61 protein-coding genes (2 of these 61 running past the window's edge) are annotated in these 54,109 nt (G+C 54.6%); 31 read left to right on the top strand and 30 right to left on the bottom strand.

What is annotated here, in order from left to right; translation table 11 throughout:
- Window positions 1-134: the beginning of an HdeD family acid-resistance protein gene (locus ACR0DT_RS09480; RefSeq protein ID WP_480710491.1), read on the bottom strand. It extends 475 nt beyond the left edge of the window; only the first 134 of its 609 coding nucleotides appear in the window; it begins with the start codon at window positions 132-134; its stop codon lies beyond the left edge, outside the window.
- A gap of 60 nt (window positions 135-194) precedes the next feature.
- Window positions 195-890 carry an NAD-dependent deacylase gene (locus ACR0DT_RS09485; protein WP_480710679.1) on the bottom strand — a complete coding sequence of 232 codons (696 nt, stop codon included), beginning with the start codon at window positions 888-890 and terminating at the stop codon, window positions 195-197.
- A gap of 28 nt (window positions 891-918) precedes the next feature.
- On the opposite strand from ACR0DT_RS09485, the gene ACR0DT_RS09490 reads away from it, so the two are divergent.
- Window positions 919-1,362, top strand: coding sequence for a low molecular weight protein-tyrosine-phosphatase (locus tag ACR0DT_RS09490; protein WP_480710492.1), 444 nt, complete (start codon window positions 919-921; stop codon window positions 1,360-1,362).
- Here the strand turns inward: ACR0DT_RS09490 and ACR0DT_RS09495 are convergent.
- From ACR0DT_RS09495 to ACR0DT_RS09505, 3 genes are all read right to left on the bottom strand, one after another.
- On the bottom strand, window positions 1,359-2,300 hold the full coding sequence (locus ACR0DT_RS09495) for a LysR family transcriptional regulator (protein WP_480710493.1): 942 nt from the start codon (window positions 2,298-2,300) through the stop codon (window positions 1,359-1,361). The genes ACR0DT_RS09490 and ACR0DT_RS09495 overlap by 4 nt on opposite strands.
- 66 nt (window positions 2,301-2,366) lie before the next feature.
- Window positions 2,367-2,675 carry a hypothetical protein gene (locus tag ACR0DT_RS09500; protein ID WP_480710494.1) on the bottom strand — a complete coding sequence of 103 codons (309 nt, stop codon included), beginning with the start codon at window positions 2,673-2,675 and terminating at the stop codon, window positions 2,367-2,369.
- Window positions 2,676-2,677: 2 nt separating this feature from the next.
- Window positions 2,678-3,778, bottom strand: coding sequence for a Hint domain-containing protein (locus tag ACR0DT_RS09505; protein ID WP_480710495.1), 1,101 nt, complete (start codon window positions 3,776-3,778; stop codon window positions 2,678-2,680).
- 162 nt (window positions 3,779-3,940) lie between these two features.
- Between ACR0DT_RS09505 and lepA the strand changes: the two genes are divergently transcribed.
- The gene (gene lepA / locus ACR0DT_RS09510; RefSeq protein ID WP_480710496.1) at window positions 3,941-5,740 is read left to right on the top strand and encodes a translation elongation factor 4; all 1,800 of its coding nucleotides are present in this window, start codon (window positions 3,941-3,943) and stop codon (window positions 5,738-5,740) included.
- Window positions 5,741-5,768: 28 nt separating this feature from the next.
- On the opposite strand, the gene ACR0DT_RS09515 is transcribed toward lepA, so the two are convergent.
- A complete protein-coding gene (locus ACR0DT_RS09515) occupies window positions 5,769-6,716 on the bottom strand; it encodes an aldo/keto reductase (RefSeq protein ID WP_480710497.1) in 948 nt (315 codons plus the stop codon).
- Window positions 6,717-6,909: 193 nt separating this feature from the next.
- On the opposite strand from ACR0DT_RS09515, the gene ACR0DT_RS09520 reads away from it, so the two are divergent.
- The 4 genes from ACR0DT_RS09520 to ACR0DT_RS09535 all read left to right on the top strand — a co-directional run bounded on the left by ACR0DT_RS09520 (window position 6,910) and on the right by ACR0DT_RS09535 (window position 8,786).
- A complete protein-coding gene (locus ACR0DT_RS09520; protein ID WP_480710498.1) occupies window positions 6,910-7,230 on the top strand; it encodes a hypothetical protein in 321 nt (106 codons plus the stop codon).
- 112 nt (window positions 7,231-7,342) lie between these two features.
- Window positions 7,343-7,525, top strand: a complete 183-nt coding sequence (locus ACR0DT_RS09525; protein WP_480710499.1) for a CTP synthetase — start codon at window positions 7,343-7,345, stop codon at window positions 7,523-7,525.
- 147 nt (window positions 7,526-7,672) lie between these two features.
- Window positions 7,673-8,158 carry a hypothetical protein gene (locus tag ACR0DT_RS09530; RefSeq protein WP_480710500.1) on the top strand — a complete coding sequence of 162 codons (486 nt, stop codon included), beginning with the start codon at window positions 7,673-7,675 and terminating at the stop codon, window positions 8,156-8,158.
- Window positions 8,159-8,336: 178 nt separating this feature from the next.
- A complete protein-coding gene (locus ACR0DT_RS09535; RefSeq protein ID WP_480710501.1) occupies window positions 8,337-8,786 on the top strand; it encodes a hypothetical protein in 450 nt (149 codons plus the stop codon).
- A 1,110-nt stretch (window positions 8,787-9,896) separates the two neighbouring features.
- Here the strand turns inward: ACR0DT_RS09535 and ACR0DT_RS09540 are convergent.
- The 3 genes from ACR0DT_RS09540 to ACR0DT_RS09550 form a co-directional block, all read right to left on the bottom strand.
- Window positions 9,897-10,034: an entericidin A/B family lipoprotein gene (locus ACR0DT_RS09540; RefSeq protein WP_480710502.1), complete on the bottom strand. Its 138-nt coding sequence runs from the start codon at window positions 10,032-10,034 to the stop codon at window positions 9,897-9,899.
- Between the two features lie 387 nt (window positions 10,035-10,421).
- A complete protein-coding gene (locus ACR0DT_RS09545) occupies window positions 10,422-10,568 on the bottom strand; it encodes a hypothetical protein (protein ID WP_480710503.1) in 147 nt (48 codons plus the stop codon).
- A 581-nt stretch (window positions 10,569-11,149) separates the two neighbouring features.
- Entirely contained in the window at window positions 11,150-11,491 is a 342-nt protein-coding gene (locus ACR0DT_RS09550; protein WP_480710504.1) for an ArsR/SmtB family transcription factor, read from the bottom strand.
- A gap of 311 nt (window positions 11,492-11,802) precedes the next feature.
- Here ACR0DT_RS09550 and ACR0DT_RS09555 point away from each other — a divergent pair, with 311 nt between their 5' ends.
- From ACR0DT_RS09555 to ACR0DT_RS09580, 6 genes are all read left to right on the top strand, one after another.
- Window positions 11,803-12,435: an ATP-dependent Clp protease proteolytic subunit gene (locus ACR0DT_RS09555; protein ID WP_058282412.1), complete on the top strand. Its 633-nt coding sequence runs from the start codon at window positions 11,803-11,805 to the stop codon at window positions 12,433-12,435.
- Between the two features lie 134 nt (window positions 12,436-12,569).
- Entirely contained in the window at window positions 12,570-13,835 is a 1,266-nt protein-coding gene (gene clpX, locus ACR0DT_RS09560; RefSeq protein WP_170332602.1) for an ATP-dependent Clp protease ATP-binding subunit ClpX, read from the top strand.
- A gap of 63 nt (window positions 13,836-13,898) precedes the next feature.
- Complete coding sequence (locus ACR0DT_RS09565) at window positions 13,899-14,261, top strand: RidA family protein (protein ID WP_480710505.1); 363 nt, start codon at window positions 13,899-13,901, stop codon at window positions 14,259-14,261.
- Between the two features lie 79 nt (window positions 14,262-14,340).
- The gene (locus ACR0DT_RS09570; protein WP_480710506.1) at window positions 14,341-14,724 is read left to right on the top strand and encodes an NADH:ubiquinone oxidoreductase subunit NDUFA12; all 384 of its coding nucleotides are present in this window, start codon (window positions 14,341-14,343) and stop codon (window positions 14,722-14,724) included.
- Window positions 14,725-14,736: 12 nt separating this feature from the next.
- The gene (mlaD, locus tag ACR0DT_RS09575) at window positions 14,737-15,189 is read left to right on the top strand and encodes an outer membrane lipid asymmetry maintenance protein MlaD (protein ID WP_480710507.1); all 453 of its coding nucleotides are present in this window, start codon (window positions 14,737-14,739) and stop codon (window positions 15,187-15,189) included.
- Window positions 15,186-15,554, top strand: coding sequence for a DUF2155 domain-containing protein (locus tag ACR0DT_RS09580; protein WP_480710508.1), 369 nt, complete (start codon window positions 15,186-15,188; stop codon window positions 15,552-15,554). The genes mlaD and ACR0DT_RS09580 overlap by 4 nt, the downstream gene beginning before the upstream one ends.
- Here ACR0DT_RS09580 and aat read toward each other — a convergent pair.
- From aat to ACR0DT_RS09600, 4 genes are all read right to left on the bottom strand, one after another.
- The gene (aat, locus tag ACR0DT_RS09585; RefSeq protein ID WP_480710509.1) at window positions 15,509-16,141 is read right to left on the bottom strand and encodes a leucyl/phenylalanyl-tRNA--protein transferase; all 633 of its coding nucleotides are present in this window, start codon (window positions 16,139-16,141) and stop codon (window positions 15,509-15,511) included. The genes ACR0DT_RS09580 and aat overlap by 46 nt on opposite strands.
- Before the next feature lie 48 nt (window positions 16,142-16,189).
- Complete coding sequence (gene accC, locus ACR0DT_RS09590; protein ID WP_480710510.1) at window positions 16,190-17,539, bottom strand: acetyl-CoA carboxylase biotin carboxylase subunit; 1,350 nt, start codon at window positions 17,537-17,539, stop codon at window positions 16,190-16,192.
- A 9-nt stretch (window positions 17,540-17,548) separates the two neighbouring features.
- Window positions 17,549-18,052, bottom strand: coding sequence for an acetyl-CoA carboxylase biotin carboxyl carrier protein (gene accB, locus ACR0DT_RS09595; RefSeq protein WP_480710511.1), 504 nt, complete (start codon window positions 18,050-18,052; stop codon window positions 17,549-17,551).
- 150 nt (window positions 18,053-18,202) lie between these two features.
- A complete protein-coding gene (locus ACR0DT_RS09600) occupies window positions 18,203-18,739 on the bottom strand; it encodes a LuxR C-terminal-related transcriptional regulator (RefSeq protein WP_480710512.1) in 537 nt (178 codons plus the stop codon).
- 204 nt (window positions 18,740-18,943) lie between these two features.
- Here ACR0DT_RS09600 and ACR0DT_RS09605 point away from each other — a divergent pair, with 204 nt between their 5' ends.
- From ACR0DT_RS09605 to ACR0DT_RS09625, 5 genes are all read left to right on the top strand, one after another.
- Entirely contained in the window at window positions 18,944-20,239 is a 1,296-nt protein-coding gene (locus ACR0DT_RS09605) for a short-chain fatty acyl-CoA regulator family protein (protein WP_480710513.1), read from the top strand.
- Window positions 20,240-20,315: 76 nt separating this feature from the next.
- Window positions 20,316-20,696, top strand: coding sequence for a response regulator transcription factor (locus tag ACR0DT_RS09610; RefSeq protein WP_480710514.1), 381 nt, complete (start codon window positions 20,316-20,318; stop codon window positions 20,694-20,696).
- Window positions 20,693-21,007 carry a hypothetical protein gene (locus tag ACR0DT_RS09615; RefSeq protein WP_480710515.1) on the top strand — a complete coding sequence of 105 codons (315 nt, stop codon included), beginning with the start codon at window positions 20,693-20,695 and terminating at the stop codon, window positions 21,005-21,007. The genes ACR0DT_RS09610 and ACR0DT_RS09615 overlap by 4 nt, the downstream gene beginning before the upstream one ends.
- Window positions 20,995-23,673, top strand: a complete 2,679-nt coding sequence (locus tag ACR0DT_RS09620; RefSeq protein WP_480710516.1) for an ATP-binding protein — start codon at window positions 20,995-20,997, stop codon at window positions 23,671-23,673. The genes ACR0DT_RS09615 and ACR0DT_RS09620 overlap by 13 nt, the downstream gene beginning before the upstream one ends.
- 77 nt (window positions 23,674-23,750) lie before the next feature.
- Window positions 23,751-24,857, top strand: a complete 1,107-nt coding sequence (locus ACR0DT_RS09625; RefSeq protein WP_480710517.1) for a FliM/FliN family flagellar motor C-terminal domain-containing protein — start codon at window positions 23,751-23,753, stop codon at window positions 24,855-24,857.
- A gap of 1 nt (window position 24,858) precedes the next feature.
- Here the strand turns inward: ACR0DT_RS09625 and ACR0DT_RS09630 are convergent, their stop codons facing one another.
- Genes ACR0DT_RS09630 through ACR0DT_RS09645 form a run of 4 tightly spaced genes read right to left on the bottom strand, consistent with a single transcriptional unit; the run spans window position 24,859 to window position 27,043 of the window.
- Entirely contained in the window at window positions 24,859-25,290 is a 432-nt protein-coding gene (locus ACR0DT_RS09630; RefSeq protein WP_480710518.1) for a protein tyrosine phosphatase family protein, read from the bottom strand.
- 9 nt (window positions 25,291-25,299) lie between these two features.
- Entirely contained in the window at window positions 25,300-25,731 is a 432-nt protein-coding gene (locus ACR0DT_RS09635) for a DUF6691 family protein (protein WP_480710519.1), read from the bottom strand.
- Window positions 25,731-26,153 (bottom strand): YeeE/YedE family protein, encoded by a 423-nt coding sequence (locus tag ACR0DT_RS09640; protein ID WP_480710520.1) that lies wholly within the window; start codon window positions 26,151-26,153, stop codon window positions 25,731-25,733. The genes ACR0DT_RS09635 and ACR0DT_RS09640 overlap by 1 nt, the downstream gene beginning before the upstream one ends.
- 26 nt (window positions 26,154-26,179) lie before the next feature.
- Complete coding sequence (locus tag ACR0DT_RS09645) at window positions 26,180-27,043, bottom strand: MBL fold metallo-hydrolase (protein ID WP_480710521.1); 864 nt, start codon at window positions 27,041-27,043, stop codon at window positions 26,180-26,182.
- 244 nt (window positions 27,044-27,287) lie between these two features.
- Here ACR0DT_RS09645 and ACR0DT_RS09650 point away from each other — a divergent pair, with 244 nt between their 5' ends.
- The gene (locus ACR0DT_RS09650) at window positions 27,288-27,503 is read left to right on the top strand and encodes a hypothetical protein (protein ID WP_480710522.1); all 216 of its coding nucleotides are present in this window, start codon (window positions 27,288-27,290) and stop codon (window positions 27,501-27,503) included.
- Window positions 27,504-27,512: 9 nt separating this feature from the next.
- Here ACR0DT_RS09650 and ACR0DT_RS09655 read toward each other — a convergent pair whose 3' ends face one another.
- Entirely contained in the window at window positions 27,513-27,731 is a 219-nt protein-coding gene (locus tag ACR0DT_RS09655; RefSeq protein ID WP_480710523.1) for a hypothetical protein, read from the bottom strand.
- 161 nt (window positions 27,732-27,892) lie between these two features.
- Here ACR0DT_RS09655 and ACR0DT_RS09660 point away from each other — a divergent pair, with 161 nt between their 5' ends.
- Complete coding sequence (locus tag ACR0DT_RS09660) at window positions 27,893-28,162, top strand: DUF2312 domain-containing protein (RefSeq protein WP_480710524.1); 270 nt, start codon at window positions 27,893-27,895, stop codon at window positions 28,160-28,162.
- A gap of 255 nt (window positions 28,163-28,417) precedes the next feature.
- Here ACR0DT_RS09660 and ACR0DT_RS09665 read toward each other — a convergent pair whose 3' ends face one another.
- Window positions 28,418-28,720, bottom strand: coding sequence for a hypothetical protein (locus ACR0DT_RS09665; protein WP_480710525.1), 303 nt, complete (start codon window positions 28,718-28,720; stop codon window positions 28,418-28,420).
- 109 nt (window positions 28,721-28,829) lie between these two features.
- On the opposite strand from ACR0DT_RS09665, the gene ACR0DT_RS09670 reads away from it, so the two are divergent.
- Entirely contained in the window at window positions 28,830-29,078 is a 249-nt protein-coding gene (locus ACR0DT_RS09670; protein ID WP_480710526.1) for a helix-turn-helix domain-containing protein, read from the top strand.
- 475 nt (window positions 29,079-29,553) lie between these two features.
- On the opposite strand, the gene ACR0DT_RS09675 is transcribed toward ACR0DT_RS09670, so the two are convergent.
- Window positions 29,554-29,757 (bottom strand): hypothetical protein, encoded by a 204-nt coding sequence (locus tag ACR0DT_RS09675; RefSeq protein WP_480710527.1) that lies wholly within the window; start codon window positions 29,755-29,757, stop codon window positions 29,554-29,556.
- A 390-nt stretch (window positions 29,758-30,147) separates the two neighbouring features.
- Window positions 30,148-31,680, bottom strand: coding sequence for a phospholipase D family protein (locus tag ACR0DT_RS09680; RefSeq protein ID WP_480710528.1), 1,533 nt, complete (start codon window positions 31,678-31,680; stop codon window positions 30,148-30,150).
- 194 nt (window positions 31,681-31,874) lie between these two features.
- Here ACR0DT_RS09680 and ACR0DT_RS09685 point away from each other — a divergent pair, with 194 nt between their 5' ends.
- Together ACR0DT_RS09685 and ACR0DT_RS09690 are read left to right on the top strand one after the other, a co-directional pair.
- Entirely contained in the window at window positions 31,875-33,056 is a 1,182-nt protein-coding gene (locus ACR0DT_RS09685) for an adenylate/guanylate cyclase domain-containing protein (protein ID WP_480710529.1), read from the top strand.
- Between the two features lie 165 nt (window positions 33,057-33,221).
- On the top strand, window positions 33,222-34,919 hold the full coding sequence (locus ACR0DT_RS09690; protein WP_480710530.1) for an adenylate/guanylate cyclase domain-containing protein: 1,698 nt from the start codon (window positions 33,222-33,224) through the stop codon (window positions 34,917-34,919).
- 234 nt (window positions 34,920-35,153) lie between these two features.
- Here the strand turns inward: ACR0DT_RS09690 and ACR0DT_RS09695 are convergent, their stop codons facing one another.
- From ACR0DT_RS09695 to ACR0DT_RS09705, 3 genes are all read right to left on the bottom strand, one after another.
- A complete protein-coding gene (locus ACR0DT_RS09695) occupies window positions 35,154-35,621 on the bottom strand; it encodes a DUF4437 domain-containing protein (protein WP_480710531.1) in 468 nt (155 codons plus the stop codon).
- A gap of 19 nt (window positions 35,622-35,640) precedes the next feature.
- Window positions 35,641-35,979, bottom strand: a complete 339-nt coding sequence (locus ACR0DT_RS09700; RefSeq protein ID WP_480710532.1) for a DUF1330 domain-containing protein — start codon at window positions 35,977-35,979, stop codon at window positions 35,641-35,643.
- Between the two features lie 63 nt (window positions 35,980-36,042).
- The gene (locus ACR0DT_RS09705) at window positions 36,043-36,909 is read right to left on the bottom strand and encodes an MBL fold metallo-hydrolase (RefSeq protein ID WP_480710533.1); all 867 of its coding nucleotides are present in this window, start codon (window positions 36,907-36,909) and stop codon (window positions 36,043-36,045) included.
- Window positions 36,910-37,003: 94 nt separating this feature from the next.
- On the opposite strand from ACR0DT_RS09705, the gene ACR0DT_RS09710 reads away from it, so the two are divergent.
- Window positions 37,004-37,627, top strand: coding sequence for a TetR/AcrR family transcriptional regulator (locus tag ACR0DT_RS09710; RefSeq protein ID WP_480710534.1), 624 nt, complete (start codon window positions 37,004-37,006; stop codon window positions 37,625-37,627).
- Between the two features lie 220 nt (window positions 37,628-37,847).
- Here ACR0DT_RS09710 and ACR0DT_RS09715 read toward each other — a convergent pair whose 3' ends face one another.
- The 4 genes from ACR0DT_RS09715 to ACR0DT_RS09730 all read right to left on the bottom strand — a co-directional run bounded on the left by ACR0DT_RS09715 (window position 37,848) and on the right by ACR0DT_RS09730 (window position 41,244).
- Window positions 37,848-38,408 carry a cytochrome P460 family protein gene (locus tag ACR0DT_RS09715; protein WP_480710535.1) on the bottom strand — a complete coding sequence of 187 codons (561 nt, stop codon included), beginning with the start codon at window positions 38,406-38,408 and terminating at the stop codon, window positions 37,848-37,850.
- Between the two features lie 75 nt (window positions 38,409-38,483).
- Window positions 38,484-39,557 (bottom strand): DUF4331 family protein, encoded by a 1,074-nt coding sequence (locus ACR0DT_RS09720; protein WP_480710536.1) that lies wholly within the window; start codon window positions 39,555-39,557, stop codon window positions 38,484-38,486.
- A 78-nt stretch (window positions 39,558-39,635) separates the two neighbouring features.
- Window positions 39,636-39,974: a peptide-methionine (R)-S-oxide reductase MsrB gene (msrB, locus tag ACR0DT_RS09725; protein ID WP_480710680.1), complete on the bottom strand. Its 339-nt coding sequence runs from the start codon at window positions 39,972-39,974 to the stop codon at window positions 39,636-39,638.
- 376 nt (window positions 39,975-40,350) lie between these two features.
- Window positions 40,351-41,244, bottom strand: coding sequence for a LysR family transcriptional regulator (locus tag ACR0DT_RS09730; protein WP_480710537.1), 894 nt, complete (start codon window positions 41,242-41,244; stop codon window positions 40,351-40,353).
- Window positions 41,245-41,576: 332 nt separating this feature from the next.
- Between ACR0DT_RS09730 and ACR0DT_RS09735 the strand changes: the two genes are divergently transcribed.
- The 4 genes from ACR0DT_RS09735 (at window position 41,577) to ACR0DT_RS09750 (ending at window position 46,257) form a co-directional block, all read left to right on the top strand.
- On the top strand, window positions 41,577-42,332 hold the full coding sequence (locus ACR0DT_RS09735) for a carbonic anhydrase (protein ID WP_480710538.1): 756 nt from the start codon (window positions 41,577-41,579) through the stop codon (window positions 42,330-42,332).
- Window positions 42,333-42,653: 321 nt separating this feature from the next.
- Window positions 42,654-44,252 (top strand): FAD-dependent monooxygenase, encoded by a 1,599-nt coding sequence (locus ACR0DT_RS09740; RefSeq protein ID WP_480710681.1) that lies wholly within the window; start codon window positions 42,654-42,656, stop codon window positions 44,250-44,252.
- A gap of 107 nt (window positions 44,253-44,359) precedes the next feature.
- The gene (locus ACR0DT_RS09745) at window positions 44,360-44,986 is read left to right on the top strand and encodes a dioxygenase family protein (RefSeq protein WP_480710539.1); all 627 of its coding nucleotides are present in this window, start codon (window positions 44,360-44,362) and stop codon (window positions 44,984-44,986) included.
- A gap of 344 nt (window positions 44,987-45,330) precedes the next feature.
- The gene (locus tag ACR0DT_RS09750) at window positions 45,331-46,257 is read left to right on the top strand and encodes a LysR substrate-binding domain-containing protein (RefSeq protein WP_480710540.1); all 927 of its coding nucleotides are present in this window, start codon (window positions 45,331-45,333) and stop codon (window positions 46,255-46,257) included.
- A gap of 10 nt (window positions 46,258-46,267) precedes the next feature.
- Here ACR0DT_RS09750 and ACR0DT_RS09755 read toward each other — a convergent pair whose 3' ends face one another.
- Window positions 46,268-47,161, bottom strand: a complete 894-nt coding sequence (locus ACR0DT_RS09755; RefSeq protein ID WP_480710541.1) for a LysR family transcriptional regulator — start codon at window positions 47,159-47,161, stop codon at window positions 46,268-46,270.
- 191 nt (window positions 47,162-47,352) lie between these two features.
- Between ACR0DT_RS09755 and ACR0DT_RS09760 the strand changes: the two genes are divergently transcribed.
- The 3 genes from ACR0DT_RS09760 (at window position 47,353) to ACR0DT_RS09770 (ending at window position 51,624) form a co-directional block, all read left to right on the top strand.
- The gene (locus ACR0DT_RS09760) at window positions 47,353-48,735 is read left to right on the top strand and encodes an aspartate ammonia-lyase (RefSeq protein ID WP_254445006.1); all 1,383 of its coding nucleotides are present in this window, start codon (window positions 47,353-47,355) and stop codon (window positions 48,733-48,735) included.
- Between the two features lie 4 nt (window positions 48,736-48,739).
- Window positions 48,740-50,173, top strand: a complete 1,434-nt coding sequence (gene cuyB / locus ACR0DT_RS09765) for a cysteate racemase (RefSeq protein ID WP_480710542.1) — start codon at window positions 48,740-48,742, stop codon at window positions 50,171-50,173.
- A 152-nt stretch (window positions 50,174-50,325) separates the two neighbouring features.
- Window positions 50,326-51,624 carry a dicarboxylate/amino acid:cation symporter gene (locus ACR0DT_RS09770; protein WP_480710543.1) on the top strand — a complete coding sequence of 433 codons (1,299 nt, stop codon included), beginning with the start codon at window positions 50,326-50,328 and terminating at the stop codon, window positions 51,622-51,624.
- 511 nt (window positions 51,625-52,135) lie between these two features.
- Here ACR0DT_RS09770 and gntR read toward each other — a convergent pair.
- The gene (gene gntR, locus ACR0DT_RS09775; RefSeq protein ID WP_480710544.1) at window positions 52,136-53,170 is read right to left on the bottom strand and encodes an HTH-type transcriptional regulator GntR; all 1,035 of its coding nucleotides are present in this window, start codon (window positions 53,168-53,170) and stop codon (window positions 52,136-52,138) included.
- A 128-nt stretch (window positions 53,171-53,298) separates the two neighbouring features.
- Between gntR and ACR0DT_RS09780 the strand changes: the two genes are divergently transcribed.
- On the top strand, window positions 53,299-54,109 hold the 5' portion of the coding sequence (locus ACR0DT_RS09780; protein ID WP_480710545.1) for a TRAP transporter substrate-binding protein. 209 nt of this gene lie beyond the right edge of the window; only the first 811 of its 1,020 coding nucleotides appear in the window; it begins with the start codon at window positions 53,299-53,301; the stop codon falls past the right edge of the window.

Here is a 54,109-nt window from a genome sequence, read left to right on the forward strand (position 1 = left end):
CCCAACGCTCCGGCGAAAATGCCGCGCAATAGGAAGGTCCACCACAAATCTGCGAGTTGATCACCCAATGCATCGCGGCCGTCCAAAGTGCCATCCTCAAGGACTTCCTCGCGCGGGGATTGGGGGTCTGTCATGGTACTCTCCGGGCTTGTTAGGCCTTCACTATAAACGGAAAATTCTGTCGGTGTCTGCTGTCATCTGGGGTTGAGCAACCCATCGACCCAACGCGGGACCGTTTCTGTTGCGGGGCCGAGTATGACCTCATCAAAACTGGAGGCTCCGGTCGAGGGTTCGAGGTTCAGCTCGACTGTGCGCGCACCGGATTGCAGCGCTTCGTGCACAAAGGCAGCTGCTGGGTAGACCTGACCCGAGGTGCCGATGGCCGCGAACAAAGTCGCCTCGGCCAGATGGTCATAAATTGCGTCCATGTGATAGGGCATCTCGCCGAACCAGACCACGTCCGGGCGTGCGGTGGGGGCGGCGCAGGTGGGACAAGATTCACCCACGACCATCTCAGGTGGCGAAGCCCAGCGGTGATTGCACGCCGGGCAAAACGCCCCACCCAGCGTGCCGTGCATGTGGATTACATGTTCCGCACCACCAGCTTCGTGCAGGCTGTCGACGTTTTGAGTGACGATCACCACCTCGCTGAGGTAGTCTTTTTGTAGCCGGGCCAGCGCGGCGTGTGCTGCGTTGGGTCGGGCCTTGGCCGCCTGCACGCGCCGGGCATTGTAGAACTGGTGAACCAGAGCAGGATTGCGGGCAAATCCTTCGGGTGTGGCCACGTCCTCGATCCGGTGCTGCGCCCATAATCCGCCTTCATCGCGGAACGTCCCCAGCCCGCTTTCGGCGGAAATTCCTGCACCTGTTAGAATGACGATCTTTTCCATCCTTGCCCCACGCGTTACATCTTGGCCCATGACCCACCGTATCCTCTTTGTCTGTCTGGGCAATATCTGCCGTTCCCCCGCCGCCGAGGGCATGTTTCGCGCCCGCGCACCCCATCATTGCACAGACAGTGCCGGGACCTCGGGTTGGCATATTGGCAATCCGCCTTATGGGCCGATGCAGGCTGCAGCGCAGGTACGCGAAATTGATCTCAGTGACCTGAGGGCACGATTGTTTGTGGCCGAGGATTTCGAACGGTTTGATCTAATCATCGGTATGGATGCCGAAAACATTGAAAATATCGAGGCGCTGCGGCCCGCAGGAAACAACACCGTGGTGCGGTTGCTAACCGATTTCGCACCGGAAACAGGTGCCGATCATGTGCCCGACCCGTACTATACCCGCGATTTCGACGGGGCGCTGGATCTGATCGAAGCCGCCGTTGAAGGGCTCGATGCACATCTGAAGGGTTAACCCATCACCTTCAGCCTGTCTGTGAGCCATGGCAATTGCACCAAGGCCGGGTCAACGATCTGATTGCGCATCAGGCGACGCATCATGCCTGCAACCTCTCGTGGAACCTGATCGGACCAGTCGGTGCGAGTGAACAGGGATATGGTGCGCGAAAACTCTCCGAACGGGGCAGGGTGGACGGCCAGCGCGTCGTGGAACCGTGCGGCACGCATATAGCCCAGCGGCGTTGTGATCGCCCAACCCAGCCCGCGTGCGACCATGGCCATAAGGGCAAGGTGCGAGCCGATCTCGAACCGGTCCTCGTAATCCAGCTGTTGTCTGGCCAGATGCGATTCGATCTGGCGGCTGATCAGCTGCTCGCGGGCATAGCGCAGAAAGGGCAGGTCCTGCATCGCGTTGCCGGCCCCTTTGGGGGTTACCAAAATGAACGGGTCGCGCACCAAAGGGTATTCGACGACACCCTCGAGCACTTCGCCGGAATGGGCCGAGACCACCAGATGCAGGCGCTGCGCTTCCAGCTCAGCGAACAGGTCCAGGCTGGGCAGGGTGATCAGCTTGAAACGCGAGCGTGTCAGGCTGTCGGCCAGCAGCGTGGCAAGGCGGGGGGTCAGATCATTGTCGAAATCGTCGATCAAACCGATGGACAGGGTGGTCAGGTGCCCCAGATCCATCACCGTCAGCTCGCTTTGCGCCATCTGCAGTTCGGCAAGAACCGCCTCGGTCCGGGCCAAAAAGCTGCGCCCGGCCTGCGTCAGCCGCATCGGGCGCCGCCCGTGATCCACCAATTCGGTGCCAAGGGCGTTTTCCAGATTGCGCAATTGCTGCGACACCGACGGCTGGCTGAGCCCCGTGATCTCGGCCGCGTGCGCCACCGATCCCGTCCGCGCCAAAGCCTCGAATACTTCGAGCCCGCGCAGGGTCAGCCCTTTCATTACCATCTGATACACCTTTCGATGCGCCTTTTCTGAGGCGCAGGGCGGGTCAGGTCAAGGATTCAGAGTGACTTAGCTGCAGATCGCCTGCGCCATCTGGCCAAAGTTCTGATACCGATCCCAAAGCGCATCGTCGCGCGCGGTTTGCGACATCTTCAACTCTTGCGCCTGATGGGGGTCGGTAAACCACTTTGCGACGGTTTTCTGGTCACTGCGGGTCAATGCCTGATTGGCGACGCGCTGAATACAGCTACACCGGTCCCGAGTTGCCGCCGACCGATCCGATGCCAGACACGCCCGTTTAATTTGCGCCGCGTCCGCGACCGGAGCCACCGCCGTCAGCGACGTCGCGCAAAATGCTATTAAGAGGAACTTTTTCATGCTCATGCCTCGTTATTGCCTGCCCGGACGGGTCTTGTGCCCCTCTCGGTCTGCGCGGGAGTATGAATCAAACGGGATTCCGGATCAATGGACAAGATTTCCCGCATCAAAAATCCCGCTTCCCTTCTCTTAAGCGCTAATCGTGCCGTTTTTGTGGCTGTAGATGCGACTCCAACCAAATCGCGAAAAAACAAGGCGTTCAGATCTCTATTGCTTGCCACAGGAGATGCCAAAAGGCTTTCAGAGGCCGCTCCGTTTGCATCGATCACATTGTGCTGGTTCAACAGCAGGTGATGGAAGCAGGCTGTTTTCTGATCCGACATCCGCGCTATCCCCGCGTCAACCAAACTGATGGCGGGCAAAAAGACTTCGGATACACCAAAATGCAACTCGGCCATTGGGTGAGTGATCATCAGCCTGTGTTGTTGCGACACCTTCAGAGGTGCAAAATTCGACAATGCTTCGCAGGGGATTTCGACCATTTTGAACTGACCGGTCGCAATCACGCTCTGCGCACCGACCCAGCACACTGGTTGGAGCCCTTTGTCCTGTGTCCAAATGACGTCGCCTGGGTTGAGCGCCTCAATCGGCAGGTATCCTGTATCGGTCCGTATCAGTGTTCCGCGACAATAGCAGATCGGAGTGACATAATCGACGGCTGCAAAGCTAGGGCCTTCCTGCGTGTCGACAACAGTCAACTCTACTCCGGCGGGTGGGAAATCACCCGGCCCGCCGACAAATGCAATACCCTCTACCGTCCCGAATGCAGGAGAAGAGTTGTTCACATTGAAAGCGACAGCCTGCCAAGTGTTTGTGCCGTCTGTCAGCGTGATGCCATATTCGGCCTCGACCCGAGTGCCATCGGTGAACAGCGTGCCGTCGATTGTCTGGTCGCCGTCCAGCCTTTGATTGCCGTCGTTATCGGAAAAGTTGGCATCACTTCCCGCATCGGTTACGAAAACCTCGGTTGCAGCGCGAGAGTCTATGGTGATGGTTTCACCAATCAGATGAATGCCCGTACCCTGATTGAGTCCATCCAGCCCCTGCGGTACCGAGATCGACAACTGGCTTTCACCTAGTACAAAAATCGAATAATCGGCCAATATTTTACTGCTTTCTTGTTTAGGAATAGGCCGTTCAGCGGCAACATCTTAGCTATTCGCAAATATTGGGTAAATGCTGTCAGGCACAAAGACACGCCGCGCGCCTTTGTTGCAACGCTTCAACGCTTGACGAGGCTCAAAACTCCGGACATATCCCACTTCATGACAGACCTCGCTCATATCCGCAATTTCTCCATCGTCGCGCATATCGACCATGGCAAATCCACCCTTGCTGATCGGCTCATCCAAGAGACCGGAACGGTCAAGGATCGCGACATGAAGGAACAGCTGCTCGACAGCATGGATATTGAGCGTGAGCGTGGGATCACCATTAAGGCCAACACGGTTCGCATCGACTATACCGCCGACAATGGCGAGCAATACGTTCTGAACCTGATCGACACCCCCGGCCACGTGGACTTTGCCTATGAAGTCAGCCGCTCCATGCGCGCGGTTGAAGGCTCGCTGCTGGTTGTGGACTCGACCCAAGGGGTCGAGGCGCAGACACTGGCGAATGTGTATCAGGCCATCGACGCCGATCATGAGATCGTGCCTGTGCTGAACAAGATCGACCTGCCCGCGTCCGATTGTGACCGTGTGGCCGAACAGATCGAGGACGTGATCGGCATCGACGCGACCGACGCCATTCAGGTCAGCGCCAAGACAGGGCAGGGCATCCACGAAACGCTTGAGGCCATCGTAAACCAACTGCCTGCCCCGCAGGGCAATCTGGACGCGCCGCTCAAGGCGATGCTGGTGGACTCGTGGTACGACGCCTATCTCGGCGTCATCGTTCTGGTCCGCATCATGGATGGCACCCTGAAAAAGGGCATGCGGGTCAAGTTCATGTCGAACGGCACCCTGCACCATGTCGACCGCGTTGGCGTCTTCCGTCCTGAAATGGAGATGGTCGACAGCCTCGGCCCCGGTGAGATCGGCTTCCTCACCGCCTCGATCAAACAGGTCCGCGACACCCGCGTCGGCGACACCATCACCAATGACCGCAACGGCACCGAAGAAGCCCTGACAGGCTTCAAACCCGCGCAGCCGGTGGTGTTCTGTGGCCTGTTCCCCGTGGATTCGGCCGAATTCGAAGACCTGCGGGATGCGATCGACAAACTGGCGTTGAACGACGCCAGCTTCAGCTTTGAAATGGAAACTTCGGCAGCACTTGGCTTTGGCTTCCGCTGCGGCTTCCTCGGCCTGCTGCACCTTGAGGTCATCCGCGACCGCATCGAACGCGAATACGATATCGAGCTCATCACCACCGCGCCGTCGGTGATCTATCACGTCTACATGAAAGACGGCGAGATGATCGAGCTGCACAACCCCGCCGACATGCCCGACCCGTCCAAGGTCGACCATATCGAGGAGCCGCGCATCAAGGCGACCATTCTGGTGCCGGACGAATATCTCGGCGACGTGCTGAAACTGTGTCAGGACCGCCGCGGCATCCAGCTGGACCTGACCTATGCGGGCAGTCGCGCCATGGTCGTCTATGACCTGCCGCTGAACGAGGTTGTCTTTGACTTTTACGACCGCCTGAAATCGGTGACCAAGGGCTATGCCTCGTTCGATTACCAGATGACCGGCTATACCGAGGACAATCTGGTCAAGATGTCGGTGCTGGTGAATGACGAACCGGTTGACGCGTTGTCGACCATGGTTCACCGCGACCGGGCCGAGATGCGGGGCCGGGCGATGTGCGAAAAGCTCAAGGACCTGATCCCGCGCCATATGTTCAAAATCCCGATCCAGGCCGCCATCGGAGGCAAGGTCATCGCGCGAGAGACCCTCTCGGCGTTGCGCAAGGACGTGACGGCGAAATGCTACGGCGGCGACGCCACTCGGAAACGCAAACTGCTGGACAAGCAGAAAGCGGGTAAGAAAAAGATGCGCCAGTTCGGAAAGGTCGATATCCCGCAGGAGGCATTTATTTCTGCGTTGAAGATGGACAGCTGAGGCTGCCCATCTTCTCGTTTGATCGGTTTTATCCGGCCTCAGGGTCAGCTTCACTCTGACCAAGTTCAGCCAGTTCACTCCAAACCACCTCTGGGATATCCCAATCCGCCCATTCAAGTGTTTGCCTCACATGCTGCGGCCAAGTCACTCCACACACTGTTGAAGCTATTTTTGCGTCACGCATCGAGAATTGCAGTGCCAACGCGCCCAAGGGCACGTCATAGCGGGCACAGATTTCCTCAACCGCGCGCACAGGGGCAAGCGTTTCTTCTGTTGCCGGTCGATAGACGTAGAAGTGATGGATTGCGCTGCCTCTGGCCAGAATGCCGCCCGCGTAAGGCGCTGCATTTAACACCGTAACGCTCTTTGAGTTGGCCAGTTCGATCAAGGGTGCCGCGTTCATGTTTACAAGCGTGTGCCGGTTGTGAGTCATTACCACGTCGAAGTCCCGGTCGCGCAGCATCGGCATCAGCACTTCCAAGCGCCCTCCTGCCAGACCAACGGCAGTCGCCAGTCCTTCTTCTTTAATCTTAAATAATTCGTCCAGCGCACCTCCGCTGCGGGTGATCTCAGTCACATCACCAGCGTATTCCGGGTCGTGCAGATGAAGGATGTCTACTCGGTCTATGCCTAGGGCTTTGAGGCTCTGTTCGAAGGATCGCCGTACTTGGGTGGCGTCGAGAATACTCGTTTCCATGTCACGGTCCACTTTTGTGGACATTACGCAGCCTTCCGGCCAGCCACCGAGTTCACGGATGACACTTCCGATGCGCTCCTCGCTGCGCCCCAGTGCATAGCCTCGGGCGGTGTCGATAAACGCGTCGCTACGTGCAAGTATGGTACGCAAGGTGTCTCGTGCCCTTTCCTCATCAACCTCGTAACCATAAATCTGTGGAATGTTGCCTATGCCGGTTGATCCAAAGCCAATTCGTGGGATTCGCACTCCGGTTTGGCCTATTTCGCAAAGTGTTGTCATTGCACCCCCCCCTCTCTCTCAAGTAACATATGAATAATTGAATTTAAAAGAGGTCGGCCAGTTTCTGCAAGTTCGGGGGCAAAAAAGCATACCAGATAAACGGGAAGGGCACCTGAAACTGTGACCCACCTCACAGCCTCAACTAAGCCCATCTGCTACAATTGACCTGAGGTAACCTCAGCAGGAGGTTGTTATGTCCACATCGTTAGTCCCCCTTATCGCTTTCGGATCGGCAGGCCTCTATTCCGTTGCGATGATCGCAATGAAGCTCTGGTGGAAAATCCCCGGGGTAGGCCTCGGCTTACTGATCGTCGCGACCCTGCTGGCTGGCGCCACACTTGAACTTGCCGCTTTGCGCGAAGAGCGGCTGGGCATTATCTATACCGGCATTCTGGGGGCCGAGGTTATCCTGATCGCCTTCGCCTCGTTCTTTTTGTTCGGCGAGAACTTTTCTTATCGCGAAGCAGTTGGGATTGGCCTTGTCTTGATTGGCACGGCGCTGGCCTGGGCTTGATTGATTTGCGCAATTTTGCCTGAGAACACCGCGCACTCTGACCCAGATCAAGGACCACTCCCAGCCTCGGTTCTAGCGTCGCGGGAAGCACACTGAATAACACGAGGCCCCTATGTCGCCCCTGACGCTGATCCTTCACATCTTCCTTGGTTCCACCCTCGCCGGGTCCGCTGTGGTTGCGGTTCTGGCCATGGGGTACGCTTCATCGTGGACGACCATCCTGATCGCCGCGGTGGTTGGGTTTGTGGCGGCGTTCCCGGTCTCGTATCTTGTGGCGCGGAAACTCGAAGGCTGACCCTTACCCTGCGGTTGTTCAAAAGACGCGGGACCGGATTTAGACGCTCACATCGCAATCTGTTATTGTGTCCGCGGGGGACCGCGTTTGGGCGGCTATATTCTTCGGGTGCCTGCAACGCCTGACCCTCAGAAATGAGAGGTTATTATGCACAAATTCTTAACGACGACCGCAGCCACAGTTCTGACCCTCGGCTTGTCCGCAGGCTTGGCCCAGGCCGAGACCTATGACGCCGACGCCAAGGGCATGGGGGTGAATGCGAACCAAGTTTTCGGCATCTCGGACGGGAACGCCGTGGTCAAAACGCAGACCGATTATGACAGTTTCGAAGTCGCCGCCGGGCACCCTCTGGAGGGGGCAACGGGTTCGTGTTTCGGTGCCGTGCTGGTGAACGGAGCTGCAGTCTCGGGCACCGGAAACTGCGTGTTTGACACGACCTCAGGGGACAAGGCGGTGATGACCTGGACAGCGACGGGCTTTGGCGCGGACGGGGCTTTGACGGGTGACTGGACTGTCTCGGGTGGTTCGGGCAACTGGGCCAGCGCAACCGGAAGCGGGACTTTTTCGTCATTGACCGATCCGGACACCAAGAAATTCGTGAACTCGATAACTGGCAGTATCACGGTCGAATAGATCAATTTTAACAGCGCTTTACGGCGGGGGTGCGTGGATTGACGCGCCCCCGTTCGCTGTGGATATCTGAGGGTTCAATGAACCATTCATGAAGTTTCCCTTAGGTAAGTTGTAACTGGATCGCGCCCTCCCAATCTGTTGAGCAGACCAGCATCGGCCCGATAGAAGGAGAGAGCCTATGACCAGATATATGACTGCCGGAGCGGCCGCTTTGGCCACGACCCTCGCCCTTGGAACGGCCGCGCTGGCCGACGCTGCGCCCGATCTGCGCGGCACCTGGCTGGGCTCATACACAACTGTTTCGCCGTCTCATTTCCAGCGTGGTGAAGAGCCGCGGTTCAATCAGGCGGAATGGATGCTGGATATTCAGATCCAAGAGGAAAACGTCTTTTGGGGCCCCAGCAAATGGCGGCGCGATGGCGATACCGATTGGAATGAGAACGAAGCCACGGGCACCATCAGTCTGGATGGTTCGGGGAGCATCGGGATCGTTGAAACCTCACCAATGATCATTGGCGCGAATGCGTTGATCGACGCCCGGTATGAAGACGGAAAGATCTATGCGGATTTCCGTAGCCTGCGTAACGGAACGACCTACAGCACCGTTCTGGAACGCCAGGTGAACTGAAGCGTTTCCGGCCCGATCGGTCTGTAGGGGGTACTGGCTGCGGTTTGTTGCGGCACTTAGAAGGTAATCCCGGTCGGGTCGGAGCGTTTCATAAAAAACGGAATCATGGTCTCCACTGGGAGGGGACGGGTCGGGCGGCGATTGCGCAGCCTGCGACAGGTTCAGGATTGGTCAGTGCCGAAATGCGGCGTTCCCCGGCAGAGGCCATCCGTACTCCGCGATCCTTCAGCGCGGTGTCGCAGAAAGCGGACAGAAGCGCCCGGCCCAGGTACCGTTCTGTGCGCAACGCCCGGCTCGAGAAGCGATTCTCGAAAACCTTAGTTTGGGGTGGGCAGAAACGTCAAAGATATGCTGATTTGCCTGGCCAAAAGTCTTTGCAGCTGCAGAAATGCTGCAAAATCGCGCTAAAGTCGTCCAATTTGACTTTTCCACTGCCAAGTCAGCGCCAATTCGAAATTTCCAGAGTTATCCACATTAGTTTCCCGGCAGATATCAACATCTTATCCCCGTCTAATTTTCATGCTGCGGTGCTATTTACTTGTCCGATACAGGCCTGGATGTAACAGTTTGTTTACCGCTTCGGTTCTTAGGAACCAGGGTGGGGCGCAAAGGCCAGGGGGTCAGGGCGATGAGGGTGAATTTTAGGATTTACTTTTCACTGCAATGACTTACCGGTGGGCGATTAACCGATCTGAATTTCGCATTCGGATCAGATGATCTCCTTCTCAGAAGGTCGGCGCGTGTTGTGTGGTGCCATATGGTGCAACGCAGCGGCTTCGGTCCTTGTTAGGGCCGGGGCAACTGGCTCGGGACGTTCCTCGGACGTGCCGACCCGGCAAGGCGTCAGGAGCATCCGCAAGGATGCATGCATGGACCGCGTCTGCGCACCTGACGCCTTTTCCTTTTGCCGGATAAAAGCTTGAAACAGACTGCCACTCAATCCCTTGTAAAAAAGGGAACGGGGTTCTTGTGAACAGACAAGAACCCCGTCGTGTTGTCAGAAATGCAATGCCGCGTCTATGCACCTGTAATCCAAAGTCTACTGCGGATCATCGCAGGTATCAACTATATGTTGAGGTGCATGTATTGAATGGCAATAAATGAGGTGCCTTACAGGTTTTCCTGAACATCCGTGGCCGCGCTCTGAATCGCGTCGCCTGCGTTTTCAATGTCTTTGCCAGCGCCCTTTGCGGTTTCACAGGCGGTGAGGGTGAACAGGGCCAGCCCAATCAGAATTGCACGGGTCATCGGTGTCTCCATTTGTGTCAATCACCCGTTGCGTAGCAGTTTTCCCTGAATGGAACCAGAGCTTTGGAGACCGTTTTGATCGCTACGGATCAATGGCCCATGCAGTGCGTTTGCAATATAGAAGATAGCCGGTGCACAAACGATGCCGGGTCTGGGCAAGTGTATCTGCCAGAATCGTATCCCATAGCCCGCTCAGCGTAGGTAGAGAGCTAAAAACTGCAGTAAAATGCCATGGTTTCGAGTGTCTTGTCCTGAGCGATGTTGATGATCGAGACAATGGGAGTGACTGTGCTTGTGTTGATACAAGGCTATGTGGCCTTTGGTGTCGCTGCCGAACAACGCCGGGTATTCTGGCGCGTTGGCGACGGTGCTTGGTGAGCCTTCGTTTCAGAAATGCCCGTTCAGGCTGAGCGAACGGTCCGAGGCTACCATGACGATCGCACAGCCCAGATCGCGGTGAACCTGCTCAATCCACTCGTAAAATTCGACCGCATCGGGGTGATCGAGTCCTTGGGTTGCCTCGTCTGATCGCAAAAGTTGCGGATTTTCCAGGAAAGCGTGTGCCAGTAATACACACTCGAATTGCCCGCCGGAATCCGATTGGGAAGGCCCGAAAAACGCTGAAGATATCGAAGGCGCTAATTGCCCGGTGTTTTTTCATCAAAATCTCAAGCATGCAGGCCACGACGATCAAGACGAGCACGCAGAAGAAGAGTGCGCGGCCACTAGAGATCATGATGATGACCGTTCCTGGGTTGAGTCACATGCTTGGCGGAAACGTCAAAACGCGCGGTAATGGGTTAGGACAACTACATAAACACAAGGAGCCGCTGACTTAAGCTGTGTACAAGTGCGCCGCTTCCGCACCGGGGTCAGCGCGACTGACCAGCTTGCAGGAAAAAGTCACCGAGTACCAGATAATCTGCGCCTTCGCCGAACTGCTATACAGCAAGTTTCTGGTAAAAACTGCGATCGAAAGGGCCGGCGCATCGATACATGAACCGGACCCGACCTGCGTGGCCATCAACTCCAACGCACGTCAGTATACTCAGTTGCTGCGTGCTTTGGTCGATGGCATTCAAACCTGGGCGAATAGGTGGAAAAAGGCTTAGGGTTTAACCATTTTCCTCGCCGCAGAACATGTCGTAGACAAGTTCAAGCATGCGGCGTGGGCGGTCATCAGCCAGACGATAATAGATCGCCTTGCCTTCACGGCGAGGCGTCACAAGACCTTCAAGGCGCAGACGAGACAGTTGCTGGGAAACAGCAGCTTGACGTGCTGAAAGCAGCTCTTCCAGCTCGGTCACGGACTTCTCGCCGGATACCAGATGACACAGGATCATCAAGCGACCTTCATGGCTGATGGCTTTTAGGAAATTCGACGCGCGCGTCGCGTTGGCAACCATCTTGTCGAATGACTCGGGGGGCATATTTTGCGAAAGCTGGGGAAGGGCCATCGTTTGTTTCCTTTTCTACCCGAAAACCGGGCGGGTGTTGTTCTGAGTGGTTTCGCAATTGCGATATGCTTGGTTACTTATTTTGAGCATGTATTTCCATATGCACGGATCAAAATGATGTGATGTGAAAGTTGCGAGATTTGATCAAGTCCTCTGCATTGACTTGGGCGGCAGTGAGATCGGGATGTAAAACACGGCGATAAGAGCCGAAGTATTCGGTCCCCCTTGCAGCCCCCCGATGGCGACACTAAGACTCGGGTAACGTTTCTTCGGGTAATGTCCCGATCCATAGCAAAGCAGGCAGGTTCAGAATGTTCGATCCAGTTGATACCTATATGAATACGCTCGTCCCAATGGTTGTCGAACAGACTAGCCGGGGTGAACGCGCCTACGACATTTTCTCGCGCCTCCTGAAAGAGCGGATCATTTTCATCAACGGTCCGATCCATGACGGGATGAGCCATCTTGTTGTGGCCCAGCTGCTGCATCTTGAGGCTGAAAACCCCAGCAAAGAGATCTCGATTTATATCAACTCGCCGGGCGGTGTCGTGACCTCTGGTTTGTCGATTTACGACACAATGCAGTATATCAAGCCAAAATGTTCGACATTGGTAATCGGTCAGGCGGCCTCGATGGGGTCGGTTTTGCTGGCTGGCGGTGAGAAGGGGATGCGGTTTTCGCTGCCCAACAGTCGTATCATGGTGCACCAGCCCAGCGGTGGATATCAGGGCCAGGCCAGCGACATCATGATTCACGCAGCCGAGACGCAGAAATTGAAGGATCGCCTTTATGACATATACGTGCGTCATACCGGGCAGACCAAAAAGGCGGTTGAAAAAGCGCTTGATCGTGACAATTTCATGAGCCCGGAAGAGGCGAAAGATTGGGGTCACATCGACGAGATCGTTGAAAATCGTGCCAAAATGGATGGCGACGAGGCCTGAGATTAAGCCTCCGCACCGGCGGTGTGGAGGCGCATTTTGAGATTGTAGCCGTCTCGGTGCTGGCCTAAGCTGCATCAACAGGTGGCAAGCGCGGTTCAGGACGGGCCGCAGAGACGAAGCCCGAAAGGTAGAACATGGCGACGAATTCAGGCGGTGACGGCAAGAACACGCTCTACTGCAGCTTCTGCGGCAAGAGCCAGCACGAGGTGCGCAAGCTGATTGCCGGGCCGACCGTGTTTATCTGCGATGAATGCGTCGAACTGTGCATGGACATCATCCGCGAGGAAACGAAAGCCAGTGGGCTGAAGTCCTCGGACGGGGTGCCTACACCGAAAGATATCTGCGAAGTTCTGGACGATTATGTGATTGGTCAGGCCACTGCTAAGCGGGTTTTGTCGGTCGCGGTCCACAACCACTACAAGCGTTTGAATCATGCCCAGAAGGCTGGCAGCGATATTGAGTTGGCGAAGTCGAATATTCTGCTGATTGGCCCGACCGGTTGTGGCAAGACCTTGCTGGCGCAGACGCTGGCGCGGATTTTGGACGTGCCGTTCACTATGGCGGATGCAACAACGCTGACCGAAGCCGGTTATGTAGGTGAGGATGTCGAGAACATCATTCTCAAGCTGCTGCAGGCCAGTGAATATAATGTCGAACGCGCACAGCGCGGCATCGTTTACATCGACGAGGTCGACAAGATCACGCGCAAGTCTGAAAACCCTTCGATCACGCGCGACGTGTCGGGTGAAGGTGTGCAGCAGGCGCTGCTGAAGCTGATGGAAGGCACCGTTGCCAGTGTTCCGCCTCAGGGTGGTCGCAAGCATCCGCAGCAGGAATTCCTGCAAGTGGACACCACGAATATTCTGTTTATCTGCGGCGGCGCGTTTGCGGGCCTCGATAAGATCATCGCGCAGCGTGGCAAGGGCTCAGCCATGGGCTTCGGTGCTGATGTTCGGGACAATGACGAACGCGGTGTGGGCGAGATTTTCAAGGATCTGGAGCCCGAAGACCTGTTGAAATTTGGTCTGATCCCGGAATTTGTCGGTCGTCTGCCGGTTCTGGCGACGCTAGAAGATCTGGATGAGGACGCGCTGGTAACCATTCTGACCAAGCCCAAGAACGCCCTGGTCAAGCAATATCAGCGCCTGTTCGAGTTGGAAGATGCCGAACTGGCCTTTACCGACGATGCGTTGAAGGCGATTGCCAAGAAGGCCATCGAACGCAAGACCGGTGCGCGCGGGCTGCGCTCGATCCTCGAAGATATCCTGTTGGATACGATGTTCGAACTGCCCGGGATGAAAAACGTGACCGAGGTTGTGGTCAACGAAGAAGCGGTATCGTCCGACAAGCAGCCTTTGATCATCTACGCGGATGCGGCGGAATCGGCCTCGGCCGGTTAAGCTCGAAACGAATTAGCAAACACGGCGCGGCTTGGACCGCGCCGTTTTCTTGTGAGGGGTATCATGACGATCAGACGTATCTCTTCAGGCGGAGAGTTTGAGGCCAAGATCGGCTATTGCCGCGCGGTAGTGGCCGGAGACTGGATTCACGTTGCCGGAACGGTCGGGCAGGGCGATGATGTGACCCAGCAATGCCGTTCAGCACTGGTTACAATCGGAAATGCTCTGACCGAGGCCGGGGCCAGCTTTGCTGACGTGGTTCGCGTGACTTACATGCTGCCGGATCGTATGGAATTTGAACCGTGCTGGCCGATTTTGCGAGAGTTTTTCGGTGACAACCCCCCGGCCACATCCATGATCGAATGCGGTTTGATTGACCCGAAATTCCGGATCGAAATCGAAGTAACGGCTTATTTGCCGGAATAGTGAGTGCGATCTTTGTGACACTGGACCTTGGCGTGGCTTTGGTCCATATCTGCGGTGACAGAAATGCCGGAGGCAGCCGATGGGAATCCTGAACACGCTATTGCGGGCCGTAACCTGGTGGAACGGGGCGACCCTGAACACGCAGATCTACACCTCGCGTAAGGGCGTCAAGGTCGGTGAGGATGACGAAGGCAATGTGTTCTACAAGAACGCAGACGACAGCAAGCGCTGGGTGATTTTCAACGGTGAGGCTGAAGCCAGTCGCATCGACCCGGACTGGCATGGATGGTTGCACCGCACTTGGGATGAGCCACCAACCGATAGACCGCTGCAGCACAAATCCTGGGAAAAACCCCATCAAGAGAACCTGACGGGCACTGCACTGGCATATACACCCGCGGGGTCTCTGCGCCGACAAGATCCTGTCGAGCGCACGGATTACGAGGCCTGGAGCCCGGAATAAACGAGGCGAGCAATGTCGACTTATAACGTGACCGAAGTTCTTGTCGGTGGGGCCGTGCTGGCCTGTGCCGTTGCCTTTGGCGTATATGCGAGCCAGTCCACAGGCCTGTCGCAAGGCGGTGAAGGCTATCAGCTGGAGGCCTCATTCCGTTCGCTGGAAGGTGTCGGTGTGGGCACAGATGTACGTTTGGCCGGGGTTAAGATCGGCACGGTGACGGGCGTTACCCTAAACGCAGACACCTATCGCGCGGACACGACTTTCACGATCCGTGACGGCATTCTGGTGCCGGATGACAGCGCCATCGTGATCTCTTCCGAAGGATTACTTGGTGGCAACTTCGTCGAAGTGATGCCGGGTGGCTCGCCGTTCTTTTTCGAACCGGGTGATCAGGTTGAAGATACCCAAGGCGCGGTCAGCTTAATCTCTTTGCTGGTCAAATTCGTAGCCGGGGATGGCGGCGAATGAGGCGTTTTGCGCTGATCGCAGCTCTGCTCGCTGCCGCGGGGGCAACAGCGCAGCAAAAGGTTCAATCCGGCCCCGGTGCGATCCTGCGGGGCCTGGACAAAGTCAATGGTCAGACTGTCGATGTAGAAATGCAAAACGGTCAGACCGGAGGGGTTTTTGGTCTGGATGTTGCGTTGGGGGATTGCCGGTATCCTGTAGATAACCCGACAGGTGATGCGTTTGCCTATCTGACGATCTGGGAAAAAGGCAAGTCGGATCAATTGTTTGACGGCTGGATGATTGCAACGTCACCAGCACTGAACGCGCTGGATCATTCCCGCTATGATGTCTGGGTGATCCGCTGTATCACGCCCTCTGGAGACTGAGCCAGCGACGCGGTGAAATCTGCGCTGGCGTTTAGCGCCTTGTCCAATTCCTGCCGGTATTGCGCGCGCGGAATTTCAATTGCACCCAAAGACGCCAAATGAGCCGTCAAAAACTGGGTATCGAACAGCTGAAAATCGGTTTGACGCAGTCGATCCACTAAGTACGCCAACGCGATTTTGGAGGCATCTGTGCGGCGCGAGAACATGCTTTCCCCAAAGAAGGCTGCGCCCAACGTGACACCGTAAACGCCCCCAACCAATTGATCTTCTTCCCAAATCTCCAGAGAATGCGCAAAGCCTGTCTGGTGGATTTGCAGGTACAGCTCACGCAGCTCGGCGTTGATCCAGGTGTCGGCGCGATCTGCGCAGCCATCGACCACCCCGACGAAGTCCTGATCTATAGTGACTGAGAAATCGCAGTTTCGGATACGGCGCGCCAGGCTGCGCGAGACGTGGAACCCATCCAAAGGAAAGACGCCGCGAAACTTCGGGTCTACCCAGAACAGCTCGGCGGCGTTGCGGTGCTCGGCCATCGGAAAAATGCCGATGGAATATCCGTGCAGTAAGAGTTCTGGGGAAAGGCTCATGCAGAATGCTCGAAGGGCGAAGGGTAAAACCCCTTCGCCCCCAGTAGGTTAATCGGCCATATTCTCCGCAAGCCAGCGCTCCAGCCAGTGGATGTTGTAGGCACCGCTGTGGATGTCGGGTTCCTGCAGCAGTTCGTGGAACAGTGGAACGGTGGTGTCGATACCATCCACGATCAGCTCGCCCAACGCACGTTCCAGACGCGCCAGCGCCTCGGTCCGATCACGGCCCTGAACGATCAGCTTGGCAATCAGCGAGTCGTAATAGGGCGGGATCGAGTAGCCATCATAGAGCGCCGAATCCATCCGCACGCCCAGACCGCCGGGCGCGTGATAGGCTGTGATCTTGCCCGGGCAGGGCGAGAAGTTGGGCAGCTTTTCTGCGTTAATCCGAACCTCTATGGCGTGGCCGTTGATCTTCAGGTCGTCCTGACCGAACGACATATCTTCACCTGCGGCGACGAGGATTTGTTCCCGCACCAGATCGACGCCAAAGATACCCTCGGTCACCGGGTGTTCCACCTGCAGACGGGTGTTCATCTCGATGAAATAGAACTCGCCGTTCTCGTACAGGAATTCGATCGTGCCCGCGCCGATATAATTGATCTTGGCCACGGCGTCGGCGCAGACCTTACCGATCTTGGCGCGTTCTTCCGGGGTGATGCAGGGGCCGGGGGCCTCTTCGAACACTTTCTGGTGGCGGCGCTGCAGCGAGCAGTCTCGCTCGCCCAGATGGACGGCTTTACCTTTGCCGTCGCCAAACACCTGAATTTCGATGTGGCGCGGTGTGGTCAGGTATTTCTCGATATAGACCTCGTCATTGCCAAAGGCTGCTTTGCCTTCGGCCCGCGCGGTCATGAAAGCGCTTTCCATCTCATCGGCGTTCATCGCAACTTTCATGCCGCGACCGCCGCCACCTGCGGTGGCTTTGATAATAACGGGATAGCCGAATTCCTCGCCAATCTTCTTGGCGGTTGCCAGATCAGGCACGCCGCCGTCTGAGCCGGGAACGCAGGGCACGCCCAGTTGCTTCATCGTGTCTTTGGCGGTGATCTTGTCGCCCATGATGCGGATATGCTCCGCGGTGGGGCCAATGAAGGTGATGCCGTGATCTTCGACGATTTGCACGAACTCGGCATTCTCGGACAGGAAGCCATAGCCGGGGTGGATCGCCTGCGCGCCGGTAATTTCACAGGCCGAGATGATCGCGGGTACGGACAGATAGCTTTGCGGGCTGGGCGGAGGGCCGATGCACACCGATTCGTCCGCCATGCGTACATGCATCGCGTCGCTGTCGGCGGTTGAATGCACGGCGACCGTCTTAATCCCCATCTCGCGCGCGGCGCGGATAACGCGCAGGGCGATCTCGCCTCGGTTGGCAATCAGGATTTTGTCGAACATGGGCCCGCCTTACTCAACGATGACCAGAGGAGTGCCGAATTCCACAGCGTCGCCATCACCCACTAGGATACGTTTGATGGTGCCTGCCTTGGGCGCGTGGATGTGGTTCATGGTTTTCATGGCTTCAACGATCAGCAGGGTATCGCCTTCGGAAACCGATGCGCCGACCGAGATGAATGCAGGAGCGCCCGGTTCGGGCTGCATATAGACGGTGCCGACCATGGGCGAGGTTACGGCGCCCGGGTGGCTGGCCGGATCCTCTTGCGCTGCCGGCGCTTCGGCTGCTGCAGGCGCGGCGGCGGGTGCAGCTACGGGTGCGGCCGGGGCCGCGGCAGGAACGGCGACCTGAACCGGAGCAGCGGCGACCTGGTTCATGCGGCTGACGCGCACGTTCAGGCTGTCTTCTTCGCCATATTCGCGTTTGACCTGCAGTTCGGTCAGGTCGTTCTCGCGCAGCAATTCAGCCAGTGCCTTGATGAATGCCACATCCGCTTCGTGTTTGGTGTCTGTCATGAGTGTCCTCGACGGTTCCCCTTTGGCCCGTCTGTTCCTGCGGGCTTTGGTCTGATTACGCAGCGTTATAAGCCAAGCGTCCGGTCATGAAAAGCGCCGTCTCGGCCTGTGAGATAAGGGTTTTACCCAAGATATCGCGGGGGGAAGGGGTTACAGCGGCATTCCTGAAAGTTTCGCCACCAATTCGGGTAATTTTCGGGCTCCGAATTTCTCAAGCAGGCGTGCGCGGTAAGCTTCTATCGTGCGATAGCTAAGGCCCAGTTCAACTCCGATCTCTTTGGCGGAAAGGCCGCGGCAGGACATGATGGCCACTTCACGCTCGCGGGCGGTCAATTCGACCAGCGGGCGTTCTTCCGAGATGTCGGAAAAGCTCCAGATACCGTGCCGAAACGGGTCGTCCGGCGTTAGCGAGCGGCCACGGGCGCGGCACCAGAACAGGTCGCTGTTGCGCCGCCTCATGACCCGTTCGTCGGTGTAATACCCGGTGTCACGCATCACCTGCAGGCTGCGCGCGCCGATCCGTTCCCAGTCGGCAACCGAGGGGTACAAATGCAGCAGAGGCATGTTGCGATAATCCGCAACTTCGCCACCGAAGGTGCGGGCAAACTGCAAATTGCAGCGCCGGATGATCCGGTTTTCCAATTCGACCAGACCGATTGGCGCATATTCGAAGGCGGGGTCGCTCATCCGGCTATCGTGCCGGGATTCCAGTGAAATGAGAAGAGGCAGCGCGTAAATTCTGGCTTTGGTTGTCGGGCGATCCAACGTTAAAGGTTGTTAAATTTGTAAATTATCTATGAAAACTAACGTATAACATTTAGAAATATATAAAGAGTTCTGAAAATTCTTGAAAACACGACCGGATAAATTCGCTAGAGAGGGAGCGAGTGTATGCGCGATACGCTGACAGGCAGCCGAATTCGGGAACGGCGTCAGATTGCCGGGATGCGTCAGGCTGAACTGGCGCGGCAGGTCGGTATTTCTGCGTCTTATCTGAATCTGATCGAACACAACCGCCGACGGATCGGTGGCAAATTATTGGTAGACATCGCAGCGACATTGGCGGTGGAGCCTTCGGTGCTGACGCAAGGAGTCGAGGCCACATTGATCGCGGCGCTACGCGAGGCGGCGGCGGATGCCGTTGGTCAGAAGGCCGAGCTGGATGGATTGGAGGAATTCGCCGGTCGGTTTCCCGGATGGGCGGGCGTTCTGGCGCAAATGCATCAACGTGTGGTGTCGTTAGAGCGCACAGTTGAAACCCTGTCTGACCGGCTGACACATGACCCCCATCTCGCGGCGTCGATGCACGAGGTCCTGTCAACCGCCGCCGCGATTCGTTCCACCGCTGCCATTCTGGCAGATACGCAAGAGATCGAACCCGAGTGGCAAGACCGGTTTCACAGCAACCTACATCAGGATGCCGAACGTTTGGCTGAAAGTTCGAAATCGTTGGTGGCCTATCTGGATGAAAGCGATTCTGCCGGGGATCATCGCGGCGTCCCGTTGGAAGATGTCGAGGCATTTTTCGACTCCAACGGGCACCATTTTCCGCAGATCGAACAGGGCGGGGCAAGTGCGGATATTGATCTGAGCGAACTGGACTCGAAGGCCGCAAAATCCCTGACCCGAGACTTCCTGGGTGTCTATGCCGAGGATGCACGGGCGATGCCGCTGGACGATGTGCAGGAGGCGTTGGCCGAAACTGCTATGAACCCGTTGCAACTGGCATCCAGGTTTTCGGTGGATTTGGCGACAGTCTTGCGTCGGCTTGCGGCGTTGCCGGATGGGTATTTGGGTCGCCCAACAGGCTTGGTGATGTGTGACGCGTCTGGCAGCATACTGTTCACCAAATCCATTCCCGGCTTCGCCATGCCGCGTTTTGGCGAAGCCTGCCCCCTATGGCCGTTGTTTCAGGCTTTGAACCGGCCGCTGGTGCCGATCCGGCAACGCATCGTGCAACTGGGTCGGACGGCAGCTGTTTTCGATTGCTATGCGTATGCTTGGCCGCAATCCCCGTCTGGCTATGATGAAGAGCCCAACTATCGCTCGGTAATGCTGGTGCGCTCGATCGAAGATGTGGCGCAGGATGAGCAGACTGTGGCACGTGTGGGACCAAGTTGTAGGGTCTGCCCGCACAGCGACTGCACGTCGCGGCGCGAGCCGTCAATTCTGAGCGAAGGTTTTTGACAGTTTCCTGACACTCCGCGTAAGCTGGCGGCGACGGGTCAGCAAGTCTGTGGCCCGTTACGGGGAGGACAGAATAATGAGCCGTAAGGTTCTGTTAATTGAGGATGAGCCCAACATCGCCGAGGCCATTCGGTTTCTGCTGACGCGCGAAGGTTGGCAAGTTGAAACCCATGGTGAAGGCACAGATGCGTTGCAGGTCATTCAGGGAGCAAGCCCGGATTTGGTTATTTTGGACGTCATGTTGCCGGGCAAAAGCGGGATGGAAATCTTACGCGACCTGCGCGAGTTGGAGGATATGCAGGGCCTGCCGGTTCTGATGCTGACGGCCCGCGGTCAGTCTCGCGATCGCGAGATGGCCGAAAACGCCGGCGTCAGCCGTTTCATGACCAAGCCGTTTTCCAATACCGAAATGCTGACAGCAGTGCGCGACCTGCATGCACAGGCGACTCAGTCATGAGCACCGGCGAAGACCGACCCCCCTCAGGTGTCCGGCCTTCGCTGTTTCTTGAACGGCAGAGCTATCGCCGCCGCAGGCTGTCGGACGCCGCGCGTCTGTTGCCATTCTTGGGGGCGGCGCTGCTGGCCATTCCGCTTTTGTGGCCCGATGCGTCGGGCACGCGGGAGGGGGTGCCTCTGTCTTCGGCGATCTTCTATATTTTCGCATGCTGGGCGGGTCTGATCGTGGCCAGTCTGGTATTTGGCTTTGTCGCCCGGCGCATGGCAACTCAAGACGATTCTGAACCCGAGACGGATCGATGGCCACGCTGAACGTCCTGATTCTGGTCTGCCTTGCCTATGTTGTGCTGCTGTTTGGCGTGGCCTTTGCCGCTGATCGGATGGCGGCAGCGGGGCGGGGGGCGTGGCTGCGGTCTCCGCTAATCTACACGCTATCGCTGTCAATCTATTGCACGGCCTGGACGTTTTACGGCGCTGTTGGCAATGCCGCGCGTTCGGGCTTGGAATTTGTGACGATCTATTTGGGGCCAACGCTGGTGATGGTCAGTTGGTGGTGGGGCCTGCGCAAACTGGTGCGGGTCGGGCGCAGCCAGAGGGTGACTTCTATCGCTGACCTGATTTCTTCACGCTATGGCAAGTCCAACACACTGGCGATCTGCGTGACCATTCTGGCCGTGTTGGGGGGCACTCCTTATATCGCGCTTCAACTGCAATCCATTACTCTGTCGTTTTCGATCTTTGCGGAGGCTGACCCTTCGGGCCTTTATCGCGAAGGATCCAGCGTCTTTTGGGTGGCGGCAGGGTTGGCGGTATTTGCCATCCTGTTCGGCACCCGAAATCTGGATGCCAATGAACGGCACCACGGGGTGGTGACAGCCATCGCATTGGAATCTGTGGTGAAACTGTTCGCGCTGCTGGCGGTTGGCGCGTTTGTGGTCTGGGGGATCGCGGGGGGTGTGGGCCCGATGATGGATCGGATCGACGCCTCTGAGATTGGTCAGTGGAACGTGGATGCGGGGCGCTGGACCACATTTATTTTTCTCTCCGCCGCTGCCTTCATCTGTTTGCCACGTATGTTTCAGGTCATGGTGGTTGAAAACGCGGATGAAGGGCATTTAAGAACCGCCGCCTGGGCCTTTCCGCTGTATTTGCTGTTGATGAGCCTTTTTGTGGTGCCGATTGCTGTTATCGGTCTGGACCTGATGCCCGAAGGGTCAAACCCTGATCTGTTTGTCCTGACTGTGCCCCTGTCTCAGGGCAATGACTGGTTGGCGATGCTGTCCTTTATTGGCGGGTTTTCCTCGGCCACATCGATGGTCATTGTCACCGCGATGGCGTTGTCGACGATGGTGTCGAACCACTTGGTGATGCCAATCTGGCTTAGCACGCAAGAGGCGGGCGGTTCCGTTTCGGGCGATGTGCGGAACGTTGTTCTGGTCGCCCGGCGGGTGTCGATCGCAGTGATCATGGCGCTAGGCTTTTTTTACTACCGCCTTTCCGGTGGCGGTGCGGCTTTGGCGTCAATCGGGCTGGTGGCCTTCGCCGGAATTTCCCAGATTCTGCCGGCACTGGTTGGCGGCCTGTTCTGGCGCGGAGCGACGCGAACCGGTGCGCTGGTAGGGCTGACAGTGGGTTTCCTGCTTTGGATCTATACATTGCTGCTGCCGGGGATGGGCGGTGCGCTGATCCCTGAGACCGTATTGCAAAACGGTCCGTTCGGCTGGGGGTGGCTACGTCCACAGGCCCTGTTCGGGATCGAAGGGATGGACCCGATGGTGCACACCGTGATGTGGTCGCTGTCCCTGAACACGGTGGCGTTCTGTGTTGCGTCGCTGCTGAGTTTCCCCAGCCCGTTGGAGCGTCTGCAGGGCGCGCAATTCGTCAACGTCTTCGACCATTCAGTCGCGCTACGTGGGTGGACTGGTTCGGTGGCGCAGAGCGAAGATCTGATGATTATGACCCAGCGAATTCTGGGTGCAGGCCCTGCGCAGGAGTTCTTTCAGGCCGAGGCCGAACAGCAAGGCGGCCGGTCTAGCTTGCCGGAACCCACGCCCGCTTTTCTGGAACGCTTGGAGCGCGAGCTTAGCGGTTCTGTCGGTGCCGCCACGGCGCATGCGATGATCGGTCAGATCGTTGGAGGATCGTCCGTCTCGGTCGAAGATCTGCTGGCGGTGGCCGACGAATCCGCGCAGTTGCTGGAATACTCCAGCCAGTTGGAGGTGAAATCCGCTGAACTGTCCCGCACTGCACGGCAATTGCGCGAGGCAAATACCAAGCTGACGCAAATTTCGGAACAAAAGGACAGTTTCCTCAGTCAGGTTAGTCACGAGTTGCGCACGCCCATGACCTCGATCCGCGCGTTTTCCGAAATCATGCGCGACACGGATGGGCTAAGCGCAGAGGAACAGACACGTTATGCCGCGATCATCCACGACGAAGCTCTCCGCCTGACGCGGTTGCTGGATGACCTGCTGGATTTGAGCGTGTTGGAAAGCGGCCAGGTCAGCCTGAATGTGGGCGGTGACACGCTCCGCTCGGTTCTGGATCGGGCGGTGTCCAGCGCATTGGCCGGAACTGGGCAGACGTTGACGGTCCGGCGTTCGAAAGCGTCCGAGCGCATCCCGTTGCAAACTGATCTTGATCGGCTGGGGCAGGTCTTCATCAACCTGATTTCCAACGCTCAGAAATATTGTGATGCCGAAGAACCTGTGCTGACGATCTCGGCCCATGATGTCGGCGGGCAAGTGGTGATAGACTTCGCGGATAACGGCAACGGCATCCCGCCCGAGGCTCGGTCGATGGTGTTTGAAAAGTTTGCCCGTGTTGGCGTCGACAAGGCGGGTGGTGCCGGATTGGGATTGGCGATCTGTCGTGAAATCATGCAGCGTCTGGGTGGTGAGATCACTTATCTGCCCGGGCAGGGAGGGGCGGCCTTCCGCGTTCGGTTGCCGCTGGCTTATCGGCAAGCTGCGCAGTGACGCGGTTGTAAAGACAATCGTAACCAGCACCGGGTTATACCTTAAGTCAATCGCAGCAACACACAGCGGATTTAAGTATGACGCAAACGGTCAACGCAGCTCTGGCCCGCAAGCTTTCTGCGGGACAGGAAGAGCAGGGCGACAAGCCGCGTTCGATTTTGCGGGCCTTGCGGCTGGCCTTTGCCCGTGTGGCTGGGGACAAGTTGCAGCTGCCGCTGGCGGTCATCGGGGCCAAGCAATCCAGCCGAACGTCGGACAATTTGGCGGGGTCGGTTGGTGAAGACTGGTTGCTTCTGCAGTTCGTGAACGGTGACGGAGTGGCTGCTGCCGTCTGCCTGGATTTGAGCGCCGTTTCGGCCATCGTACAGGTGCAAACAGTTGGCGAGGTGATGCCGGGTGACCCTATTCCCCGCACGTTCACGCATACGGATGGGGCGATGGTGGCCCCCTTGGTCGAACAGGTTTTGGCAAGGGCGGTGGAACTGGTTGAGGCACCTTTGGATCAGGCCAGCTTGTCGGGGTATGAATTTGTTTCACGCCTGACTGATCTACGCACAATGTCGCTGGCGATGGTCGAAGATGCGTATCGGGTTTTCGATCTGATCGTGGAGTTGGGTGGCGGCCTGCGGCAGGGCCAGATTTCGATCTTCATGCCTGATCGCGCGGTCGAGGAGGAAGGCAACGCCGCACAAGAAGACATTGGCCCAAACCTTGAACAGGCTTCGGGTGTTTTACGGGCGGAATTGAACACGGTGATATGCCGCATGACCTTGCCTTTGGCCTCGCTGTCTCATCTCGTTGTGGGTGATGTGCTGCCTCTGACTGGATCGAGGCTGGATCGGGCAGAGCTGTTGACGATCGAACGTGCACGCGCAGCAATTGGTCGATTGGGACAATGTGGCGGGATGCGTGCTGTGCGCCTAAACGAGTATGCACCGCTTACAGCGCTGGCTCAATCCGAAGCCGAGGAGTTTCTGGGGGCCCGGCCGTCTGTGGCACCGCATCACGAACCGGCCATGACTGGGCAAACGGAGATTTCGCAAATGCCTGCCCCGTTCGATCCAATCGCGCCCGAAGATATAGAGACGAACCTGAATTTCGCCGATTCGGATCAGATGGTTGCTGAGATTTCGCAGCTGGCGGGATTGTCGGTGACGGCAACCGATCCCAATAACCCCAGCTAACTCAGTCAACCTCGCTGCGGATCTGTTCAAGGATCGGTCGTAGATTGTCCAGCGCGTAGCCCGCCTTGGTTGTGGCGTTCAGGATATCGTCCGTGCTCATCCGATCACACTGGCCCAACGCCCAGACCACAGAACACCGCGTGCCCGAGGCGCAATAGGCTAGAACCGGCCCGCCGCAGCTTTCGGCCAGCTCGCGTTGCAGAGCGACATTCTCGGGGGTCATGGTCTGGTGGGTCAGTTCCAGAACCTCGTATTCCATGCCCGCTGCACGAACCGCTTCCCCTATTGCATCTGATTGCATGTTCGCGGGGACCTCGATATTGGGTCGGTTGCAGATCACTTTGACAAAGCCGGCATCGGCAATGGCTGGGACGTCTTCGACCGAGATTTGCGGTGAGACGGCGTAGCGGGGGGTAATCGGGCGAATCTCCATGGCAATTGATTAGGCCGCGTTGGCGGCTCTGTCCAGTTGCCCACTCAGGGTAGGGGCCGCAACCATGCCCGCAATCATGGCGATCAGGAACACGATCCCGCCAATTCCTCCATATCCAAGCGAGGCAAGGGCAGGTCCGGGGCACAACCCGACCAGCCCCCAGCCCATTCCAAACAGAACAGAACCAAAGATCAGACGACGGTCCAATTTGGATGTGGCTTTTTTCGGGAAACTCCCTCCGGTCAGTGGGCGACGGTTGGCCGTCAACCGCCATGCGACCAACATGGGAAGGATCGCACCACCCATCACGAAGGCGAGCGTTGGATCCCATTGTCCGAACACATCCAGCCAACCTTGCACTTTGGTCGTGTCGGTCATGCCGGATATCAGCAGGCCCGTTCCGAACAACGATCCAGCGAGTAGTGAAATCATAAAACGCATCAGATCTGCCCCCAGATTTGGCGCAGCAGGGTAACGGTTATGACCCCGGCCAAGATATAGACGATGGTGGCGACGACGCCGCGTAGGGAAAACCGGGATATTCCGCAAACACCGTGCCCCGAGGTGCACCCATTGGCAATGCGGGTACCTAACCCCACCAGTAGACCTGCGATGACCACTAGAGTGATATTGTCGGTTAGGTGCGTCTGTGACGCAGGTAATAGCAGGGGTCGCAGCAATAAGGGCATACCGATCACCCCCGCCAAAAAGACCAGCCGTTCAAGCGAGCGATCGCTGCCATCAACCAACCCGCCCAAGATTCCGCTAGCCCCCATAACGCGCCCATTGCCCAGCAAGTAGATGGCGGCGCCCAGGCCAATCAGTAGACCTCCGCCAAAGCCCCATATCCATTCAGTTTGCATAGTTGTTCCTTCTAGCAGCCGATGGATTAGAGCTTGTTAATAGGTAATTTCAGGAACACGTCGCCATCTTCATCAGCTGGCGGCATCTGGCCTGCACGCATATTCACCTGCAGTGATGGCAAAATCAGGCGGGGCATAGGCAGCGTTGCATCACGGGCATCGCGCATCTCAACGAATTCTTCGACCGAACGCCCCTGACCAATATGAACGTTGAGCGCCTTTTGCTCGCCAACCGTTGTTTCCCAAGCGTATTCGTCGCGCCCCGGAGCCATATAGTCGTGCCCCACAAAGACGCGTGTGTGATCCGGCAGTGCCAGAATTTTCTGGATCGAAGCGTACAGTGTCGCAGACGAGCCGCCCGGGAAATCGCAGCGCGCTGTGCCGAAGTCGGGCATGAACAGGGTGTCGCCGACAAACGCGGCATCGCCGAGCACGTAGGTCAGGCATGCCGGTGTATGGCCGGGCGTATGCAGAACATCGCCGCGCATCTGGCCAACATGAAAGCTGTCGCCTTCGCGGAAAAGGGCATCGAACTGGCTGCCGTCGCGCTGAAACTCGGTACCTTCGTTGAAGATTTTCCCGAAGGTCTCCTGAATGGTGACGATCTGATCACCGATGCCGATCTTGCCGCCCAGCTCTTGCTGCAAATAGGGGGCTGCGGACAGGTGGTCGGCATGAACATGGCTTTCCAATATCCATTCGACCCGCAGGCTGTTCGCCCGCACATACTCAATGATCTGATCGGCCGTATGCGTTTCGGTCCGGCCAGAGGCATGGTCAAAATCCAGAACGCTGTCGATGATCGCGCATGCAAGCCCTTCGGGTTCCTGCACAACGTAGGAAACCGTAAAGGTCTCGGGATCGAAAAACGCTTTCACTTTCGGTGTCATGTAGCCCTCCGCCGGTGTCACCAAGTCATATATTATTTACGGAATATATTGCAATCAACACTGTGTGATTTGATGCGGGTCAAAGCAGGGTAACCCCGATTCGAGTAAAATTTAATCAAACCGTCCCCGGTCGCAAAATTTGTCTGACGAACAGGCGGTTTTCCGCGCGATTGTGTGGCAATCTAAACGGGTCTTAAAACGGTCACATATATCGGACTAAATGAAGACATTTGGGAGGATAGAAATGTCGTCAGTCAATTTATACTCAGAAGCCGAACAGCTTGAGGAAAAACTCAGCGGGGCATGCCTTGATACACGTCTGGCCCTGCAGCCGAGTGTGGCCAAAGTGATTGAACGGATGCGACAGCAGGGAATGCATGTACCGTCGCGCCTGCGCCGACTGGATGCGGCCCTTTGCGAAGACGCGATGGAAGCGCGCTTTGACAACTTGCCCGTTTGATTCCTGCGATTAACTGAAGGAAATTCCGACAATCACCACCATCAGGCCGAGCACTGACAGAAACAACGAGGCCAGGTTCCACGGCAAAACACCTTGAACAATGGCGCGCAATTCCTCGTCCGAAAGCCCGGACTTGCGCGCCTTCATCACACGCAGAATGCACCAAACCAGGCCCAATAGCCCGGCGAGTGACAGGGCGGCACCGCCCCAGGTGATGAATTCGAACATGGTTCCCCACATTTGCTTGTCATTTCCACCTGCGCTTAGCGGATCGCCACTGGTCACACAAGCCCGGTGGGATTGGACGCTTGCGGCCCGCGCAGCGGCAATGTATCCGGCATGGTGCCCGCTGTAACAGCATTAGAATTCCACCTCTGGGAGAGACGTAAATGGATGACATGACCGAAGATCAGGCCACTGCAAACTATCGTGTTACTGCGGGTGAGCTGCGCCAGTTCATCGAACGGTTCGAACGCTTGGACGCAGAAAAGAAAGATCTTGCTGAACAGCAAAAAGAGGTGATGGCCGAGGCCAAAGCTCGCGGATACGACACCAAGGTCATGCGCAAGGTGATTGCGCTGCGCAAGCGCGACAAGGACGATATTGCCGAAGAAGAGGCTGTGCTTGAGATGTACAAGGAAATTCTTGGTATGACTTAAAACCGCTTCATTGGGATTAGTGTTTCAGCCCGCTGCCAACTGCGATGTCCTTGGTGGCCAAGAAAAACGCTGGCCACGGATTGAAACAGAGCACTGCCACCTAGGGCGAAGACCTCAAATATCGCAGCCCTAGGTGGCAGTGCGGTTATCCTTGAAAAAGAACAACGGGTATTTGGATTTAATGCTCGACAGAATTTGCGCCTCTGCACAAGGCGTTAAGCTGGTGACGAAATTTGTTCTTCGCGCGGGGTCGACTCAACCGTGTTGTTCGAACACCCTGCGCAAGTAAGTAAAAAACTTTCCGTACTGAATATTGTTGGCCTGTGCTGTCTTTTTGAACCAAGCCTCATCTTCTTCCAAAATTGAAAGATGCAGCTGTCCTACGTATTGAGACCTTGGTCTTCCAGTTGTTCGAGTTGGTTTTTCACCCGAAACAAGGTGCGGTTTGACAAAAACCTTGTGTTCTTCTTCAAGAGCCTTTCGCTCCAAGAAGCGATTTTCGAGCCTGTTGAGAATTTCAATCATCTGGGCTTCTGTCAGATGAACTCTGTCCGCCATTTATGGTCCCCGTTTTTTATTCGCTAGGCCATCGAGGAGTTGGAATTTACCTCGAGATTCAAAGTATACTGTATAGACGCCTAGCGTTGTGTGGGCGATTTGTCAAAACATGGCGCATGCAAAAGACGACCCGCTGCTATTGGCTTTTTCGAGAGTTTTGCGCCGCTACAGGCTGGCAAAAAAGTTATCGCAACAAGACCTCGCCACTCATGCCAGCAGGAGCATGCAGTACATCTCACTTCTGGAGTCTGGCCACCACCAACCAACGCTTGGGACGCTACATCTTCTTAGTGGAGCATTGGGCCTGACGATTGCCGAACTGGTTGCCGAAGTCGAAAGAGAGGCTGGAAACATCTAACGATATCTTTGACATGCTTCCGTTTGGCTTTTGTTTCAGTTCATAGCGAGGTTCTATCGTCACGTTGTCTTGCCAACTTTGCACAGTAACTTACGCACGTGTTTTATGTTTCCGATTTGGGTTGGTCGTCCTCGCTGACTGCCAACCCTGCGATTTTGCTAAACAGGTGCCGAACGCTGCTTCGCTGCGCGTGCCCCTTGGTCCAGCTGGTCACATGCCCGTTGCTACACTTGCTAGATCAAGCAGAACAACGTCCCGAAAAATTCTGTCTGATTTTTAGAGTATAGGGATTGAGACACATGGCGCGCAAATGAAAGGTAAGACGACGCGGGGACGTCAGGTAATATTAAGTGATCTGGCTTAGCTGCTGTCTGAGGCTGCCCAGTGTTCGCCCGCACCATCCAAAAAAGACGACTGATTGCGCTGTTCAATTGCGGGTTAGTGGTCTCGTGGCGGCATACCGGACTCTCTCTAATCAAGGCCGTGGGCTAGAGACCTCGAAGTGGGTATTCACCACACGCAGCAAATGCTCAAAGTCACCCTGGACGGCTTCCTCAAGAAAGGTCTGAATTCTGGCTTGCTCTACTCCGGATTGTTCGGCTGCAGTCTGACAGCGTGCCAGCACGTCAAAGGCGTTGGCGTTTGTTCCGGGCAGGTCGATGGTTGCAAGTTTTTTCATGTCAAATCCTCGTGTTAAGTATCAGTCAAATATCGCAGGTCGCGCTTAATCTCAGGTATAAGAATTGCGAATTGGCCCCGATCCAAAGACTGCTTTAAATTCGACAAAATTTGCGATTGTGAAGCCTTTTGCGCCTTTGTCAGCCAACCACCCGCTAGATCCGAACATCGGACACTCGTGAATATTCCGACAGTGCCAGCCTTAGATTCAAAGTTCAAAGTGCTTCGACGCGCTCTAAGGTCAGCGATGCGCAGGAAGCGGACTTTGCAAATTTCTAGCTATTGGACAAACCAAATGACAGGCTGGAAACGATCAACAGGCGTTTTCGACCCAAGGCTTTCGCTACAAGGGCCGGAGTTCTCTGGTAGCGTCAGCCATCTGCCAAAATACCTATAGCTGTGAACCAATTGGCAAAATACTTAGAAATCCAGCAACTATGTGATCCCAAGCCGATCCTGTCGGCTCGAATTTGTACTCAAGAACGTTGCCATCATCGCCTCTTGTGGTCCATTTAAGCCGACCGGCTTTCTCGAGCGTCACGTTGTATGTGTATGCGGGTAGTGCGTCGTCCAAGGCACCCATGGTCTGTATAGTCAATGCTGGCGAGTCAATCAGAATTCCCATCTCGGTGTTGATGTTGACAGATCGTGGGTCCCAATTGAACGACCCTACGAACAAGTATCGGTCATCAACTGCAAATGCCTTGGAATGCAGGCCTGACCTGGATTGAGCCCAGTTAATACCGCGGCGTTGGACCTGATAGGCGTCCGGTCGCAGCTCATAGAGTTCTACTCCACCGCGTAGAAGTGCGCGGCGTTTCTTGGCGTAGTGCGCGTAAACGGGTGCTACGTCGTTAGACGCAAGTGAATTGGTTACAACCTTTACGTCGACGCCGCGGCTTTCCAATTCGGTCAACCATTTCACTCCGTTGTTGCGCGGCACGAAATAGGCGGAGACGATGTTCACCTCACTGCTGGCATTCTCAAAGTACGGAAGCAATTGAGATGCAAGAATGGGACCTGAGTTCTCGAGACCGGCGGCTTTTGAGGGCGGATCAGCATAAAGTTTCGCAGGCAGCCAATCTAATGACAGGGCCCCATCTGCGAAGTTCTCTTGTGCTGACTTTCTGAGGGCCACGCCGTACTGGGTTTGCTTCGCTTCCTCGACCAGTTCATTCAACCTGCTTCGCGCATCGCTAAGGTCAAATTCCCGAGGTTCTCCAACGACCACGCGAGCCGGAACGGCGAATTCGCTGTTCCAGTAAGAGTCAAAGCTATGTGACACCTCGCGTACAACGGGGCCTGCGGCCAGCACATCCAGATCAGCGTAGTTCATTTCCTTCCGTGCGAGGAAGTACTCGGCGCCGATGTTTCTCCCACCCACAAGCGTGAACACATTGTCGGCGGTCATGGATTTGTTGTGCATTCGGCGATTGATGCGCTTGAAATCTGTTAAACCCGCGATCAGAAGGCTTTGTTCCCGCCAGAATGGATTGAACAATCTGATCTCAATATTTTCGTGATCGTCCAGCGCGGCCGTCATCGCGTCATAACTGGACGTATCCATATCATCCAGCAACAATCGGACACGAACACCCCGATCCGCTGCCTGCAAAAGACTGGCAGCGAATAGGTGACCCGTTGGGTCGTCGTGCAGAAGGTAGTATTGCGCGTCTATCGTTTTCTCGGCCGCCGCAGCCAGCAACAGCCGTGAGACAAGAGCTTCTTCGCCGTCACTTATCAGCTTGACGCCTGACCGACCGTCTTTGGGATTGCCAAGGCTGTTGGCCACCCGACTGAGAGTTGTGCGCGAATCTGCCGGTAGCGAAGCCGATACAGTCTTTTCATAGCTGCGAGTTTTGGGGGCGCAAGCGGCAAGGGTCAGCGTGCATAAAATACAGACCACCAACTTCCTTCGTGTCATCAGCTTCCTCCCTCCCCATAACTTAGGTGACTACGCCGAGATGGGTGATTGCAAGTCTGTTCTGTGAAGCATGAGACTGTTTGGCTGGTCGTTGTGGATTTGGTAGAACCCTCAACTTCCCCATACAAGTATGTGATTTTGACGCAATCTCAATTCAAACGTACTCTACCAGAAACCAAGAGCAAACGCGGACCATGCCTGATCCCGAACACAGAAATAACTCCGTCAAGGGTCCTTCGCCGCGTGCGTTGGCCGATGGTATCGGCGTGACAACAGAGGAGTTCAAAATCTCGATGCCAATCGGGATTGGAGCTGTCTTGGCTGCTCTGGCTTCTTTGGCCACGTGCTATTCCGGTATATTGCTGACCTATTTGGTTGGCTACGAAGCGCTTTCCCTAAACCCACATGTGCAAGCGGTACTCATGTGGGTGTTTGCATTGTTGGCGGTTAGTTTCTTATGGAGAGACCGGAAACGACATGCCAAGGAGCTTCCTCTCGTCCTCGGTGGAATTGCTGCCCTCATCCTGATTATCACGCTGTACTTCGGCTATGACGAACGCGTCGAAGCGCTCGCCTATGTGCTTTTGGTGATCGCGGCTTTGCTAAACCAGAACTTTATACTCGATGCTTTGAACCACACGGTTCGCAACCAGACACATGAAATAGAGGCATTGAACGAAAGACTGACCGAGAAAGTAAAGCGCCAGGAAGGCGAGATTGACAGGCTGGGGCGACTTAAACAATTCCTTGCTCCTCAAGTTGCGGAGCTTGTCGTTGAAGAAAACTCTGACGAGCTTCTTAATACTCATCGTCAATACATCGCTTGCCTATTCTGCGACATCCGGAATTTCACGGCGATTTCCGAGGCGATTGAGCCGGAAGATGTCATTACCCTTCTCCAGCATTTCCACGATGAGGTCGGCCATTTGGTTGCCCAACACAAGGGAACAATCGGGTATCGAGCCGGAGACGGATTGATGGTCTTCTTCAATGACCCGGTTCCCTGCGATCAGCCCGTTTTGCAAGCCGTGCGGCTGGCTAAGGCAATAAGTGAAGCCTTCGAAGGAATACGAGCACCCTGGCAGAAACTCGGACACGCAATGGGTTTGGGTATTGGGATCAGTAGTGGTTATGCGACGCTTGGGCTTATCGGGTTTCATGGTCGCGCCGACTACACCGCAATCGGTGGTGCTGTGAATACAGCATCTAGGCTTTGCGATTTTGCCAGCGACGGGCAGATCCTATTAAACCAACGGGCGCTTCTAGACATCGAAGAGCATGTGGAGACAGAGAAGCTCGGAGAAAGGGAATTCAAAGGCATCGGTAACCCTGTGCAGATTTTTCGCGTTATCAGTCTCTGTGATCAGGCAAAGTAATTCTCTCTGTTGTTAGGAGTAAAATCGTTCGTCGTATTTTGAAGGTCTGCTTTGGGCTGCCAACTGACGCTGATGCCAAGGGCGTAGAGCGTCAGTAAAGAGCCCTGAGCGAACTTCGTATTCAGGCAGTTGGAGTAAAAGGCCGCATCATCTATCGTCGAACGCATGTCGGACAAGGGACAACATTTGCAACGAAGGTTGGCAGCAATACTAGCCGCGGATGTCGTCGGGTATTCGGCGCTTATGCATAAAGATGAGCAAGCCACAATTCTAATGCTTGATCACCTCGAAAGCGACATCGTCACCCCAACGATAGCAGGCCAATCAGGTCGTCTCGTAAAGAGCATGGGCGATGGTTGGCTGGTGAAATTTGACAGTGCGGCGCAAGCTGTAACCGCAGCCTTGCAGCTGCAAGAGCAGTTGGCTGAACACTCGTTAATGAACATGCGCATCGGTGTTCATGTGGGTGACATCACAGAAAAAGGTGATGACATCCTAGGTGACGGTGTAAACATTGCCGCACGGCTTGAGAGCATTGCGCCAACCGGTGGCATCGCAATTTCTGAACCCGTACATTTGAACCTTGAACATACTCTGGCAGACGCTTTCAAAGCAGTTGGGAAAAAGAAGCTCAAGAACATCCAACGCAGCCTGGATGTGTGGATTCATGATGGACCGCAACTTGGCGCATCGCATAGCTCACCTTCTTTTACAGAGACGAGCTTGCCAAAGCTCTTCATTCATCCTGTAACATGCAACGACCAACGCACTGAGCTGAGGGAAATGGCCGCAGCTCTCACTTCAGATTTCGGTTCTTTCTTTCGCACGATCAACTGGTTAAACGCGGAAATAACCTCCACGGAAGCATCACAGGGATATGCACTTCGCGGCGTGCTGCGTGGACACGGTGACCGATTGCGCCTGGAAGCCCGCTTAAATGACTCTTCTGGTTCTGAAATCTGGACTCAGAAGTTCGACGGGTTGGTCGATGCTATCTTTGATTGGCAGGACGAGGTCGTAGAAAAGCTGTTGGATACCGTTAGTGGGATCTTGATCCAGTCGCTGACCGCAAAGCTCTCCGCTTTGCCTGAAGACGAACTGACCGCCGAGCAGTGCGTCCTGATGGGCATGATCGTATGGTCGGACGCCAGCATCGACAGCTATGAAGAGACATTGTCGTACCACGCCAGAGCTATCGAAACCAAACCAACCCTTGCTGCCGCCTATGCCGAAGCAATTTGGACAATGAATGGCGCGAGAACCTATGATCTTCGTCGCGAGCTGTCATCCTACTATGATAAGTTGCCACGCTGGATCGAGGCCGGACGGCAGATGGCAGGGCAAAGCCCAACGCTTGATCTGAGTGTTGCAGTGGCTGACTACAATGTTGACGGGGACGCGGATCGACTTTCCGTGGCGCTTGAGCAAATCCGGCAACGAGCGCCACTAGATGCTCGCCTTCATTTGTTTATGGGTTGGGGGTACAACTGGGCCGGGTTTCCTGAAATGGCACTTAGCTGTTTCCAGACAGCGCTTCGATTGGGCCGATATGGAGCCGTTTTCGTGGGTGCGTCCGGAGGTGCTGCCACCTCTTGCGTAATGCTTGGCCGAGACCGTGATGCTATTGCCTACGCAGAAGCAGGTTTGCGCTTCTCGAAGAACTATGCCGCACTTCACAGCACGAGGGCAGCTGCTCACGCAATGCTTGGGGAACCTGAACGAGCGTCAGCGGCATTGGCGCAAATGCTGCAAATGGAACCTGATGAAACGATCTCGAAGTGGCGCAGCAACGTGGACTATGGCGGTTCTGAAGGCGCCGAACGCTACTTTGAGGCGCTTCGCCGGGCAGGATTGCCAGAATAGCGGTGCTGGAACCAAGTTGCGCTGGCAAAACCGGCAGCCTGATCGTGCATCTTAGTAATTGCAAAGCTCGGATTTGATTGTCCGCTTCGGGCTGCGACTAGCCAATCATGCAAACCGCAGAGTACGGCGGCACAGAGCCCAATTTGACCAATGCTGCACTGCGCACCAATGTCTGGACTAAGATGCGCCTAAAACTAACAGAGGGGCACATGCCCTTCCATTTGAACCTTGGTTCTATTCCTCTGGGTGGAAGTGTACGTCCATAGGACCCTCCCATTGAATCAGCAGGATAGTTGGTTCATCAGTGGGAAACGAGTCGTTGTGATGCTCTCCCCCTGGCTGATACCAGTAGTCTCCGGGCGTTTGCAGCGGCAGCTCAGCTTCATTTTCCCCTTTGATGTAGTGCTTAGATGCGCCGGTTACGACAAGGCCGTGGTATCCATGGGTATGCGAGTGCATAGCTCCGGGGAAGTTTGGCGGGAATTTCATTAAGACCGCTGAGGGGCCTTCCTGGGGATTACCCCACAAGAAAGCAAGCTCAAACGGCGCACCTTCAGGTTGGAAGAATTCCGCGTCTCCCAACGCGATTCTGTATGAGCTTATTACCGTTTCAGCGTTGGCAGATAGAGCGATTGCGCTGACGAGAATACCAGTCACGGCAGCAATCTTAGCGATTGAATTGAACATGTTTCTTTCTTTCATCAAGAGGTGGCCGCGACTGTTACGAGACGACTTCACCCCGCCACCCGTGTGAGAACCCGATAGTGAAATTGGCTGGTAAGATTGCTGTCCGAAGGTCAATGATGGATTGATATTCGTCGCTCTTCCAGAAAGCTTCGAGGTTTTCGCGGGATGGAAACCGAACCAAGGTTAGGCCTGCACCCTCTGGCCAGTTTCCTTCAAACTTGGAAATGGAGGAGTCTCGCGCACCTATAACGAGGAGTTCGCCTCCAAAATTTTCCAGAACGTTATTGGCAGCTTTTGCATATTCGCCAAAATTCTTCATATCTCCTTGTTCTGTGAAGCTGAACAGGAGGTAGGCTTCTTTTCCTAAGTACATATTGGGTTACCTTTTGTGTTTTGCAGATTGATTTCCTTGCTGCGCTGAGCCGAGCAATCCCGTTCAGCCACCATGGAAAACGGACAGCGCCATTCGGCGGACGTAGCCGGGGAATGCCGTGTCGTAGTTTTTCCAATCGGAGTATTCGGGCATTTCGATTTCATTGGGGATAGTAAACAGCAGCTCAACGGGGGCTGACGGGTTGCCGCTTGCGAAGGCTTCCTGAAAACGGGCCTCTACTTTTGCTTGCAGCTCATTCAGAAACGCGGCGTTTTCCCTGAGGGCTTCGACACTGTTACCGTTTGAATGCCCGTTGATCGCATAGGCCGGGTTCCAATCCACCAGTGTATTCAAAACAACGCCTGACCCGACGAAGTTGGTGTCCTCCTTGAACTCATGCGGGGAAAGTTCCTGCGGCATGTACATGTCCACGGAAAACACGACATTGCTGTCAGCGACGCGCGCAACCGTAGTTGCAACACCATCCGCAACAGCGAGGTGATGCAACTCGATGGTTTGACCACCAAGATCCACTGTATGGGTGTCGTCGAACGACGTCGTGACCGTGGGCATTGTCATCAACGGCGACAACTTCAGAACGTCGAGGCCGTTCTCCTGCATGATGATCTCGGCCCCGTCGAACACTTCGGTTCCACCAATGTGGTCGAAGTGCTCGTGGCTCAGAGCAATATGCGTAACGGGTTTGTCGGTGACCTTTTCTATCTCAGCTTTCAGTTCTTCAGCGCGCGGCGTGAAGGACGGGTCGGTTACGAGGGCACCGTTCTCCCCGATAACAACCATGCTGGAGTAGCCCATGGAAAAGAAGTGATACACACCTTCCGCGACCTCGGTCATCGGGCTGTTTTGTGCATTTGCGGTTGTCCCCAGCGCGATCAGTGCAGTTGCGGCAAGCGAAGTTTGCAGATTCATATCGGCTCCTCAAAGCTAACGTTGTTCGCCTTAGCTAACAGCGTTAGCAAAGAAGTCAATAGAGTCCTCAAAATACAGGAGAAGACGCCAAGCCATGGTGGGACGGCCAAAAGACATTGCCCGGGAATACGAGGGGTTCGCGACGCGCGACGCCATTCTTGCCGCAGCCGAGAAACTGGCCGGGGAAAGGGGCGCATCCGGTTTGAAAATAAGAGAAATCGCTCGGATTGTCGGCATTGAACCTGCCTCCATCTACAAGCACTTCAAGGGTCTGGGCGCCATATTGACGGCGCTTATTGGTGAATCTCTCGCTGAGGAACACCAGTTGTTAAAGCTGCCCGGGGAACTGGACGGAGAAGCAGCAATTCGGGAACTCAACAGGCGAACGACTCGCTTTTTGTCCGCTAGAAAGGGAATCGTTAGCCTTTCATTGGACGACTTCGCAAAAGCCCACGACCCCACCCGCGATGCCTTTGATGAAAATGAAGGAATAATTGTACAAGGGCTGGACATCGAAGCCGAGCTGATCAGCCGCCATCTCGGACTGGGTGAGCTCGGGCGAAAAAAACTGGGTCAGATTGCAATAGCGCGCCGCTCAATGATCTTGGTTTTTCTAAGCGTCACATGGCTGAACGGAAAGGAAGTGGACGAGGAAAGGCAAGCCGAGATAGCCGACATGGTTTCCGCTTTCCTGCTGGGGTTGCAGTCACAATACTGACAGGAAACGCCGGTTGTCGCGCGACCGGAATGTGCACAGTCGAGAGTGCTCTTAAGGCGTCGTGTCGCTATTCCGTTATCACCGCGTACTAAACATCCGCTTTTTGTGAGTGGTTTGGATAAGGGCCGTTGCGCTTGCGTGCAGCCGACATTCGAGCAGCCGCAGCGTCCGCCTTCAATCCTTCTTGGCTTCCCGCAAGCGATTAGTAATCCGGTTATTTTTAGTTTCGTGTCAATCCAATGTGATGGTCAGCGAAAATGTACTGTTGCTCGCTCGCCAACGCCTCGTGACACGCCGAGCACTGCTCGCGGGGCAGAGCCTGTGACGTAGTCTCGTAGGGCTCAGAATGATGGCCAAAGTTAAAGTATCCAAGGTGGCCCGTTTCCGCAGGAAACCGTTGGACGTCTTTCACCAACATGGCCAACCCGTTGTAGTGGCTCTCTGTCAACACTTCGCCAGCGTCGGCTGGCTTTGTGGCCGTAAACTCTTTTACGATCTGAGTGCCATTGGGCCAGGTTCCGGAGGCCATGTATATGGCGAATGCCATAGGTTCGACATAGGTGTCGATGTATTCGCTGGTTGGTATCGGAAGGTCGTCGATAATGTTAATTTCACCCTGCGGTATCAGGGTCGTACCAACATTTACCCATTGTCTGTGATTCAAAGGCCGGTTTACGGTCCCATCAGCATTGAAGGATACTGGTAATTGGATCGACTCTTCGGCCATTGATACAACACCAATGCAGGTCAGAGCGGCTGCGCCAGCAACAAGCTTTTTCATAACAATTCTCCGGCTTAGGTGGCTAACCCGGCCACGATGGTCAGCGGCCGGGAGCGTATGTGAGCGAGGTTGGAGTTAGTTTGTGGGCAGGATATAGGGGAACTCAGCCGTGTAGCGGTGGCTGTCATCGGCGTTGTCATCGACGGGCACACCCATCATAAGCTGCAACACAGTGTTCATCGCATCATCTTGCAGCGCGCGTCCGTTCAGATCGTCGACGGCGTAACTGGCCTCTGAACCCGGGCGATAGGTGATCACGTCCGGCATGACCATTTCCGCGACTTTCCCCGCGTAGTCCACGCCGTTGCCAACATCTGCTTTGGATGCAGAAACCGCCCAAAACACATTGTTTACGATTGCTTGGCGGCGTTCTTCCACGTCAAGATCTGGTCGGTGTTGCTCATGATCTTCCTGGACCGCTGGCGTGTCGGACAAGAATACGTACGGGAACAGCACGTTGGCATGCCGATCAACCTGGCTCCATTCGCCCTTGTGCGGTACTGCCGTTGTCGTGAAAACCTTGATCTCGTCGCTCAGCATTGAGTTCGGGATATCAATGACAATAAAGCTGGAAGTTGCACCCAGGAACAAATCTCCGTCTTCTTGAAAGAGTTCCGGCGAAAACGTTCCGCCCTGCTTAGCGGCGTTGAACTTGGCCAAACCAATGCCATTGCCAAAGAACGGTTCTTCACCGCGCCCGGCCCAGACCCGAATGTCACCAGGCAGCGTTAGTAAATCGCCGACGTTCCCTCCGCCCAGAGTTTCTCCCGTTTCGCCAAGCTCTGCATTAGGGGAGCCGATCTTGTGAGCTTCGATACTGGCGCCGTCGAAAGTAAATGCAAATGTCATGCCGGTTTCAAAGCCGTCATCCTGCGCAATATGGATATTGTAGATGCCCTCATTGCCGAACGTGACACCAGCAGGAGAGTCCGCTGAACCTGGCGTGCTTGGGTTTGCTGAGGAAATGATGGTGGTGTAGCCATCATTGCTGGATTGAAAGACATAGGTGTCGTTGAGGTCATATTCCGGGTATTGCCCCTGTAATCCCGAGATAAAGTGTCCTGATGCCAACGCCATTCCAGTAACGCTAACCACCGCCAGAGATGCTGTTGAAAAAGTCAGATAAGCAGACCTGGATACATGTTTCATTTTGGTTCTCCCGTGTGATTTTGAAGATTTTGAAGCCTGGCATACCCCCATGCCGCGTATGAGTTTCTGGGCGCAGCTTTATGACTGGGGCAGCTCGTCAATTGGCACGAAGCGAATGGCTGAAGACTTAATGCAGTAGATCAGCCCGGTGGGTTCCGGCCCGTCCAGGAGCAGATACCCGATGTGCCGGTTTGTTGCTTTGGAACGCAGCAGGATACGTATCGCACCATGTTCGCGTTCGTTGATTTCCTCGATTTTTTCTTCCGCTATCGGTCTTAAGAAGCTTGGCCATCCGTTTCCGGCATCGTATTTGTCGTTTGAAGCGAACAAAGGTTCCCCGCTGGTGGCTTCGACATAGATGCCAACTTCCCAGTGATCCCAAAATTCGTTTTCGAATGCCGCTTCTGTTTCCTCCACCGGCAACGGTCTCCCTCCTGCATTTGTCGATCTAGGCACGCCTCAAACCTGCGAACACGTCGCCGTTTTGGATCGCAAGATGGGAATTAGTCTAAAAGCAGAAACCTGACCGAAGCGTCTCGCTACAAGTCAACGATAGTTGCATTTTCTGCGACTTTCGCATCGGTTTCGGCCACCCATTAGCAGATGTGTATTACGATCCTCCTTACGCCTTAAACAGACGCAAGCGTCTGTGGTTGGGCAGATCGTATGCCGAGGCTATTTTGAACGGAAATATCGAGTTGATCGACGACGATAGGCAACGCTTATGGTCACGCATACGCATGCGTGGTGAGTTAATAGGAGGGTCTTGGGGCAAACTATTTGCCGTCGTGTGTCAACCGGCTGGCTGATACTCCGGCCATTCATGCGCCTCTGCAAGTTCCGCAAGCGCCTTCAGAGCGGGCGATGGTGTCGATTGTCCTACAGTGGCGAAGGAGACCTTTCTTGACAGCGTCGGTTCGACAATTGGTCGATGCTCTAGCTCGGGACGCAATAGAGAATATCGGGGAATGCAGCAGACCCCAACGCCATCCCTGACCAGTCCCTGTATCCAATCCTCTCGTTGACTTCTGAAAGCAACTTCAAGCTCAAGGTCAAGTTCCCGGTAATATTCCAGAACTTCTTCGCGGAATTCACAGTGAAGCCGCTCGACATATTGCTGCTTGGCAATGTCACGCAAAGGCACTGTGTCAAGTTCGGAAAACGGATGATCGGACGGAAACGCAATGACCATAGGCTCCTCGAACAACTCAACATAGTCCAATTGCGGATGGGGAGGGCCATGTCGGGCGCAAAAGGCCCCATCCAGAGCGCCGGACAACAACAAATCGGGGATGGAGGCGGGTGCAACGTCATGCAGCAAAATGGAGACCATCGGATATGTGACGCGAAACTCATCCAACATTGGGGCGAGCACACCAGGACCAACTGTACACATCAGTCCTATATTAAGCTCAGCGATTTCTCCTGCATTCACTGCCTTGGCAGTTGCCCGAACCATATGCCGGGTTCGGTCAATCTGTTCAAAATGCGCCCGTAATGATCTGCCAAGCTCGGTCAGTTCATTCTCGCGACCATCTCGGTGGATCAACTCCCCACCAAGCTCGGTTTCCAAACGTTTGATGGCCTGCGTCAACGCCGGTTGTGACACAAAGCATTGCTCGGCCGCTCGCGTAAAGTTCAGCGTATCAGCGAGTGCTAGAAAGTATCGTATTTGATTGAAATCCATGATGTCTGAACTCCCCCGTTTGGCCTTCAAATGTCACGCAGAAGCCATTCGATGGCAAGACACCGCTACGATGGGGCGGGCCCATCTCCTTTGCGTCAAGTCTCCCGATATTCGCTTGCAGGCAAAATTCAGAGCTCCCCTTGGGAGATTTATTCGCGCACGATAAGCGGAGCCTATCGTCTTCGATCAAATCGCTATTTCAAATCGGTTTGCCAAAAAACTAATCTTCCTCTGAAACACCTAGGCACGTCGCAGTGGGCAGCGGCAGATCTGTCAGATGCTCACAACAAACAGTTGAAAGTAAAGCGAAAGAATAAGCAGGAGAAAAACCGATGGTACGGCACTCCATGGCGTTCTTGTTGGGTGTGATCTTCATGCTTTCGTCATCACAGCACGCAAATGCGGAAGAAGCTAACTGGGGCTACGTTGGCGACACTGGCCCTGAACATTGGGGAGAATTAAGCCCGGCGCTGAGTATTTGCTCTGAGGGTCACGAACAATCGCCAATCGATATCAAGACATCAATGACCGTCAAGGCTGAGCCGCCAGCATTGGTTCTGCACTGGCAAGCGTTCGCACCAGCGATCATGAATAGCGGGCATTCTCTGGAAGTCAGCACTCAAGGCCAAGCTGGTAGCGCCGCCATTGGAAATCGGAAGTACCAATTTGTCCAATTCCATTTCCACCACGGCTCTGAGCACCATATCGACAGCAAGCAGGCGGATGCGGAAATCCATTTCGTGCACCAATCCGACGAAGGCGATTTGCTCGTAATTGCAGTGCTGGTAGAGACCGGCGCGGCGAATGTTGAAGTGGACAGCTTGCTAGACCACGTCCCAGCCAAGGGGCAATTCGTGAAACCAGAAATTGTGATGTCTCCGGGAAATCTGATACCCGGCCACCCTGCTGGTTATAGATACAAGGGCTCTTTGACCACGCCGGGATGCTTTGAAATAATCACATGGCACGTTGTAAGCGACACGGTTACGTTGTCGGCGAAGCAGCTCCAAGAGTTGCGCTCAACATTTCCTTCCAATGTGCGCCCCGTTCAGGAAATAGGGCGCAGGTATATTCTCGCTACTGACTAAACCAAGGTGGTCACTGGCATGGACGGAACGAATGGCCGCTTCGTCCCGCTAAGCCGGAATTGCAAAGTCTTGGATTGAATGTCCGGTTTGGGCTGCGAGTGATTAAACATGCTCATCGCGGAGAACGGCAGCGGAGCGGTGTGGAAGTAGTGTTGATTTAAGCCAGTCATCGAGTCACCCTCCCACCCGAATGAATGCCGTTCTCGGTTAAAGGGATTTAGGTATCATCAATGTTAAACGACAACTTCTTTTGCCAGCCAAATCGCGTGACTCAAGTAGGATGGAGTTTGAAATGCAGAGGCATTGGATTGGTATGAAAACGTGACTGCCTCGAACCGACCTATACTCATCGTCGGGGCCGGGCCGACGGGGTTAGTCTTGGCCATCGAACTTGCACGGCGTAACGTACCCTTCCGCATCGTTGACCACTTACAGAAACCGAATGTCCGGAGTGCGGCGATTTTCATCAAGTCCCGTAGTCTGGAGATCCTGTCAGACCTAGGAATTGCGGAGCGCTTCCTGTCGTGTGGCGAATTGGTGGAGGGCGTCAACCTCTTTCTCGGCTCGGAACAGGTTGCCAACTACCGTTTCGCCGAGCTCGACAGCCCTTTCCCCAACATTCTTTCCATCCCCGAGAACATCACGGTGGAACTGCTCACAGAACAACTGATTGTCCTCGGCGGGTCTATAGAGCGTGGCGTGGAATTCACTGGCCTGGAAGACCTCGGCACTCACTGTCTAGTGACTCTGCGCAGGCAGGATCAAAGCGAAAACAAACTGGAAGTTTCCTGGGTGGTGGGTACGGACGGCTACCACAGTGCAGTCCGGGGAGCTATTGGCGACCGATTTGACGGCCATGACTACCCTCAGCTCTGGGGTGTCGTAGACACGGAACTGGAACGCTGGAAACATTCACGAAGCTTGGTTTCTGCCCAGCTCGAACCACCCAATGTGATCCCATTTCCGCTCGGCAAACAGCGCTGGCGCGTCTACTTTCGCCCCAAGAAGGCAGATGTTAGCGCGTTGTTGGAAGCTGAAGAGCGGTTGGCTGTCGTTTCACCCGGCGTGAGGTTGGTCAACACTGAAGATCCGCAGTTTTTTCGATCCCATTCGCGTTTGGCCCGCCACTTCCGTATGGGCCGTGTGTTTCTTGCTGGAGACGCTGCCCATGCGTCAAATCCGATTGAAGGCCACGGAATGAATGCAGGTATCCAAGATGCGTATAATCTGGGCTGGAAGTTGTCGGCGATGACCGCCGGCACGGCAAGCGATGAACTGATCGCGTCCTATGAATTGGAACGTCGGGTTGTCGATCAAAGCATTGTACATTCTGGAGAGGAAGCTTATGAGCGCATGGTGCCCAACGCTGATGCGGCACGCAGGAGCCTGATTGAGTTCCTTTCTACGAAAGAGGGTCAGAGTTTTGCGGCTCTTTCTGAATCGGAAATCACCTTCGCTTATAACAAAAGCGCGGTTGTCATCGAGGAGGAGGCAGCGACGTCTGCCTCGCCCCCGGCGACGGCCATTGGCGCGCGGGTCGGCGACGCCCGGAGCCTGAAATACAAAGGCAAGCACTTTAACCTTCATGCCCTCATTGCCGGAACCAGCGCACATGTCTTCCTCACATTGGGTAAAGCCACTGAAAGCGACTTTGAGTGGGGATCAGAGTTGCTGCGTGCCGTTCATGCAGGCGCAGATCCGGATCAGACTATGACTCATTTGGTTTCGTTGCGCGCGTCAGCCAAAACCCTCGATAAATCAACGTTGTTGGACAGCGGTGGTCAGTTGCACGCAAGGTTTGGGGGCGAGGGAAAGGTGCTCTGTGTGATACGCCCCGACGGGCATCTTGGTTATCGGTCAGCATACCCTGATTTGCAGAAAGTCCTGTCATATCTCCAAAACATCGGCGTGGCTCTTTGAACTAGTGACAGTTTTGTCCCGCAAGGCAGACATCGGCGTGACGTGCGCTACATGATGTGTAATTTTGATGATTGTATGGGGTTGTTCCGTGCAGGAAAGGGCAAGCTATGAAACCAAATAGTAAGTCCCGCCGTAACCTTCTAGGTGGCATTGCAGGACTAGTGGGCGTCAGTTCGCTGGATGCAAGGGCCGCTGCGGCTGTGCTCACACCAAGCGCAGCAGAAGGGCCGTATTATCCAACGCCAGCCATGCGGACGCCCGATATAGATAATGACCTAGTTAAGATCAGAGGACGTGTTGAAGATGCCGGTGGCGAAGTCTTTACACTGCGTGGGACGCTCACGGGCACCAATGGACAACCCCTTTCCAGACATCGCATCGAAATCTGGCAATGCGACATGGACGGCAACTATATGCACCCACGCGACCGTCGCGGTGTCAACTTTGATCAGGCCTTCCAGGGCTTTGGTCATGACGTAACTGACAATGGTGGGAACTACGTTTTCCGCACAATTAAGCCGACAATCTACCCCGGACGCACACCCCATATTCACGTAAAGGTGTTTGATGGCAGCCGAGAGTTGTTGACGACACAGTTTTATATAAAAGGCCACCCGAACAACGCCCGCGATGCGTTGTTCAACCGTATGTCCAAGGTTGAGGCCAACTCAGTGTCTTTGGAATTTGCACAGGGTGCGACTGGACTTGAAGCGACCGTCAATGTTGTCGTCTAGTGATGAAGCATTAGTCCGCATAGTTGGCATTGCAAAGTTCGGTTTTGAATGTCCGGTTCGGGCTGCCAGCAGTCACTGATGGGAAAAGCTGGGAACGGCGACACCGAGCCCAAAACTTTCATATGCCGCGCGTAGATCAAAACGGCTGCAATTCGTATTGTGTTCACCCAAATTTGGTTTCAATCAGCGTAGCGTTTGGGCCAATGGCAAAGGCGTTTGCAAAGGGTCACAGGAAGGCGCAACGCTGCCGGGTCGGTGAATTTCGCAAGCCTATTGCAAAGATTGCAACGCCATCTGATCACTTGGGCCTCTACGCTTATGTGTGCGTCCCAGGGAGCAAAATTATGGAAATTGATTGGTTGGAAGATTTTTTGGCACTATCGTCAGCAGGGGTCTTCGCGAAGGCGGCGCACACTCGGAATATCAGTCAATCTGCGTTTACACGACGTATCAAAAGTCTGGAGCATTGGGTTGGCACGCCTCTATTTAACAGAAGCGTCCATCCGGTCGAACTCACGGCGGCTGGTAGAGCATTCAGGCCAACGGCTTGTGAAACTATCAACAATCTTCGTTTGGCCAGAGAAGACCTTGCGCGTCTCTCAAGCGGCAAGGAAGAACTGTTGAGATTTTCGGTTTTACACACGCTTTCGATCTCTTTTGTTCCGAGTTGGCTCAAGAGGGTTATCAATTCGATTGGTCCAGTAAAAACCAGGTTTATGGTCGACAATTTCTCAGATTGCGTTGAGGCGCTGACAGCCGGAAATGTCGACTTCATGTTTTGCTACGATCATCCATCAATGGCAGCATTGGCCAAGGATGCCTGGCATCCTTCAATCAAGGTTTCCGATGATTGCCTCGTCGCGGTATCACCTGCGGATACGAATGGTTGCCCGCTATTTCATTTTGGCCAAGAGAGTAAGCTGCCTTTGTTAACGTATTCCCAGGAAAGTTTCCTTGGGCGATTGAGCCAAACGGTGATTGAGAAATCCGGTTTTGCCGAAAGACTTGACCCGCGTAGCGAGAACTCGGTCGCGGAGGCACAGAAAGCTGCCTGTCTCGAAGGGCTTGGGATTGCCTGGCTGCCGGAATTGGCGATCCGTAAAGAGCTTGAGGACGGACAACTCGTTCGCATCAGTGACACTAGGTCTGAGCATAAAATGTCGATCAAGCTCTTTCGAAACATGGGAAAAAGCAGGCCTTCTGTCGAACGTTTTTGGATGTTTGCGCAGAGTATTGACGAAACGCCCAACCGGGCGAGAGAAATTGCCTGAGATGGTTTGTCTATTGTCTTTCAGCCAGCTTCCAGAGTCTTTCGAGTTGCGGCCTCGTCCGTTCTATTGAACGATAAAGCTTAATATAAATGTCAACTTCAAAGTCTGGCTCACTAACCTGGACAAGTTTGCCCTCAGACAGCTCCTGCTTGACAGCGCCTGCTGGAAGGAAAGTTACTCCATGCCTTTCGAAGCAGGCGGATTTTAACGCCTCAGCTACTGAGTTTTCGTATATTGGCGTCAGAGCGTTCTTTAGGTTTCCGCGTTCAATGCAAACTTGGGATATCCGCCCAAGAAATGTATCAGGCGGGTATGACAAGTAAGGCGCTGTTTCTGTTTCTTTCAGTTCAAACAACGCTTTCCCTTCAGCATTCGCGGCGCTGACAGCGATGATCTTATCCTTGGCAATCGTCGCGGAGGGATAGCGGCTTTCGTCTGATATGGTTGGAACAGCCGGGTGGTAGTAGCAAAGCATGAAGTCTGCGCTGCCGTTCAGAATGGCTTCGGCGCAGCCAGAGTAGTTTTCAGCAACCAACCTTGATTTTATCGGGCCGAGATACTCAACTATTTGATTTAGCCAGGATGGGAAGAAGGAAATTGCAAGTGTGTGGAGCGCGACAAAGTCCAGTGTATCAGCCTCGCGGCGAGACAGACTTCTAATGTCGTCTTTACTCAGCTTGAGTGCATTTATTGTATCGACCGCTGTTTGCTTAAACGCCTTTCCCGCTGCGGTAAGTTCGACCGGATGGACGCTCCTGTCAAACAATGGGGTGCCTGCCCAATGCTCCAGATTCTTGATGCGTCGCGTGAAAGCAGATTGACTGATGTTTCTCGCATCAGCGGCCCGCGCAAATACTCCGGCTGTAGATAGGGCAAGAAAATCTTCCAGCCAATCTATCTCCATTTGGGTGCTCCTTCTCCCGACTGACCTAAGTATTTCGATGCGTTGCGAATATTGCAATGCCCATGCACCGGTAGTCATGGCGCTGCAAGACATGCCGGATTAGCTCTCGGTTCAGCCAAGTTGAATTCCAAACACCCATTCGCTGTGTGCGTGGACGTTCAATACTGAGAGGATGACGAAGAATGACCTGCATGAGAACCGAAACGGATAGCCTCGGAACTGTTGAAATTCCTCAAGATGCGGCGTGGGGAAGTCAAACCCAACGCGCTCGCGAGAACTTTCCAATCACAGGTGTCGCAATCAGCCATTACCATGAGCTTGTTGTTGGTCTGGCCTCGGTGAAAAAAGCCTGTGCGTTGGCAAATCGCGATCTTGGCGGCCTATCTGATGAAAAAGCGGGAGTTATTTCAGCAGTTTGTGACGAGATTATGGATGGTCAGCATCACGAGCAATTCATCGTTGATGTCATGCAGGGGGGTGCTGGCACATCAACAAACATGAATGCCAATGAAGTCATTGCAAATCTGGGCCTGAAGAAACTCAAAGCTAATATTGGAGAGTATGATCTTCTGCATCCGAATGATCATGTGAACAGATCCCAATCGACCAACGATGTGTATCCGACGGCAATAAGATTGGCCGTGTTGGCTCGTATAGGTCCTCTTATCGAGGCAATGTACAACTTGAGCAAATCGCTTAACAACAAGGCCACTGAGTTCGATCACATTATGAAGGTGGGTCGTACTCAACTACAGGATGCGGTTCCGATGTCTCTTGGCTCCGAATTTCGGGGATACGCGACCACAATCAATGAAGATGTTGACCGTCTAAGCGATCTGTCGCGGTTACTTACCGAGGTCAACTTGGGGGGGACGGCGATAGGAACGCGCATCAACGCGCCTGCGAAGTTTGGAGAAACTGCCGTTTCCCACCTCCGGGATATCACTGGTGAGCCGCTTTCGCTGGCCAAAGACCTTATTGAAGCTTCGTCTGATCTTGGGGCCTTTGTGATGTTTTCCGGTACGTTGAAAAGGGTTGGCATAAAGCTTTCGAAAATCTGTAACGATCTCCGTCTGATGTCTTCAGGCCCAAGGGCGGGAATTGGTGAAATTGTTCTACCAGCAGTTCAGGCCGGATCGTCCATCATGCCCGGCAAGGTCAACCCGGTCATTCCGGAAGTAGTTAACCAGGTTTGTTTTCAGGCAATTGGGAACGATTTGACGGTGACAATGGCGGCTGAAGCCGGACAGTTTCAGCTCAATGCAATGGAACCGGTCATTATTCACAAGGTGCTGGAGACAATGGGATCACTTACCAATGCCATGAATGTTCTATCTGATCGTTGCATTAAGGGCATTATTGCCGATGAGGCGCGATGCCAAGCATTGTTGGAAAACAGTCTTGTCCATGTAACGGCGCTCGCACCGGTTATAGGCTATGAAGCGGCGACGAAACTCGCCAAGTACGCGCAAGCTCACGGGCTTAGTTTACAGGCCGCGGCAGAACCTGCGCTTCAAGCAGAACAAGCACAAAAAGCCATTGAGCACATGGGCTTTAACAACGTCGGAGGCTGAAGCAATGACACCGGCTAAAACACTTCGCTTGGGAATTGTGGGCGGTCTGGGCGCTCTTTCAGGTGCTGATCTGCTCTATCGAATTGTAGAAGCCACTCCGGTCAAATCTGAGGAGGATCATAGAGAGCTGATATTTGAGCAGAAACCCATGCGTGAACCAATCACGCCTATGGAGCTCAACTACAATCCTACACACCGTAAGCTATACGTTTTCGATACTCTGTCACGAATGGAGCGGGAAGGATGCGACGCAGCCTTGCTTCCGTGCTTCATCACCCATTGCTTTTTGCAAGAGCTGGAAGACGAGCTTGACCTGAAGCTGATCAGCATGACCGAGGCAATCAAAGATCGTGTTGAAGCGCTTCCAGAGAAACCCTCAAAAATTGGCGTTCTAACGACACCATTTGTGCGTAGAAGCAGGCTTTTTGATGGTCTTTTCGGCAAAGACATAGATGTCGTCTATCCGACGGACGAGATGGAATTAGCAGTCATGCATGCCATCTACGGAGAAAACGGTTTCAAGTCAGGAAATCGCGCAGGAGATATCTTTGCTCCGATTAGTTCAGCTCTCGACTATATGTCCAGTGCAGGTGCAACGGTGTTCGTGCCTGGCATGACTGAGCTCGCTTTGTTGTTTGATAGGCTCGAAGTTCCAGCAAGGATGACCCCTATCGATTCCGCTTCTGCCTACGCTGAGCATGCCTTGAAAGCTACCGAAGTGGCCCGTCATCGAAAATTCAAAGTCGGCGTCGTCGGCGGGGTTGGGCCTGCCGCGACGGTGGATTTCATGAGCAAGCTTGTTGGAGCTACTCAAGTAAATCGTGATCAGGATCACATCAAGATTCTTGTCGAACAAAACCCACAGATTCCTGATCGCACTGAAAACCTGGTAAACGACGGGACAGACCCCACCGTTGCACTTTATTCAACAAGCAAGAAACTGGAGCGAGGCGGCGCAGATATGATTGCGATCCCCTGTAATACAGCGCACGCATATGTTGATCGTATTCAGCGCCATCTGGACATTCCGATTGTGAGCATATTGTCGGCGACGACGGATCATATCACCAAAAACTCACCAGAGGTTCGCCGCGTCGGAATTTTGGCGACGAATGGCACAGTCCAGAGTGGGCTATATCAGCAAGCTCTCAAGAACGCAGGGTTGGATTATGTCATACCGGATGGGTTTCATCAGGTTTTGGTCATGGAAGCTATCTATGGCTCAAAGGGAGTGAAAGCCGGATTTACGGAGGGGCTCTGTAAAGAGCAGATTGCGCAGGCATTTAAGTACTTGGTCGAAAACGGTGCAGAGGCAGTTATCCTCGGCTGTACTGAACTCCCTCTCATTGTAGATGAGCACGACGAAGGTCTTGGTGCTGTACCGATTGACCCGACCGATGTGTTGGCTCGCAAGTGTGTGCAACTTGCGCGCTCATGAGTTTTAATAACGACTGATGTTAAGGAAAGGGCATTGCAAAACTTGCAATGCCCTTTCCCTGTTTGCGGCACCTCCGCATCCACCGGAGTGCTAGAAAAGCTGCAATGGCCGCCAGCTTGTGATGCTGGCGGCCTGTGGAAAGGGAGGTAATCATGAATTCCGCAACACGCAAAACAGGGTTTCTCGCACCCTGGAGAAACATGCTTCTATGGAAGCAAATTGTTATTGCTCTCGTTCTTGGGATCGTCGTTGGCGTCACACTGAATATCACTGGAAACGAAGCTTTTGCGGGAACGATCAAGCACATCGGAACGTTGTTCCTTTCCTTGATCAAAATGCTCATCGTGCCGTTGATTTTTGTGTCGTTAGTCTGCGGTATGACTTCTGTAAGCGATATGGCTCGTATGGGGCGGATCGGCTTGAAATCCGTTGTCTTTTACCTGTGCACGACAGCGTTCGCTATCGCTATCGGTTTGGCTCTTGGAAACCTGTTTCAGCCCGGTGTTGGGATTGACCTTGGTGCCGCTGAAGCGATGGAGGCAAAAACTGCACCGCCGTTCATCGATCAGCTTATTGCGATTGTGCCGAAAAACCCGATTGCCGCAGCCGCTGATGGTAAAGTGCTCCAGATCATCTTCTTCGCGATAATGTTTGGGCTCTCAATCAATCTTGTGGGCGATGCAGGAAAACCAATCCGTGACTTCTTCGAGGCTTTGAATTCCGTAATCCTGAAGCTCACTGAAATTGTCATCTCTTTCGCGCCTTACGGTGTGTTTGCGCTGATGGCCTGGGTTGCCGGTACTTACGGGCTGGATCTCCTTCTGCCGCTCGGAACAATCATCGCTGCACTTTATATTGGCTGCATTCTGCATGCGTTGTTCGTTTACGGCGGCCTGGTGACATTCTTGGCTCGCTTGAATCCGGTGCGCTTTTTCCAAGGGATTGTAGAGCCACAGATCGTAGCCTTCACCAGCACGTCCTCGTCCGGCACGCTGCCGGTCACGATGACGGCCGTTCAAAAGAACCTCGGCGTGAACCGCTCTGTTGCCAGCTTCACACTGCCTCTTGGAGCGACGATCAACATGGATGGTACGGCAATGTATCAAGGTGTCGCGGCCCTCTTTGTTGCACAGGCCTTTGGTGTTGAGCTGGGAATGTCGGAATATGTAACGATCATTCTGACTTCGACGCTGGCCTCAATTGGCACCGCAGGCGTTCCTGGCGCTGGCTTGGTCATGCTGTCGCTTGTCCTTACTTCAGTCGGCTTGCCGCTGGAAGGAGTCGCGATTGTCGCTGGTATCGACCGCATCCTAGATATGGCGCGGACAGCTCTCAATGTCACCGGTGACGCGGCCTGTACTGTTCTTATTGCCAAGTCAGAGGACCAACTTGATTTGGATGCCTATAACACGCCCCACGTGTTGGAGGCTCCGGATCTGTCAAAAGCATAGATCGTCAACACCTGTATTCAGCCGCCCCAAATTGGGGCGGCTGTCATTTGCTTGTAGATAGTCCACGAAGAGAGCTTCTTAATCAGCGTTGCCTCTGCAAATGCAATCGAAACCAAGGCCAGACTTAATTCTCCATTGAACATTTATGTCGTTCTGGACATTCAAGATGGCGTATCAGAAAACGGGTTTGTCTGCTTCATCGGTTTTGCAAAGCTCGGATTTGAATGTCTGGTTTGGGCTGCCACCTGCCAATTATACCTGCTGCGGAGAATGGCTACTCCGAGCCCAAAACTGACAAAAGCTGCAACAAACACAATTTTCGGTTGACCGCTTGAAAGCCGGCATTGGCTGATTTTAGACTCATAACTGCCTTTGGTCGCACCAGGTTGCGCCGCGGTGCACTGTCGCTGAACCAACTATTCGCTTCCGCAGCTAAAGCCAAAAGGCCACCACAAAACACTGTTGGCCGCATCACTGGTGATACGATTGTGTTACATGCATGAAATAGCCCTTAAAAAAGCTCTCTGTTTGTAGAGCCACGCGAAACCACCTCAAAACCGAGGTCAACTTGCGAATTCAACTCGATTGTTTCAGCGTCCAACGCTTCAACAATCGTACTGACAGCTTTGCGTCCGATTTCATAACGGGGCGTTGAAATTGAAGTTAGGCTCGGACTCAGGTGCTTACTCATTTCCAGGTCATTGAAACCGCAGATGCCCAAGTCTTCCGGTATTCGGATGCCGCGTCGCTGCGCCTCCAATAAAGCGCCAATTGCAAGGTCATCATTATTGCAAAAAATGGCGTCCGAATCCGGCGCGCGCGCAAGAAGTTCGCTCAACAGCTCTGTGCCCAAAGTTACGGATGACGACGCGGACGTGACAACTACTCGATCTGATGAAAAGAGACTGGCGTTTTTACTCAGTTCCTTCTCAAAACCTGCGAGGCGCCGTTGCGTTCTCGGGTCCATTCGTGCGCCCAAAAAGCCAATTCGATCATAACCCCGGTCCCGCAAATGCCGCGCAGCTGCCGCACCCGCCTGAAAGTGAGAAAATCCTATCATGTTGCCCGCAGCGTTTTTGTCGAAATCCATGATCTGGACAACAGGACAGCTCGCACCAAGTAACAGGTCTTTGGACACCTTGGTCTGGTCCAATCCGGAGACGATTAACCCCGCTGGCTTTTGACGCAAAAACCTTCTTATCAGCTCTTCTTCAGTAAGAGGCCGATAGCGGAAGTTACCGATCTGGATGGAATAGGGTTTATCCTCAACTTCGTCGTAAATCCCTCGAATGACATCTGAAAACACGCTGTTTGTTAACGACGGGATCAATAGGCCGATAATGTCAGTGCGATTGGAGGCGAGCGCTGAAGCCGCGGCGTCAGGGACATATCCCAGTTTGTCGACTGCGGCCTCAACCTTTTGACGCGACCTTGCTGACACGACATGAGGCGTTCGCAAAACACGCGATACAGTGATTGCGCTGACACCCGCTGCATTGGCAACATCGATGAGAGTAATACTGCTCTTTTCCTTTGTTTTTCTCATGAATTAAGTATCTACCACAAAATGCAGACTCTGCAATAGTTGACAAATGATTGCGCAATCATTACGAAATGGTTGCGCAATCATTATACGGTCGAATCTAAACGCTGAGACCATCTTTGGGAGGAAACATGCGTAGTCACATTTCAAAACTCACCGCACTGACGGTGATCGGCGTAGCTTTGGCCGGAGCGGCCGCAGCTCAGGATTACAACTTCCGCTTCCAGTCTTCGGACCCGGCGGGGAATGCGAACTTCATTCTTCAACAGTCCTGGGCGGAAGATGTAAGTGAACGGACGGGTGGAAAGGTCGCCATCGAGCTTCTTCCCGTTGGCACAATCGTCGCGCACACCGAAACCCAAGACGCCGTAGCGGGTGGAATTCTGGATGGCCACTTCACCGACACATCATACTTTGCAGGTAAAGAGCCAGCGTTCGGCCTTATCGCCAACCCGGTTGGCGCCTGGTCAGACCCGGAACAAATGTTCGACTTCATGGAGAACGGCGGCGGCAAAGAGCTGATGAACGGTCTGCTTGAACCTTATGGTCTGCATTTCATCGGAGCCACCACTCCTGGCCTCGAAGCGTTTTTGTCCAAAGTGCCACTGAATGGCGTGGATGACCTTGCAGGTTTGAAAATGCGCGCGCCAGAAGGCATGGTGCAACGTGTGTTCGCAGCGGCCGGTGCCGCCCCGGTAAATCTACCGGGCAGTGAAGTATTCACATCGCTCGACAAAGGTGTGATCGACGCGGCTGACTACACCGTGTTCTCGACCAATCACGAACAGGGAATGCATGACATCGCAACGCACCCTGTTTACCCAGGTTTCCACTCAATGCCGCTAGTCGAAGTCAGCATCAACAAAGACACATGGGACTCGCTGCCTGCAGATATACAGGCTGCATTGGAGCAGAGCGTCTCTGACTTCGCGCGGATGCAGG

The sequence above is a fragment of the Ruegeria sp. BI11 genome (assembly GCF_056538005.1).

Coding starts and splice junctions, on each gene's coding strand:
- aat (WP_480710509.1), bottom strand. CDS start 16,141: ATGAGCCTTTCCCCAGAACTCTTACTGCACGGATATTCCATCGGCATT.
- ACR0DT_RS09570 (WP_480710506.1), top strand. CDS start 14,341: ATGGGAATCCTGAACACGCTATTGCGGGCCGTAACCTGGTGGAACGGG.
- ACR0DT_RS09730 (WP_480710537.1), bottom strand. CDS start 41,244: ATGGATTTCAATCAAATACGATACTTTCTAGCACTCGCTGATACGCTG.
- ACR0DT_RS09550 (WP_480710504.1), bottom strand. CDS start 11,491: ATGGCCCTTCCCCAGCTTTCGCAAAATATGCCCCCCGAGTCATTCGAC.
- ACR0DT_RS09500 (WP_480710494.1), bottom strand. CDS start 2,675: ATGAAAAAGTTCCTCTTAATAGCATTTTGCGCGACGTCGCTGACGGCG.
- ACR0DT_RS09490 (WP_480710492.1), top strand. CDS start 919: ATGACCCACCGTATCCTCTTTGTCTGTCTGGGCAATATCTGCCGTTCC.
- ACR0DT_RS09635 (WP_480710519.1), bottom strand. CDS start 25,731: ATGCGTTTTATGATTTCACTACTCGCTGGATCGTTGTTCGGAACGGGC.
- ACR0DT_RS09640 (WP_480710520.1), bottom strand. CDS start 26,153: ATGCAAACTGAATGGATATGGGGCTTTGGCGGAGGTCTACTGATTGGC.
- ACR0DT_RS09770 (WP_480710543.1), top strand. CDS start 50,326: ATGAATTCCGCAACACGCAAAACAGGGTTTCTCGCACCCTGGAGAAAC.
- ACR0DT_RS09620 (WP_480710516.1), top strand. CDS start 20,995: ATGGCCACGCTGAACGTCCTGATTCTGGTCTGCCTTGCCTATGTTGTG.
- ACR0DT_RS09615 (WP_480710515.1), top strand. CDS start 20,693: ATGAGCACCGGCGAAGACCGACCCCCCTCAGGTGTCCGGCCTTCGCTG.
- ACR0DT_RS09685 (WP_480710529.1), top strand. CDS start 31,875: ATGCCTGATCCCGAACACAGAAATAACTCCGTCAAGGGTCCTTCGCCG.
- lepA (WP_480710496.1), top strand. CDS start 3,941: ATGACAGACCTCGCTCATATCCGCAATTTCTCCATCGTCGCGCATATC.
- ACR0DT_RS09530 (WP_480710500.1), top strand. CDS start 7,673: ATGCACAAATTCTTAACGACGACCGCAGCCACAGTTCTGACCCTCGGC.
- ACR0DT_RS09630 (WP_480710518.1), bottom strand. CDS start 25,290: ATGGAGATTCGCCCGATTACCCCCCGCTACGCCGTCTCACCGCAAATC.
- mlaD (WP_480710507.1), top strand. CDS start 14,737: ATGTCGACTTATAACGTGACCGAAGTTCTTGTCGGTGGGGCCGTGCTG.
- ACR0DT_RS09735 (WP_480710538.1), top strand. CDS start 41,577: ATGGTACGGCACTCCATGGCGTTCTTGTTGGGTGTGATCTTCATGCTT.
- ACR0DT_RS09745 (WP_480710539.1), top strand. CDS start 44,360: ATGAAACCAAATAGTAAGTCCCGCCGTAACCTTCTAGGTGGCATTGCA.
- ACR0DT_RS09540 (WP_480710502.1), bottom strand. CDS start 10,034: ATGACCCGTGCAATTCTGATTGGGCTGGCCCTGTTCACCCTCACCGCC.
- ACR0DT_RS09520 (WP_480710498.1), top strand. CDS start 6,910: ATGTCCACATCGTTAGTCCCCCTTATCGCTTTCGGATCGGCAGGCCTC.
- ACR0DT_RS09565 (WP_480710505.1), top strand. CDS start 13,899: ATGACGATCAGACGTATCTCTTCAGGCGGAGAGTTTGAGGCCAAGATC.
- accC (WP_480710510.1), bottom strand. CDS start 17,539: ATGTTCGACAAAATCCTGATTGCCAACCGAGGCGAGATCGCCCTGCGC.
- ACR0DT_RS09645 (WP_480710521.1), bottom strand. CDS start 27,043: ATGACACCGAAAGTGAAAGCGTTTTTCGATCCCGAGACCTTTACGGTT.
- accB (WP_480710511.1), bottom strand. CDS start 18,052: ATGACAGACACCAAACACGAAGCGGATGTGGCATTCATCAAGGCACTG.
- ACR0DT_RS09665 (WP_480710525.1), bottom strand. CDS start 28,720: ATGGCGGACAGAGTTCATCTGACAGAAGCCCAGATGATTGAAATTCTC.
- cuyB (WP_480710542.1), top strand. CDS start 48,740: ATGACACCGGCTAAAACACTTCGCTTGGGAATTGTGGGCGGTCTGGGC.
- ACR0DT_RS09695 (WP_480710531.1), bottom strand. CDS start 35,621: ATGAAAGAAAGAAACATGTTCAATTCAATCGCTAAGATTGCTGCCGTG.
- ACR0DT_RS09675 (WP_480710527.1), bottom strand. CDS start 29,757: ATGAAAAAACTTGCAACCATCGACCTGCCCGGAACAAACGCCAACGCC.
- ACR0DT_RS09605 (WP_480710513.1), top strand. CDS start 18,944: ATGCGCGATACGCTGACAGGCAGCCGAATTCGGGAACGGCGTCAGATT.
- ACR0DT_RS09655 (WP_480710523.1), bottom strand. CDS start 27,731: ATGTTCGAATTCATCACCTGGGGCGGTGCCGCCCTGTCACTCGCCGGG.
- ACR0DT_RS09600 (WP_480710512.1), bottom strand. CDS start 18,739: ATGAGCGACCCCGCCTTCGAATATGCGCCAATCGGTCTGGTCGAATTG.
- ACR0DT_RS09715 (WP_480710535.1), bottom strand. CDS start 38,408: ATGAAAAAGCTTGTTGCTGGCGCAGCCGCTCTGACCTGCATTGGTGTT.
- ACR0DT_RS09755 (WP_480710541.1), bottom strand. CDS start 47,161: ATGGAGATAGATTGGCTGGAAGATTTTCTTGCCCTATCTACAGCCGGA.
- ACR0DT_RS09535 (WP_480710501.1), top strand. CDS start 8,337: ATGACCAGATATATGACTGCCGGAGCGGCCGCTTTGGCCACGACCCTC.
- ACR0DT_RS09690 (WP_480710530.1), top strand. CDS start 33,222: ATGTCGGACAAGGGACAACATTTGCAACGAAGGTTGGCAGCAATACTA.
- ACR0DT_RS09705 (WP_480710533.1), bottom strand. CDS start 36,909: ATGAATCTGCAAACTTCGCTTGCCGCAACTGCACTGATCGCGCTGGGG.
- ACR0DT_RS09650 (WP_480710522.1), top strand. CDS start 27,288: ATGTCGTCAGTCAATTTATACTCAGAAGCCGAACAGCTTGAGGAAAAA.
- ACR0DT_RS09610 (WP_480710514.1), top strand. CDS start 20,316: ATGAGCCGTAAGGTTCTGTTAATTGAGGATGAGCCCAACATCGCCGAG.
- ACR0DT_RS09750 (WP_480710540.1), top strand. CDS start 45,331: ATGGAAATTGATTGGTTGGAAGATTTTTTGGCACTATCGTCAGCAGGG.
- ACR0DT_RS09670 (WP_480710526.1), top strand. CDS start 28,830: ATGGCGCATGCAAAAGACGACCCGCTGCTATTGGCTTTTTCGAGAGTT.
- gntR (WP_480710544.1), bottom strand. CDS start 53,170: ATGAGAAAAACAAAGGAAAAGAGCAGTATTACTCTCATCGATGTTGCC.
- ACR0DT_RS09760 (WP_254445006.1), top strand. CDS start 47,353: ATGAGAACCGAAACGGATAGCCTCGGAACTGTTGAAATTCCTCAAGAT.
- ACR0DT_RS09580 (WP_480710508.1), top strand. CDS start 15,186: ATGAGGCGTTTTGCGCTGATCGCAGCTCTGCTCGCTGCCGCGGGGGCA.
- ACR0DT_RS09515 (WP_480710497.1), bottom strand. CDS start 6,716: ATGACAACACTTTGCGAAATAGGCCAAACCGGAGTGCGAATCCCACGA.
- ACR0DT_RS09495 (WP_480710493.1), bottom strand. CDS start 2,300: ATGGTAATGAAAGGGCTGACCCTGCGCGGGCTCGAAGTATTCGAGGCT.
- ACR0DT_RS09485 (WP_480710679.1), bottom strand. CDS start 890: ATGGAAAAGATCGTCATTCTAACAGGTGCAGGAATTTCCGCCGAAAGC.
- ACR0DT_RS09525 (WP_480710499.1), top strand. CDS start 7,343: ATGTCGCCCCTGACGCTGATCCTTCACATCTTCCTTGGTTCCACCCTC.
- ACR0DT_RS09720 (WP_480710536.1), bottom strand. CDS start 39,557: ATGAAACATGTATCCAGGTCTGCTTATCTGACTTTTTCAACAGCATCT.
- ACR0DT_RS09700 (WP_480710532.1), bottom strand. CDS start 35,979: ATGTACTTAGGAAAAGAAGCCTACCTCCTGTTCAGCTTCACAGAACAA.
- ACR0DT_RS09660 (WP_480710524.1), top strand. CDS start 27,893: ATGGATGACATGACCGAAGATCAGGCCACTGCAAACTATCGTGTTACT.
- ACR0DT_RS09710 (WP_480710534.1), top strand. CDS start 37,004: ATGGTGGGACGGCCAAAAGACATTGCCCGGGAATACGAGGGGTTCGCG.
- ACR0DT_RS09555 (WP_058282412.1), top strand. CDS start 11,803: ATGTTCGATCCAGTTGATACCTATATGAATACGCTCGTCCCAATGGTT.
- ACR0DT_RS09680 (WP_480710528.1), bottom strand. CDS start 31,680: ATGACACGAAGGAAGTTGGTGGTCTGTATTTTATGCACGCTGACCCTT.
- ACR0DT_RS09625 (WP_480710517.1), top strand. CDS start 23,751: ATGACGCAAACGGTCAACGCAGCTCTGGCCCGCAAGCTTTCTGCGGGA.
- clpX (WP_170332602.1), top strand. CDS start 12,570: ATGGCGACGAATTCAGGCGGTGACGGCAAGAACACGCTCTACTGCAGC.